52 protein-coding genes, 2 tRNA genes and 1 pseudogene (2 of these 55 running past the window's edge) are annotated in these 57,049 nt (G+C 69.0%); 27 read left to right on the top strand and 28 right to left on the bottom strand.

Annotated features, from left to right (window positions below; all coding sequences use genetic code 11):
- The 3 genes in view from leuC to KV381_RS32740 are tightly spaced (at most 52 nt apart) and all read left to right on the top strand, a layout consistent with a single transcriptional unit that may run on beyond the window.
- Positions 1-383, top strand: partial view of a 3-isopropylmalate dehydratase large subunit gene (gene leuC, locus KV381_RS32750; protein WP_103537992.1) — the end only. The gene continues 1,012 nt to the left of window position 1, outside the view; 383 of the gene's 1,395 nt are visible here — the last part of the coding sequence; the start codon falls outside the window, past its left edge; its stop codon occupies positions 381-383.
- A 52-nt stretch (positions 384-435) separates the two neighbouring features.
- Positions 436-1,041, top strand: a complete 606-nt coding sequence (gene leuD, locus KV381_RS32745; RefSeq protein ID WP_103537993.1) for a 3-isopropylmalate dehydratase small subunit — start codon at positions 436-438, stop codon at positions 1,039-1,041.
- A 15-nt stretch (positions 1,042-1,056) separates the two neighbouring features.
- Positions 1,057-2,085 carry an isocitrate/isopropylmalate dehydrogenase family protein gene (locus KV381_RS32740; RefSeq protein ID WP_103537994.1) on the top strand — a complete coding sequence of 343 codons (1,029 nt, stop codon included), beginning with the start codon at positions 1,057-1,059 and terminating at the stop codon, positions 2,083-2,085.
- A 45-nt stretch (positions 2,086-2,130) separates the two neighbouring features.
- Here the strand turns inward: KV381_RS32740 and KV381_RS32735 are convergent, their stop codons facing one another.
- From KV381_RS32735 to KV381_RS32725, 3 genes are read right to left on the bottom strand one after another with little or no spacing between them, the layout of a single operon-like run.
- Positions 2,131-3,363, bottom strand: coding sequence for a type III PLP-dependent enzyme (locus KV381_RS32735; RefSeq protein ID WP_256995198.1), 1,233 nt, complete (start codon positions 3,361-3,363; stop codon positions 2,131-2,133).
- Complete coding sequence (locus KV381_RS32730) at positions 3,360-4,934, bottom strand: class I adenylate-forming enzyme family protein (protein WP_256995197.1); 1,575 nt, start codon at positions 4,932-4,934, stop codon at positions 3,360-3,362. The genes KV381_RS32735 and KV381_RS32730 overlap by 4 nt, the downstream gene beginning before the upstream one ends.
- Before the next feature lie 7 nt (positions 4,935-4,941).
- On the bottom strand, positions 4,942-5,196 hold the full coding sequence (locus KV381_RS32725) for a phosphopantetheine-binding protein (RefSeq protein WP_103538014.1): 255 nt from the start codon (positions 5,194-5,196) through the stop codon (positions 4,942-4,944).
- A gap of 465 nt (positions 5,197-5,661) precedes the next feature.
- On the opposite strand from KV381_RS32725, the gene KV381_RS32720 reads away from it, so the two are divergent.
- Positions 5,662-6,633 carry a hypothetical protein gene (locus KV381_RS32720; RefSeq protein WP_103537996.1) on the top strand — a complete coding sequence of 324 codons (972 nt, stop codon included), beginning with the start codon at positions 5,662-5,664 and terminating at the stop codon, positions 6,631-6,633.
- Here KV381_RS32720 and KV381_RS32715 read toward each other — a convergent pair.
- Positions 6,599-7,729: an acyl-CoA dehydrogenase family protein gene (locus KV381_RS32715; protein ID WP_256995196.1), complete on the bottom strand. Its 1,131-nt coding sequence runs from the start codon at positions 7,727-7,729 to the stop codon at positions 6,599-6,601. The genes KV381_RS32720 and KV381_RS32715 overlap by 35 nt on opposite strands.
- Positions 7,730-8,068: 339 nt before the next feature.
- Between KV381_RS32715 and KV381_RS32710 the strand changes: the two genes are divergently transcribed.
- Positions 8,069-9,043, top strand: coding sequence for a UDP-glucuronic acid decarboxylase family protein (locus KV381_RS32710; RefSeq protein WP_103538015.1), 975 nt, complete (start codon positions 8,069-8,071; stop codon positions 9,041-9,043).
- 244 nt (positions 9,044-9,287) lie between these two features.
- Entirely contained in the window at positions 9,288-9,440 is a 153-nt protein-coding gene (locus KV381_RS32705; protein ID WP_181008127.1) for a hypothetical protein, read from the top strand.
- A gap of 563 nt (positions 9,441-10,003) precedes the next feature.
- Here the strand turns inward: KV381_RS32705 and KV381_RS32700 are convergent.
- Positions 10,004-10,077: transfer RNA gene (locus KV381_RS32700), tRNA-Pro, on the bottom strand.
- A 50-nt stretch (positions 10,078-10,127) separates the two neighbouring features.
- Entirely contained in the window at positions 10,128-12,782 is a 2,655-nt protein-coding gene (locus KV381_RS32695) for an AAA family ATPase (protein ID WP_030076542.1), read from the bottom strand.
- 111 nt (positions 12,783-12,893) lie between these two features.
- Here KV381_RS32695 and KV381_RS32690 point away from each other — a divergent pair, with 111 nt between their 5' ends.
- Together KV381_RS32690 and KV381_RS32685 are read left to right on the top strand one after the other, a co-directional pair.
- Entirely contained in the window at positions 12,894-13,373 is a 480-nt protein-coding gene (locus KV381_RS32690) for a DUF309 domain-containing protein (RefSeq protein ID WP_030076541.1), read from the top strand.
- A gap of 109 nt (positions 13,374-13,482) precedes the next feature.
- Positions 13,483-13,971, top strand: coding sequence for a hypothetical protein (locus tag KV381_RS32685; RefSeq protein ID WP_103537998.1), 489 nt, complete (start codon positions 13,483-13,485; stop codon positions 13,969-13,971).
- A 34-nt stretch (positions 13,972-14,005) separates the two neighbouring features.
- Here KV381_RS32685 and KV381_RS32680 read toward each other — a convergent pair whose 3' ends face one another.
- A complete protein-coding gene (locus KV381_RS32680) occupies positions 14,006-14,800 on the bottom strand; it encodes a sulfite exporter TauE/SafE family protein (protein WP_030076534.1) in 795 nt (264 codons plus the stop codon).
- Positions 14,801-14,935: 135 nt separating this feature from the next.
- On the opposite strand from KV381_RS32680, the gene KV381_RS32675 reads away from it, so the two are divergent.
- On the top strand, positions 14,936-16,912 hold the full coding sequence (locus KV381_RS32675) for a DUF2264 domain-containing protein (RefSeq protein ID WP_103537999.1): 1,977 nt from the start codon (positions 14,936-14,938) through the stop codon (positions 16,910-16,912).
- A 44-nt stretch (positions 16,913-16,956) separates the two neighbouring features.
- Here KV381_RS32675 and KV381_RS32670 read toward each other — a convergent pair whose 3' ends face one another.
- From KV381_RS32670 to KV381_RS32650, 5 genes are all read right to left on the bottom strand, one after another.
- On the bottom strand, positions 16,957-17,589 hold the full coding sequence (locus KV381_RS32670; protein ID WP_030076530.1) for an LUD domain-containing protein: 633 nt from the start codon (positions 17,587-17,589) through the stop codon (positions 16,957-16,959).
- Positions 17,586-19,124, bottom strand: coding sequence for a lactate utilization protein B (locus KV381_RS32665; protein ID WP_103538000.1), 1,539 nt, complete (start codon positions 19,122-19,124; stop codon positions 17,586-17,588). The genes KV381_RS32670 and KV381_RS32665 overlap by 4 nt, the downstream gene beginning before the upstream one ends.
- Positions 19,121-19,888, bottom strand: coding sequence for a (Fe-S)-binding protein (locus tag KV381_RS32660; protein WP_103538001.1), 768 nt, complete (start codon positions 19,886-19,888; stop codon positions 19,121-19,123). Before KV381_RS32660 ends, KV381_RS32665 begins: the two co-directional genes overlap by 4 nt.
- A gap of 168 nt (positions 19,889-20,056) precedes the next feature.
- Positions 20,057-20,788, bottom strand: coding sequence for a FadR/GntR family transcriptional regulator (locus tag KV381_RS32655; protein ID WP_086777663.1), 732 nt, complete (start codon positions 20,786-20,788; stop codon positions 20,057-20,059).
- 240 nt (positions 20,789-21,028) lie between these two features.
- Entirely contained in the window at positions 21,029-21,316 is a 288-nt protein-coding gene (locus KV381_RS32650; protein WP_030076521.1) for a DUF3040 domain-containing protein, read from the bottom strand.
- Between the two features lie 334 nt (positions 21,317-21,650).
- Here KV381_RS32650 and KV381_RS32645 point away from each other — a divergent pair, with 334 nt between their 5' ends.
- From KV381_RS32645 to KV381_RS32635, 3 genes are all read left to right on the top strand, one after another.
- Positions 21,651-22,604 (top strand): HAMP domain-containing sensor histidine kinase, encoded by a 954-nt coding sequence (locus KV381_RS32645; protein WP_030076519.1) that lies wholly within the window; start codon positions 21,651-21,653, stop codon positions 22,602-22,604.
- Between the two features lie 2 nt (positions 22,605-22,606).
- Positions 22,607-23,299: a response regulator transcription factor gene (locus KV381_RS32640; protein ID WP_093807112.1), complete on the top strand. Its 693-nt coding sequence runs from the start codon at positions 22,607-22,609 to the stop codon at positions 23,297-23,299.
- Positions 23,300-23,404: 105 nt separating this feature from the next.
- Positions 23,405-24,313 carry a DUF2510 domain-containing protein gene (locus KV381_RS32635; protein ID WP_030623712.1) on the top strand — a complete coding sequence of 303 codons (909 nt, stop codon included), beginning with the start codon at positions 23,405-23,407 and terminating at the stop codon, positions 24,311-24,313.
- 137 nt (positions 24,314-24,450) lie between these two features.
- On the opposite strand, the gene KV381_RS32630 is transcribed toward KV381_RS32635, so the two are convergent.
- The gene (locus tag KV381_RS32630) at positions 24,451-26,517 is read right to left on the bottom strand and encodes a phosphocholine-specific phospholipase C (RefSeq protein ID WP_103538002.1); all 2,067 of its coding nucleotides are present in this window, start codon (positions 26,515-26,517) and stop codon (positions 24,451-24,453) included.
- 151 nt (positions 26,518-26,668) lie between these two features.
- Here KV381_RS32630 and KV381_RS32625 point away from each other — a divergent pair, with 151 nt between their 5' ends.
- Positions 26,669-27,235, top strand: a complete 567-nt coding sequence (locus KV381_RS32625) for a YciI family protein (RefSeq protein ID WP_086778629.1) — start codon at positions 26,669-26,671, stop codon at positions 27,233-27,235.
- A 41-nt stretch (positions 27,236-27,276) separates the two neighbouring features.
- Here KV381_RS32625 and KV381_RS32620 read toward each other — a convergent pair whose 3' ends face one another.
- The 5 genes from KV381_RS32620 to KV381_RS32600 form a co-directional block, all read right to left on the bottom strand.
- A complete protein-coding gene (locus tag KV381_RS32620) occupies positions 27,277-27,780 on the bottom strand; it encodes a GNAT family N-acetyltransferase (protein ID WP_030076509.1) in 504 nt (167 codons plus the stop codon).
- Positions 27,781-27,837: 57 nt separating this feature from the next.
- Positions 27,838-28,518, bottom strand: coding sequence for an alpha/beta hydrolase (locus KV381_RS32615; protein WP_103538003.1), 681 nt, complete (start codon positions 28,516-28,518; stop codon positions 27,838-27,840).
- Between the two features lie 52 nt (positions 28,519-28,570).
- Positions 28,571-28,954, bottom strand: coding sequence for a hypothetical protein (locus tag KV381_RS32610; protein ID WP_103538004.1), 384 nt, complete (start codon positions 28,952-28,954; stop codon positions 28,571-28,573).
- Positions 28,951-29,859 (bottom strand): hypothetical protein, encoded by a 909-nt coding sequence (locus tag KV381_RS32605; RefSeq protein WP_146065464.1) that lies wholly within the window; start codon positions 29,857-29,859, stop codon positions 28,951-28,953. Before KV381_RS32605 ends, KV381_RS32610 begins: the two co-directional genes overlap by 4 nt.
- A gap of 87 nt (positions 29,860-29,946) precedes the next feature.
- Positions 29,947-30,573, bottom strand: coding sequence for a hypothetical protein (locus KV381_RS32600; RefSeq protein WP_218786935.1), 627 nt, complete (start codon positions 30,571-30,573; stop codon positions 29,947-29,949).
- A 673-nt stretch (positions 30,574-31,246) separates the two neighbouring features.
- On the opposite strand from KV381_RS32600, the gene KV381_RS32595 reads away from it, so the two are divergent.
- Together KV381_RS32595 and KV381_RS32590 are read left to right on the top strand one after the other, a co-directional pair.
- Positions 31,247-33,937: an NACHT domain-containing NTPase gene (locus tag KV381_RS32595; protein WP_218786934.1), complete on the top strand. Its 2,691-nt coding sequence runs from the start codon at positions 31,247-31,249 to the stop codon at positions 33,935-33,937.
- The gene (locus KV381_RS32590; RefSeq protein ID WP_218786933.1) at positions 33,934-34,164 is read left to right on the top strand and encodes a hypothetical protein; all 231 of its coding nucleotides are present in this window, start codon (positions 33,934-33,936) and stop codon (positions 34,162-34,164) included. The genes KV381_RS32595 and KV381_RS32590 overlap by 4 nt, the downstream gene beginning before the upstream one ends.
- Here KV381_RS32590 and KV381_RS37150 read toward each other — a convergent pair.
- The gene (locus tag KV381_RS37150) at positions 34,159-34,533 is read right to left on the bottom strand and encodes a hypothetical protein (RefSeq protein ID WP_353962425.1); all 375 of its coding nucleotides are present in this window, start codon (positions 34,531-34,533) and stop codon (positions 34,159-34,161) included. The genes KV381_RS32590 and KV381_RS37150 overlap by 6 nt on opposite strands.
- Positions 34,534-34,638: 105 nt before the next feature.
- Between KV381_RS37150 and KV381_RS32585 the strand changes: the two genes are divergently transcribed.
- Positions 34,639-35,163 (top strand): hypothetical protein, encoded by a 525-nt coding sequence (locus tag KV381_RS32585; RefSeq protein ID WP_218786932.1) that lies wholly within the window; start codon positions 34,639-34,641, stop codon positions 35,161-35,163.
- A gap of 7 nt (positions 35,164-35,170) precedes the next feature.
- On the opposite strand, the gene KV381_RS32580 is transcribed toward KV381_RS32585, so the two are convergent.
- Complete coding sequence (locus KV381_RS32580) at positions 35,171-35,965, bottom strand: hypothetical protein (RefSeq protein WP_218786931.1); 795 nt, start codon at positions 35,963-35,965, stop codon at positions 35,171-35,173.
- 30 nt (positions 35,966-35,995) lie between these two features.
- Here KV381_RS32580 and KV381_RS36750 point away from each other — a divergent pair.
- A pseudogene (locus tag KV381_RS36750) lies at positions 35,996-36,365 on the top strand (IS701 family transposase); the annotation flags it as partial.
- Positions 36,366-36,461: 96 nt separating this feature from the next.
- Here KV381_RS36750 and KV381_RS32575 read toward each other — a convergent pair.
- The 3 genes from KV381_RS32575 to KV381_RS32565 form a co-directional block, all read right to left on the bottom strand.
- Positions 36,462-36,701 carry a barstar family protein gene (locus tag KV381_RS32575; protein ID WP_218786930.1) on the bottom strand — a complete coding sequence of 80 codons (240 nt, stop codon included), beginning with the start codon at positions 36,699-36,701 and terminating at the stop codon, positions 36,462-36,464.
- A gap of 622 nt (positions 36,702-37,323) precedes the next feature.
- Positions 37,324-42,240, bottom strand: a complete 4,917-nt coding sequence (locus KV381_RS32570) for a serine protease (protein ID WP_218786929.1) — start codon at positions 42,238-42,240, stop codon at positions 37,324-37,326.
- A 43-nt stretch (positions 42,241-42,283) separates the two neighbouring features.
- Positions 42,284-42,637, bottom strand: coding sequence for a trypco2 family protein (locus tag KV381_RS32565; RefSeq protein WP_218786928.1), 354 nt, complete (start codon positions 42,635-42,637; stop codon positions 42,284-42,286).
- 413 nt (positions 42,638-43,050) lie between these two features.
- Between KV381_RS32565 and KV381_RS32560 the strand changes: the two genes are divergently transcribed.
- Positions 43,051-43,841 (top strand): IS5 family transposase gene (locus tag KV381_RS32560; protein ID WP_373461221.1). Its coding sequence is split into 2 segments (ribosomal slippage): positions 43,051-43,366 and positions 43,366-43,841, totalling 792 coding nucleotides; the frame shifts between segments, so codons are not numbered across the junction.
- A 31-nt stretch (positions 43,842-43,872) separates the two neighbouring features.
- On the opposite strand, the gene KV381_RS37145 is transcribed toward KV381_RS32560, so the two are convergent.
- Together KV381_RS37145 and KV381_RS36745 are read right to left on the bottom strand one after the other, a co-directional pair.
- On the bottom strand, positions 43,873-44,523 hold the full coding sequence (locus KV381_RS37145; protein ID WP_373461220.1) for a DUF6461 domain-containing protein: 651 nt from the start codon (positions 44,521-44,523) through the stop codon (positions 43,873-43,875).
- A gap of 113 nt (positions 44,524-44,636) precedes the next feature.
- Entirely contained in the window at positions 44,637-45,872 is a 1,236-nt protein-coding gene (locus KV381_RS36745; RefSeq protein WP_256995194.1) for a hypothetical protein, read from the bottom strand.
- A gap of 435 nt (positions 45,873-46,307) precedes the next feature.
- Between KV381_RS36745 and KV381_RS32550 the strand changes: the two genes are divergently transcribed.
- The 3 genes from KV381_RS32550 (at position 46,308) to KV381_RS32540 (ending at position 48,299) form a co-directional block, all read left to right on the top strand.
- Complete coding sequence (locus KV381_RS32550) at positions 46,308-47,063, top strand: transposase family protein (protein WP_218786927.1); 756 nt, start codon at positions 46,308-46,310, stop codon at positions 47,061-47,063.
- Between the two features lie 197 nt (positions 47,064-47,260).
- Positions 47,261-47,776: a winged helix-turn-helix domain-containing protein gene (locus KV381_RS32545; protein ID WP_218786926.1), complete on the top strand. Its 516-nt coding sequence runs from the start codon at positions 47,261-47,263 to the stop codon at positions 47,774-47,776.
- A 124-nt stretch (positions 47,777-47,900) separates the two neighbouring features.
- Complete coding sequence (locus KV381_RS32540; protein WP_306438558.1) at positions 47,901-48,299, top strand: transposase; 399 nt, start codon at positions 47,901-47,903, stop codon at positions 48,297-48,299.
- 46 nt (positions 48,300-48,345) lie between these two features.
- Here KV381_RS32540 and KV381_RS32535 read toward each other — a convergent pair whose 3' ends face one another.
- A complete protein-coding gene (locus KV381_RS32535) occupies positions 48,346-48,702 on the bottom strand; it encodes a hypothetical protein (RefSeq protein WP_109174348.1) in 357 nt (118 codons plus the stop codon).
- A 155-nt stretch (positions 48,703-48,857) separates the two neighbouring features.
- Between KV381_RS32535 and KV381_RS32530 the strand changes: the two genes are divergently transcribed.
- The 3 genes from KV381_RS32530 to KV381_RS32520 all read left to right on the top strand — a co-directional run bounded on the left by KV381_RS32530 (position 48,858) and on the right by KV381_RS32520 (position 52,825).
- Entirely contained in the window at positions 48,858-49,865 is a 1,008-nt protein-coding gene (locus KV381_RS32530) for a hypothetical protein (RefSeq protein ID WP_218786925.1), read from the top strand.
- Between the two features lie 1,281 nt (positions 49,866-51,146).
- The gene (locus KV381_RS36975; RefSeq protein WP_306438556.1) at positions 51,147-51,608 is read left to right on the top strand and encodes an AlpA family transcriptional regulator; all 462 of its coding nucleotides are present in this window, start codon (positions 51,147-51,149) and stop codon (positions 51,606-51,608) included.
- Positions 51,608-52,825 (top strand): site-specific integrase, encoded by a 1,218-nt coding sequence (locus tag KV381_RS32520; RefSeq protein WP_218786924.1) that lies wholly within the window; start codon positions 51,608-51,610, stop codon positions 52,823-52,825. The genes KV381_RS36975 and KV381_RS32520 overlap by 1 nt, the downstream gene beginning before the upstream one ends.
- Positions 52,826-52,935: 110 nt before the next feature.
- Here KV381_RS32520 and KV381_RS32515 read toward each other — a convergent pair.
- Positions 52,936-53,009 (bottom strand) — tRNA-Pro (locus KV381_RS32515).
- Between the two features lie 126 nt (positions 53,010-53,135).
- On the opposite strand from KV381_RS32515, the gene KV381_RS32510 reads away from it, so the two are divergent.
- Together KV381_RS32510 and KV381_RS32505 are read left to right on the top strand one after the other, a co-directional pair.
- The gene (locus KV381_RS32510) at positions 53,136-53,861 is read left to right on the top strand and encodes a transketolase (RefSeq protein ID WP_218786923.1); all 726 of its coding nucleotides are present in this window, start codon (positions 53,136-53,138) and stop codon (positions 53,859-53,861) included.
- Between the two features lie 35 nt (positions 53,862-53,896).
- Entirely contained in the window at positions 53,897-54,799 is a 903-nt protein-coding gene (locus tag KV381_RS32505; protein ID WP_030623164.1) for a transketolase family protein, read from the top strand.
- A 187-nt stretch (positions 54,800-54,986) separates the two neighbouring features.
- On the opposite strand, the gene KV381_RS32500 is transcribed toward KV381_RS32505, so the two are convergent.
- Complete coding sequence (locus KV381_RS32500; protein ID WP_030076497.1) at positions 54,987-55,385, bottom strand: MmcQ/YjbR family DNA-binding protein; 399 nt, start codon at positions 55,383-55,385, stop codon at positions 54,987-54,989.
- Positions 55,386-55,609: 224 nt separating this feature from the next.
- Between KV381_RS32500 and KV381_RS32495 the strand changes: the two genes are divergently transcribed.
- A protein-coding gene (locus tag KV381_RS32495) for a ThuA domain-containing protein (protein WP_030076495.1) crosses the window boundary here: on the top strand, positions 55,610-57,049 show its 5' end (the start). It continues 2,061 nt past the right edge of the window; only the first 1,440 of its 3,501 coding nucleotides appear in the window; its start codon is at positions 55,610-55,612; its stop codon lies beyond the right edge, outside the window.

Raw genomic sequence — 57,049 nt, 5'->3', positions numbered from 1 at the left:
ACACGGTGTTCATCGGCTCCTGCACCAACGGCAGGCTGGAGGACCTGCGCGCTGCGGCCGACGTGCTGCGCGGCCGGGCCGTCGCGCCCGGAGTGCGGATGCTGGTGGTCCCCGGATCGACGCAGGTGCGCCGCGCCGCGGAGGCGGAGGGCCTGGACGAGGTGTTCCTCGCCGCCGGCGCGCAGTGGCGCCTCTCGGGCTGCTCGATGTGCCTCGGCATGAACCCCGACCGGCTGCCCGGCACCCAGCGCTGCGCCTCCACTTCCAACCGCAACTACGAGGGACGCCAGGGCAACACGGCCCGTACCCACCTGGTGTCGCCCGCCATGGCGGCGGCGACCGCCGTCACCGGGCGCTTCACCTCGCCCGCCGACCTGGACTGACCGCCCGGGCGGTGCGAGCGGCGCACGGCCACCAAGCGAGAGAGCCCCCGACATGGAACCGCTCACCGAGCACACCGGCAGCTGCCTGCCGTTGCGGCGCAGCGACGTGGACACCGACCAGATCATTCCGGCGCGGCACTGCCGCAGTCTGACCAAGTCCGGTTACGCCGAAGCGCTGTTCGGCCACTGGCGCAAGGACCCCGGGTTCGTGCTGAACCGGCCGGAGCACCAGGGGGCGAGCATTCTGCTGGCGGGCCCCCACTTCGGCACCGGCTCCTCGCGCGAGCACGCGGTGTGGGCACTGCGGGACTGGGGGGTGCGCGCGGTGATCGCCGCCAGTTTCGGCGACATCTTCCAGCGCAACGCCCTGCGCAACGGCGTGCTCGCGGTGCGGTTGCCGGACGCGGTCGTGGACGGCCTGCTGGACCGCGCGGAGCTGGACCCCGCGGTCACGCTCACCGTCGACCTGCGCGGGCAGGAAGTGCGCGCCGACGGGAAGCGGTGGCCCTTCGAGGTCGACGCCCGGGCCCGTCGGCTGCTGCTCGAAGGGCTCGACGACATCGAGGTGGCCCTGCGCGCCCAGGACGCCATTGCCCGGCACGAACAGAACCGGCCCGACTGGATGCCCCGGCCGTCGGCGGCCGTGAGGCGCTGCTGAAGGAGGAAGCGAACCGTGCGACGCATCGCCGTGATCCCGGGTGACGGGATAGGACCAGAAGTCACGGCGGAGGCGCTGCGGACACTGCGCGCGGTGGCGCCCGACCTGGAGTTCGACGTGCTCGACCACGTCAACGCCGACAGGTACCTCGCTACCGGAACCGCGCTGTCCGACGACGACTTCGCGCGCGTGGCGAACTGCGACGGCGCCCTGTTGGGGGCGGTCGGCGACCCCCGTGTCACCAGCCCCGACTACGCGCGCGACGTCCTGCTCCGCCTCCGCTTCGAACTGGATCTGTACATCAACCACCGCCCGGCCCACCTCCTGCACGACCGGCTCAGCCCGCTGCGCGACCCGGTCCGCAGACCGATCGACTGCACGGTGGTGCGGGAGAACACCGAAGGTCCTTACGTGGGCGTCGGCGGCGCGCTGCGTGTCGGCACACCGCACGAGACGGCGATCGACACCGAGGTGAGCACCTACCGCGGGGTGCGCCGGGCCATGGAGTTCGCTTTCGCCCGGGCCACTCGGTCGGTGTGCCTGGTGGACAAGGCCAACGCCGTACCACACAACGGAACGCTGTGGCAGCGCTGCTTCCGCGAGGCGGCGGCGCTCCGTCCGGACCTGCCCACGCGCCACCTGTACGTGGACGCGGCGGTCATGCTGCTCGTGCAGGACCCGACGGCCTTCGACGTGATCGTGGCGAACAACGCGCACGGTGACGTGCTGAGCGACCTCACCGCGCAACTGGCAGGCGGCCCCGGCACCGCGGCGTCCGCGAACCTCAACCCGCAGACGGGCTACGCGCTGTGCGAGCCCGTCCACGGCTCGGCACCCGACCTCACGGGCACCGGCCGTGCCAACCCCCTGGCGGCCGTCCTCAGCGCCGCTCTGCTCCTGGACTGCGCGGGCCGCGCCGAGGAGGCGGAGCGGATACGCACGGCGGTGCGCACCGTGGTGCGGGACCTGAGGTGCACACCCGACCTCGGGGGCCCCCTGACCACCTCCGAGGCGGGGGCGGCCGTGCGGGACGCGTTGCGCTGACCCGGGCGGCACTCGGCCGGCGCAGTCGCCCTGTACGGCAGGGCGTCAACCGTGCTCGGGGGCAAAGGGCGGGCTGTAGCGGTCCACCTGCTCCATGCGGCGGACGTCGACGACCTCGCCGGAGGAGTCCAGGACAACCTCGGTCGTGCCCGGCCGGCCGAGGAAGCCCGTCAGGCTGGCGGACAGGCCGTACGCCCCGACGTTGGGCACGCTCAGGACGTCACCCGGCCTCGGCGCGGTCAGCCGGGCCGAGCGTGCGAGCACGTCGAGCGGTGTGCACAGCGGCCCTACGAGCGTGACTTCCTCCGTGGCCTCTGCCAGGCCGTCCACCTCGGGCTGCATCGCTGGCGTCATCAGCCGTCTGATGCCCGACATGCCGCCCAACACGTTCACCCCGGCGTCGAGCACCGCGTAGGTGGTGCCGCGACTCCGTTTGACGTCGAGCACGGAGGTCAGGAGCGTGCCACAGTCCGCGACAAGGTACCGGCCGGACTCGAAGGCGATGAGCGGATCCGCGGCTCGCCACCGTGGCAGCTCTCTGTCGAGGGCGCCCTCCAGCGAGGCGCGCAGACCACGATAGACAGGGCGGTTGCCGGGGGCGGCGAACGGCGCGGCGAAACCGCCGCCGAGGTCGAGCACGGACGGCTGGAGGCCGGCATCCCTGAAGGTGTCCACGGCGGTGCGCAGCACCGACTCGAACTCCGCGACCAGCGACTGCTCGTCGGCGATGCTGGTGGCGGAGAACAGGTGCGCCCCCACCGGTCGCGCCCCCGCCTGCTGCTTGAACATGCCGGCCTGCCGTGCCGTGTCCGCATCCGTCCCGAACTGCGACGAGCGGCCCGTCATACGCAGGCCGGTGCCGCCCGCGGCCGCCTGGCCGTTGAGGCGTACGAGACACTCGGCCTCTGCCCCGGCCCCGGCGGCCTGATCCGCTATGCGCCGCAGGTCGGTGGGGGACTCGGCGGAGAACAGGCGCACCCCGGCACGTATGGCGTCCGCGATCTCACCGGGCGTCTTGCCCGGCCCCGTGTACAGGCACTGAGCGGCAGGGGTGCCCGCCTGCACGGCTGTCGCCAGCTCACCGGCCGAGCAGACCTCCATGTGCAGACCCATGCCCCGCAGTTCACGCACCACGGCCGGATGAGGGTTGGCCTTGAGCGAGTAGTACAGCCGTGCTCCGCGCGGCAGGGCGGCCAGCAGATCGTGCGCGGCGCGGCGCACCCGGTCGAGGCGGTAGACGTACAGCGGTGTGCCGAAACGACGAGCGAGGTCGGTCATCGGGTCCACTGGGGTTGCACTCCCGGTTCTCTCAGCCGGGCCAGCTCTGCCCGGTCGATCTTGCCGTTGGGCGTCAGGGGGAGCCGGTCCAGGATCCGGCAGGTGTCCGGCACCTTGGCCTGCTCCAGCCGTTCCCGCAGTCCGGTGAGAACCTGCTCGGCGGTCACGTGGCTCGTCTCCGCGAACAGAATCAAACCGTGCTCACTGTCCGGGACGAGCGCCGCCGCGGTTATGACGCCGTCGATGTCGTGTGCGGCGGCCTCGACCTCCGTCGTGCTGACCCGTATCCCCTTGCGCTTGAAAATGTCGTCGCGGCGTCCGGTGAAGTAGAGGTAGCCGTCCGCGTCCACCTTGCCGAAGTCTCCGGTGCGCAGCTCGTACTCCCCTCGGGGCTGCGGTGTGAAGCGCCGCCCGGTCTGCTCCGGTGCCCGCCAGTACCCGGCCATGACATGTGGCCCACGGACCACGAACTCCCCCTGCAGGCCGGGGGGCAGTGCCCTGTTCTCCTCGTCCACGACGGTGACCGTGGTGCCGTCGAGCGGCCGCCCGGAGGAGCCTGGCCTCTCCAGGTCACCGTCGGGCTCCATGACGGACACACGCTTGCACTCGGTGATGCCGTACATGGCACACACCGCGGCGCCGGGAAAGGCGGTCCGCAGCGCCGCCGCGGTCTCCGCGGTCAGCGTCGCTCCGGTGTTGGTGAACAGTCGAATTCGGGGCGCCGCGGGAGCATCGCGCCGGGAGGCCAGCGCGATCAGCATGGTCGCCAACGAGGGTACGACCGGGACGATGGTCGCTCCCCAGGTGAGGATGGAGCGCAGCAGCACCGCGTCCTGGCCCTCGGGCACCAGTTGCAGTTCGCCTCCTGCCACCGCGCACAGCAGGGTCTGGTACAAGCCGTAGTCGAAGGAGAGAGGAACCCGACAGAACACGCGGTCCTCCGGCCGGTATTGCAGACGTGCCGCTATGGCACGTGCCGCGTACACCACCGCGCGGTGTGGGCACATGACTCCCTTGGGGGCCGAGGTGCTGCCGGAGGTGTACATCAGCAGCGCGAGGTCCGCCGAACGCGGTCCGGGGCCAAGCCACTCGACGCAGCCCCGGGATTCGTCCAGGGCTGCGGAGAGTGGAGCGGTGTATGCCCTGGACTGGGCGCGCAACCAGGCCAGTTCGTCCCCCGCCTCGCTCGCACCGGCCTCCACCGAACCGAGTACGAGCACAGGCTCCGCGTCGGAGAGCACGGACAGGAGCTGGAAACGGCTCAGCGCGGGGCTGACGGGCACCAGGACGGCACTGATCCGCGAGACGGCATAGAGGAGGACGACGACGGACACGGCGTTACGGTGCCGGACGAGCACGCGGTCACCACGCTGCACGCCACTGTCGGCCAGCCACTGGGCCAGCCGGCGGCTCGCGCGGGCCAGTTCGGCGTAGGTCAGCGACCCGCCGTCGTCCCGTACGGCAGGCATCGACGGGTGGGCCGCGGCCGTGGCGTCCAGCAGGTCGTGCATCGCCTCGGTACCAGGACCGTACGGACCGGTGCGGAACGACGCGGGGTCCAGGACGGACATCCGCCGGTCACCCGTCGACGGTCTGCTCGGCGACGACTTCGCACAGCGCGGCCCAGAGGCTGGCGACGGTCCGGAAGGTCTCGCCGGTCAGCCGCTCGTCGGGGAACGCGATGGCGTAGCTCTCCTCCATGTCCAGCAGCAGCCGGATGATTTCGAGTGAGTCGAGGCCGAGTTTACTCAATTCATGATCGGCCCTCAGTTCGACGGAGTCCCCGGCGGACAAATGACGCCGAAGTACCTCCTCGAACCGCCCGTCCCACATTCGACCGATGTCGGGTGTGCCGCCCGTCATTCTCATACCCACCCCGCCCACACCTTGACTTGGCGCGTGCCGCACAGGGCGGCAACGCGCAAGAAGCGATTTTCGTCCATAGGACCGTAGTGAGCGGCACTGAGGCGGGTCAAGCAATACAGAAATCCGTAAAACACCAGCATCCGGCCACCGGATCTCGGAACGATTTCATCGCGATCCGTCCAAGAGATCACGTGACAGGTTGACCGCGTTCGGTGACACCGGTATCGATGGACTGCTGACCAGACTCCCAGATGCCTCCGCGCCGTTTCGCACGCGCCGCCCTGTCCGACCTTCCTCCGTCCTGAAGGGCATCCCGTGATGACCCGATTAGCCGGGCTCCACCACCTCCGCCCCGGTGACCTGCTCAGCGGCTACCCCTGCGAGACGGCGGGGAAGGCACCCGGCGCACTGTCACCGCCGGCCTCCCGTCGAGTGACGGGCGAGGTCGAGGGCGACGTGGGTGACACACCGTTCGCCGTCTCCACGTCCCGCGGGCTGCTGCTGTGGAAGGGACGGCACTTCGAGCGCGTCACCCGGGGCCCGGCTTGCGGCCTGACAGTGCGGGACGGAGCGCTGTGGGTGTCCCAGCGGGCCGGGCGCCACAGCAATGTCCTGTCCGTGCACCTGAAGGGAGAGGACGTCGAGGTCGTCCCCCGCATCTGGGGCCTGCCCGGGGACGAGAACTGCATCGACTTCGTCGATGACGAGCTCTTGGTCACCGACCCCTCACGCAACCGAGTTCTCGCCTACCGGCTCAGCGACGACAGGCCTGCGGTGCACGCGGCGCACGCCGACCGCTCATTCCACCTGGACGAGCGGACGCCGCGTGTTCCCCTGCGCATCAGCGCGCTGTTCCGGCAAGGCCCGCTTCTGTTCGTCATGGTCGGCAGTGGTCGTCGGCGCGAATCCCGGCAGTGCGAGATCTGGGCCTTCGACAGCCGGTCCCGGCTGGTCGCGGTGGTCCCCGCGGGCAGCACTCACTGCCACGACCTGTTCTTCGACGGGGAGCAGTTCGTACTGTGCAGGTCACGGGAGGGGACGGTGGTGCGCGGCCCGCAGCCGGTGTACCGCGCGGACGGCTTCCCGCGCGGTCTCGCCGTGAGCGAGGACCGGGTGCTGGTGGGCGTCTCGACCTATGCCCGGTCCCGGATCGCCCGCGAGAAAGGCGCGGCAAGCGTCGAGTTTCTGGACCGCGACTTCAGGTGGCAGGGGCGGATCACGCTGCACCACGGCCAGATCCGGAGCGTGCGGTTACTGTCCGGAGACCTCACCACCAGCAACGCGGAACGTCAGACAGCGACTCGGCACACCAGGCATCCCGCCGGCCGCGGCCTGCCGAGCCACGACGAGGACGCACCCGCGGTGACGGTCATCCCAGCACAACCGAGCGATCGAGGAGCATGAGCGAGCCGGTCGCGGTCAGCAACCGGTCGTTCGCGTAATTGAGGCTTGCCGCCCGCAGGTCACGGAAGGTCCGCTCCACCGGAAGTGACGATGTCTTGGAGTAGCCCGCGGCGAGCCCCGCGAACTGCACCATGCGGTCGGCGGCCTGGTAGGTCAGCTCGGACGCGGCCACCTTGAGCGTGTTCAGATGAATCTGTACGACCGTCTCGCCCAGCGACCGGTTCTCCACGCGCGCCGCGCTGACCTCCTGCTGTACGCGGTTCAGATATCCGCTGGTCAGCTCCAGGTCGATACGGATTCGGGCCAGCCGTTCCCGTACGAGCTCGGAGTCGGTGTCGGGGCCCCGCCGCCGCGGTCCCCGCAGGCTAGCGATCAGCTCACTCAGCGCCGCGCGGGCAGCCCCCAACCAGCAGGCGGACCAGCCCAGATGAGCCATGGGGATCATGGACTCCACCGCCACTTCGCGGAATCCCCCGGAGCCGCCGACGACCTGGTCCGCGGGGACCTCACCGGACAGCCGCACCCCGAGGCTCCGCGTCCCGCGCATGCCAAGCGTGTTCCACTCCCCGGTCTCGGTGACCGACAGGGCGTCCCGGTCGGCATACACCAATGACACCGCGTGGGCGGGCATGTCGGCGCTCTCCTTCATCGTGATGAGGAAACCTTCGGCGTCGGACGCCCCCGTCACGACCGGTGCGTCCCGTTCTATGCGCAGCCGGCCGCCATCACTCACGCTCAACGGCGCTTCGGCAGAGAGGAGATGACCCCCTTTTCCCCGCTCGGTCGTCACGGAGGCGATGTACAACTCGCCGCGGGCGACGCGGGGCAGCACGCGTTCACGCAGCTGAGGGCCGCCGAAGCGAGCGATGGCATCCGTCTGCTGGCAGTGCATGACCCAGGCGAGGGCCGTCGACAGACAGCCGCCTCCGAGGACCTGGGCCACGTCGACATAGGAGTCCAGGCCGGCGCCCGCTCCGCCGTACTCGGTCGGCACCACGAGACCCAGCAGACCCGTCTCGCGGAGTGCGGCGAAGCTCTCCACCGGAAACCTCGCCTGATCGTCCACTTCCGCCGCGTACTTGCGCAGCACGTTCACGGCTGTCAGCGCCGCGTCACGACACAAGTCACTCATCGCTGCCCTCTTCCCTGCCCCGCATAGGCATTTTCGTACGCGACGCATTCACTGCCTCGGACGGCGAGAAATTCCACGGCCCAGGGAATGCCCAAAGCGAAAGAATCAGATGTCGGTGGGCAGCTTAATGGTGCCTTCCCCCGCACCGTCAAGAACCTTCAGCCTATGCTGCATGACCCTGGATATGCTGCCGCGGACGCGAACCGACTGCTAGGCTCCCGTGTCCGAGCCAGCGCCTTCACACGGCTTTTCTTCTTTCCCATGGATGTGGACACCGACGACGGTGAGAGATACGGAGGCAACATGAACGACGACCGGCAGAATGTGGTGGTCGCCGGTGGCGCCGGCTTTCTGGGGTCACACCTGTGTGAACGCCTGCTGAGTGAAGGCCGACGCGTGGTGTGCGTGGACGATTTCTCCACCGGGAACCCGGACAACATCGCCCAACTGTTGACGGACGAACGCTTCCGCCTGGTGAAGCAGGACATCTGTGCCGGCCTGGAGATCGACAGCCCTGTGGACGCGATCGTCCACCTCGCGTCACCGGCCAGCCCGCAGGACTATCTGCGCCTGCCCGTCGAGACGCTGCGCGTGGGTTCGGCCGGCACGCTGGCCACGCTGGAGCTGGCCAGACGGACGGGCGCACGCCTCGTCTACGCCTCGTCCAGCGAGGTGTACGGAGATCCGCTCGTCCACCCTCAGGACGAGACGTACTGGGGCAACGTGAATCCGCTTGGTCCGCGCTCGGTATACGACGAGAGCAAGCGGTTCGGCGAGGCGGCGGTCTCCGCCTACGTCCGGGAGCACGGTGTCGACGCGTGCATCGTCCGGTTGTTCAACACCTACGGGCCGCGCATGAAGCCGGACGACGGGCGCATGGTGCCGAACTTCGTCGTCCAGGCCCTGGAGGGCAAACCTCTGACCATTTACGGGTCGGGGCGGCAGACGAGGTCACTGTGTTACGTCTCCGACACCGTGGAGGCCCTCCTGCGCGCGGTCGGCAGCGACCACCCGGGGCCGATGAACCTCGGCAACCCGGTGGAGATGACGGTCCTGGAGGTCGCCGAGCTGATACGAGACCTCACCGGATCCACGTCCGAGATCACGTTCCTGCCCGGCATGCAGGACGACCCGCAGCTTCGCCGACCGGAAATCGGCCTCGCCCGCCAAGTACTCGGCTGGCAGCCGGAGGTAGCCCTGCGGCACGGCCTGGCCGAGGTCATCTCGTCGTTCAGGGACGTGCGGGCTGCACGGCTCCCTTCCTCGGGCCACCCCTGAGCCCGGGCGACCCCGGGGGTGAAAGAGAGTCCGCCCGAAGAGGTGAGCCGATGGCCGAGCGGACCGCCTGGCGGATCTACGGGGACAACGGCTGGTGGAGCGCGTCAGGTATGCGCGGAGGCCGGACCAAGAACGCGAAGGCCAGGCCGCCTGTCCACGATGACCGGGTCCGGTTCGACTTCACAGCCGACGGGCCGAACCGGTTGTGGCGGCGATCGGCTTTCCCCACGCCGGCGGAGTGCGGGTGAACATGATGTACCCCACCGATTTCTCCTGCTGGACCAGGCTCAAGGACTTCGCCGGCTACGAGCCGGTCGGAGCGATCGAGCCCGAACTGCGGGGCGTGTCCGCCTTCATCGGCATCGTCAATGGCGCACCGTTCGCCCCCAGCGGCTGACAGTGCGAGCAACTGGAGCGTGCCGTGGAGGCGGCTCCGCGGATGGCCCTCGTCCTGGCTCAGTTGGGCCGGGAGGACCGGCGCAACCTCTACTACGACGACCCCACCCGGAAGTCGCCTGGGTCGGGGCCACCGCGGAGTGGATGCAAGCCAGCTACCTGGAAGTCAACGCCCGCTCACGGTTCATCCAGTACGCCTGCTCCTGCGCCGACGGCACCATGCCCGGGAACAAGCTCGGCCGGCGAGCAGCGCGCGCAGCCATCGATCTTCGCGTTGCCCGATACGTTCGGTATCGCTTCGCCAGACGTCGCCGTGGCCTTCGGTCCACAGCCTGGTCCAGGGCTGCACACCGAGGGCGGCCTGGACCCGGACGTACACAAGGTCACGGCCGCCGGGGCAGCACTCTCCGCACACCTCAGCCCGCACCGCGCTCACTGCCGAGCCCCATCGCCATGACCCGCTGACCCCGGTCAAGGACGCTGGTCCCCAACTGGTCCCCAGAAATGATCAAGGGCTGGTTTCGGATTACTCCGAAACCAGCCCTGACCTGCGACTGTCTCCAGTCGGGACGACAGGATTTGAACCTGCGACCCCTTGACCCCCAGTCAAGTGCGCTACCAAGCTGCGCCACGTCCCGCCGCGTTTCCCCCCGGTTGTCCCGGGCGGCTGCGCAGGACAAACATTACCTCACTCCGAGGACCGTATCGACGCGCGTGCCTGTTGGGCGCGGGCGGCCAGCCCCTCGGCTCCGCAGGTCATCGCCTGCTTCTGGGCACGGGCCAGCTCCCGGTGCGATCCGATCGCGATCCCGTAGTCCACCCGGGCGAGGGCGTGCTCATAGGCGGAGGAGGACTTCTCCAGGTGGCCCACCGCCTCGGCGAGCAGTTGCGCGGAGCGCTCCGGGGGTGCGAAGAGGGCGACGCAGCGCAGGGCCTCGCCCAGGGCGGTGGGTGTGCCGAACCGTTCGGCGTGCACCCGGTTGCGGGCGGCGAGATGCGCCGCGCGGGCCGGGTCGTCCTCGGCCAGGGCGCGCGCCAGGTCACCGGCCCAGGGAGCCCAGATGCCGTTGAAGCGTTCGCGCGGCTCCAGTGCGGCGCCCGCCGCTTCCAGCTCGGCGATGGCGTCCTCCTTGCGACCCTCCGCCAGCAGCAGGCGGCCCCGCACGCACGGTCCGTCCGGCAGCACCATGGCACTGGGGTAGGGCGGGCCGAAGTCGTACCGGTCGGCGATCTTGCGCGCCTCGTCGGTACGTCCGCGGGCCAGCAGGGTGTCGATGAGCAGGCAGGCCGCGTCCCAGTGCACGGGCAGTCCGGAACCGACACGGTCGGCGAGGCGGAGCCCTTCGCGCAGGAAGCCCTCGGCCTCGGCGAGGCGGCCGCGACGGCGGTGGACCATGCCGAGCAGGGTGTGGGCGAACGCCAGGTGGGCCCCGCTCCAGCCGGAGATCTCGAAGGCCCGGACCGCTTCGCCGAAGAGGCTTTCGGCACGGTCCAGCTGGTCGACGAAGGTGTAGGTGATGCCGACCATGGTGGGCAGTTCGAAGCCCCACTCGGAGTCGGTCCAGCCGAGGCCCCGGGCGGGGCTGCCGTCGACCAGGGCGCGTTCGCAGAGGTCGACGATCAGCTGGGCGTTCTCACCGCGCAGCATGGCGTCGAAGGCCCGCAGCGTGAGCAGCGCCCGCTCAGCGTTGTCGCGGCCCTTGAGGTGGTCGGCGTTGCGGGTGAGCCGCCGGGAGCGGGCCGGTCCGTCGTCCTCGGCGGCCTGCATGCCCTCCCACATGAAGTGCGCCGCCTGCAGCCGCATCAGCCCGGGGCCGGGCGCGGTGCGCGCCGCCTCGGCGGCCAGCGACAGCGCCGCGTCCTTGAGCTGGTTGTTGTGGGCGAGCGCGGCGGCGAGCCGGAAGGTGGCGTCGACCCGCAGCCCGTCGTCGAGCCCCGGCATGTCGAGGGCGGCGCGCAGGTGCTGGACCGTGGTGGGCGGGGAGCTCAGCAGCGTCGCACAGCCCAGTTCGTAGAGGAGGGCAGCCCTGTCCTTGGGACGGGGCGGCTCCTCCAGGGCCCGCTCCAGGCAGCGCCGGGCCGCCTCGGGCGCGCCGACGGCGAGGTGCTGGCCGGCGGCTTCGCGCAGCTGCGCGACCAGTTCCTGGTCGTCGTCCGGGTGGACCTCCAGCAGGTGCCGGGAGGCCGCGGCGGCGCCGAGACCGGCCCGGGTGATCGCCCAGGCGGCGCGCCCGTGCATGGCGGTGCGGGTGGCCGGCGGGATCGAGCGGTAGACGGCGGTCGCGATCAGCGGGTGGACGAACTCCAGCGGGTCGAAGCCGCTGACGATACGGGCGTCGCGCAGCCTGGCCGTGCAGTCGGCGGCCTCCGCCGAACTCATTCCGGCGAGCGTGGCGGCCAGCTCCTGGGAGATGTCGGTGCCGAGCACCGCGGCGGCCCAGGCGAACCGGTTGGCGTTCGTGCCGAGCCGCTCCAGCCGGGCGACGAGCCCGCTGCCCCGCGCGGACGCGCCCAGCTCGCGCAGTTCGCCGGCCGATTCCTCCACGGGCGGCAGTTCGCGGTCCTGGACCTTGGCGACCAGCTCGACCGCCTCGTACGGGTTGCCTCCGGTGACGGCCCACACCTCACGGCAGAACGGGTCGTCGGCGTGGTCGCCGAGGCCCGCGCGGACCAGTACGGCGGTGGCGTCGGGCGTCAGGGCCCGCAGGGCGACCCGGTTCACCGTGCCCTGGCCGCCGGCGCCGCGCTCGGCCTCACGGTCGGCGATGTAGTTGGCGTCGCGTTCGGCCAGTTCCTGCGGGCGGTGCGCCTGGACGACCAGGACCGGGAGTTCGCCGAGCCGGGCGGTGAACGAGGCCAGCCAGGCGAGGGATTCGCCGTCGGCCCAGTGCGCGTCGTCCACGATGAGCAGCAGCGGCCGGTGGCTGAGCCGGGACGCGAGCCGGCCGACGACGAAGTCCAGCCCGTCGCGCACACCTTGCGGGTCGGGCTGCGGGCCGCTCGGCTCGGCGAGCCCCAGGGCCGGCGCGGTGGTGTCGTACCAGTCGCCGAACAGCGCCCGGGTCTCGTCGGGCGGGAACTGGTCGAGCGCGGGCTGCAGCAACTGCCGTACGACGTGGAACGGTACGGAGGTGACGGTCTCGCCGCCACGGGCGGACCAGACGGTGCAGCGGTCGGCGGCCATCGCCTGGATCTCGGCGAGCAGCGCGGTCTTGCCGATCCCCGCCTCTCCGCTGAAGACCAGAAGCCCGCCGACGGCCTGCGCACCGCACAGGGCATCCACCGCCTCGGCAGCGGCGGCGAGTTCCGGTTCACGCTCGTACAACGGACGGGACGGCTTCATGCCCACCCTTCCCACAGAGGCAGTCTTCTTCGACGGTCGAGCCTAGTCGTGCGCGGGTGCTCGCCGACAGGGTTCGCACGATTCCTTGCAGGTGCGGGGCACAATCGAGTAGTGAACGAGACGCGCAGAGACCGTGATGCCGAGGGCCGGGCGCGCAACGCGCGCCCCCGCGACGGACTGGGACGCCCCCTCCCGTACGGAACACCCGGCGTCGAACGACAGCCGGAGGGGGTCGTCCGCACGCCCGCGGAGACGGTCCGGGAGGCGCAGCGGCTGCTGGACGCGGGGATGCCGTTCCATGCGCACGAGGTCTTCGAGGACGCCTGGAAATCGGGGCCGGAGGACGAGCGCGAGCTCTGGCGCGGGCTGGCCCAGATCGCGGTGGGGCTGACCCATTCAGCCCGGGGCAACACCGAGGGCGGGGCCCGGCTGCTCCGCCGGGGCGCGGGAGCGCTCGCCCCGTTCGCCGCTTCCGGGCCGCACGGGATCGCGGTCGCCGGGCTGCGCGACTGGGCGCGGGAGTTGGCGGTCCGGGTGGAGTCGGGCCCACCGGTGGACGCGGCAGCCGAGGCGCCCCGCCTGCTGGGATAGCCAGGCGGGCGGCCTCGGGGCCGGGCCCGAGGGCGGAAGGGCCGGGTCTGGGAGCGGAAGATCCGGGTCCGGGAACCGGAGGTCCGCGCAGCTACTACGATCCGGCTCCATGAGCACTTCTGACCAGGACCAGCACCGGGACCAGCGCCGGGACGAGCGCGAGACCGGCCACGAGGACGGGCCCGACGACGAACGGTCCGTCCAGGACCGGGGCGCCGACGCCCCGATAGCCGAAACCGCCGCGAAGACGGAGCCGGAGAAGGAGAAGGAGAAGGGGGCGGAGAGCGACGAGCTCGACGATGTCCCGGACCGTCAGGACGGTCGGGACGGTCGGGACGCGAAGAGACTCACTCCGCGCCAGGCCCGGCGCCTGCGGATCGTCCTCTCCTCGGTGGGCATGGCCGCGATGGCCGTCGTGCTCGGGCTGCGCATCGCGAGCCGCTCGTCGGTGCTGGTCGTCGGCGTCTACGGGCTCGCGCTCATCCTGTGCGGCGCGATGATCGAGCTGAGCAGGAACGGTCGCACCCGGCTGGCCAGCTGGCTGCTGGGGGCGGGTCTGCTGGCCGCCGTGGGCACGGACTGGCTGCTGCTTCCCTGAAGCGGCCGCCGGGCGGTCATGCGGCCGACCGGCCTCAGATCAGCAGGAGTTGGAGTCCGCCGGCCACCGTCGCACCGATGACGATCCGGTCGAAGACCTTCTGGTTGATCCGGTCGACGCAGACGCGGCCCAGGTAGGCGCCGGGCAGAACGAACAGCAGCAGACAGGCGTCGAGCAGCAGGGAGCGGGCGTCGATCAGGCCGAGGCCCACGCTGAACGGCACCTTGGACACGTTCACGATCAGGAAGAACCAGGCCGAGGTGCCGAGGAAGCCGAGCTTGCGGAAGCCGGCCGAGAGCAGATAGAGCGACATCACCGGGCCACCGGCGTTGGCGACCATCGTGGTGAACCCGCCGAGAACGCCGTATCCGCGCGCCGCGGTCCGACCGGTGCCGCCCTCGCCACCGCTGTCGGCCCCGGCCCCGGCCTCCTTGTTCGTCCCCTGCTCCCCCGCCTCCTGCTCCGCGATCCGGCGACGCCACAGGGTGACGCCCGTCATGAACAGCAGGATCGCGCCGATGGAGGTGCGGACCGCCGCGTCGTCGGCCCACAGCATGAACAGGGTGCCCGCCACGACGCCCACGGCGACGGCGGGGAACAGCCGGAGCAGGGTGGGCCAGTGGGCATGACGGCGGTAGACGCGTACGGCGAGGAGATCACCGGCGATCAGGATCGGGAGCAGCACTCCGGTCGATTCGCGGGCCGGGAGTACGGCCGCGAAGACCGCGAGGCTGATCGTATTGGCACCGCTGACGGCCGTCTTGGAGAAGCCGACGAGGGTGGATGCCGCCGCGAGTACGGCCAGTTGCCAGAGGCTGATGGTGTCCATGTCGGGAAAGATGGTAAGCACAACGGTTTCGGCCGACACCCGGAGACTCCCGCCCCCTTGATGAGCGTTTGATCGATTGAGTCCGCCAGTGATCGATCTCTTGACCCTCTTCGATCAGTCGATCAGGATTCCCGGATGACCACCTCCGCTGCCACCCTCTTCGGACTGCCCCCGGAAGACCGCGCGTCGAGCCCGTACACCGGATACACCCGCGCCCACTGGGAGGCGGCCGCCGACGGGATGCTGGACGCCGCCTGGAAGTGGGCCACGCCGGGCGGCGCCCGGCTCGACCTGCCCGGACCCCCGTCGCACTCGGGTGTCCGCTCCGACGGCCTGGAGGGGTACGCGCGTACGTTCCTGGCGGCGGGCTTCCGGGTCGCGGGGGCGGGCGGGAAGGATCCGAACGGTCTGCTGGAGCGGTACGCGGACGGGCTCGACGCCGGTACGCGGACACCGGGCCGGGACGACGCGGAGTCATGGCCGCTGATCCTGGACCACGATGTGCAGGGCCAGCCCATGGTGGAGTCCGCATCGGTGGCGCTCGGCCTGCGACTCACCCGGCCCTGGCTCTGGGACCGGCTGCCGTCCGACGTGCGGGACCGGGCGGAGCACTGGCTGAGGGGCGCGCTGCGGCACGTTCCGGCGGGCAACAACTGGTATCTCTTCCCCTACACCGTCGCCGGGTTCCTGGAGTCGGTGGGCCGGGGCGACGCGGAGACGGCACGGGCCCGGGAGCGGGCGCTGGAGCTGCTGGCGGGCTGGTACCGGGGGAACGGCTGGTACGCCGACGGCGACGGGCGCGCCTTCGACCACTACAACGGCTGGGCGCTGCACCTGTATCCGCTGCTGGACGCCCACCTCGCGGGCGACGCACGGGAGTCGGCGCTCCACGGGGCGCGCTTGCGCGAGCATCTGGAGAGCTTCTCGCTGATGTTCGGCGGCGACGGGGCCCCGCTGCACTTCGGGCGCTCGCTGACCTACCGGTTCGCGGCGAGCGCGGGTGTGGGCCTGGGTGCGGTGACCGGGCACACTCCGCTCGCACCGGGGGTGTCGCGGCGGGTGGTCAGTGGGTCGCTGCGGTACTTCCTGGAGCGCGGCGCGGTCGGGAACAACGGGCTCCTGAGCCTTGGTTGGCACGGCCCGCACGCGGCGACGCTGCAGACCTATTCCGGTCCCGCGTCCCCTTATTGGGCGTCGAAGGCCTTCGTGGCGCTCCTGGCCCCGGCCGAGCATCCTCTGTGGGCGTCGCCGGAGGAGGAGGCTCCGAGCGAGGGCCCCGACCGGGTGCTGTCCGTACCGGCGGCGGGCTTTCTGCTGCAGTCGACGCGGGCGGACGGTGTGGTGCGGCTGCACAACCACGGCAGCGACCATGTCCGCCCGGACGAGGGCGAGTCGGCCGCCGACGAGGACCCGCACTACGCGCGGCTCGCGTACTCCACGGTGACGGGGCCGACCTCCGCGTCGAACACGGCGGACAACCATCTGTCGGTGACGGTCGGCGGGGCGCGCAGCGCCCGGCGGCGCATCCGTCCGCTCGGGGCCGGGCACGGCGACGGCTGGGGCTGGGCTGCCTCCTGGCACCTGCCGGTGTTCCCGGCGGGCCCGTCCACCGTTCCCGGGCTGCGGGTGGAGAGCGTGACCGTGGCGCGGGGCCGCCACGAGCTGCGGGTGCACCGGGTGCTGGGCGCGCCGGACGGAGCGCGGGCGGAGCTGACGGGCTGGGCGACCGACCCCGGCGGCCCGGTGCGCTCGCGGTTGCGGGGGCTGCACGGCTGGGAAGCGCCCGAGGACGTACGGGCCCCGCAGGGAACGGCGTTCGCGCCCTGGGCGACGGTGCCCCGGCTCGCCGCCGAGGTGACCGGCACGATGATCCTGGCGGCGCTGGCTTCCCTGACCACCGAGACCGCCGGGACCGCCGGGACCGCCGAACCGGAAACCGCTCCGGAGACCGGCCCGCTGGACGGGGTGGTGGAACGGGTGGAGGTGGCCGGTGACACGGTCGAGGTGCGCTGGGCCGAGGACGGGGCGCGGACGCGGATCACGTTCGGCGGTGCGGCGGCGCCGGCCGTTCCGGTGGTGACTATGGTGCACGGGCGGCCGGACGCTCCCTGACCGCCGCTGCCCCTGGCCGCCGCCGAGCGCCGACGCCCCGACGGCTACGCGTCCGTACGGATCACCACCACCAGCGTCCGGGGCCCGTGGACGCCCTCCACCCGCTCCAGTTCGATGTCGGAGGTGGCGGACGGACCGCTGATCAGCGTCGTCGGCCGTTCGGGCACCAGCCGGGCCACCGCCTCGGGCACGCCCACCTCGACCGTGGAGAGGTCGACGACGCACACATGCAGATCGGGGACGAGGGACAGCGCCCGACGGCCCTGGCCGGGCGAACCGTCCAGGAAGATCGTGCCGGTCTCGGCGCAGCCGGCGGCCGACGCCGTCACCACGGCGTCCAGGGCGTCGAGTTGTGCGGGCGTGACGTCGGCGTCGTCCTGCCGCGCCTCGCCGTCGTACCCGGCGAGCCAGCGCGCGTCGAGCCCGGCCGGCACGCCGATGCGGCGGACGGAGTGCTCCCGCAGGACCTCGCCGACGACCTCGGCGGTGCGGTCGGCGGTACAGGGGTGGACCCGTGCCTTGTAGTCGAGGAGCCGGTCGGTGAACAGGGCGAGGCGTTCGTCGTCGGGCAGGGCGCGGCCGGTGCGGTAGGCGCGCGGGACGACGACGGCGGGCGTCGGGGCCAGCGCGAGGGCGTCGCGGATCCGGCCCAGCACGGTGTCGCGGGCGCCGCTCATGTCGCGTCCTCCTCGTTGTGGTCGCTGTTCCGTTCGGCGGCCGCGGCCCGCAGGGCGGCCGTGCCCTCGTCGGAGGCGAACCAGGCGCGGAAGGTCTGCCGGGGCGGGGCCGCGGTGTCGCGGCTGTCGCTCCAGCCGCTGAGCGGCGGGGGCAGCCGCGAGATCGTTCCGTCGCGCCCCGCGATGACGCGCCCGAGCCCGGACGCCTTCTGCGCGGCGGTGTAGAGACCCGGGCGGCGCATCACGGCGGCGGCCGCCTTCATCGCCAGCTTCTCCGGTGTGACGCCCGCCTGTTCGGTGTGCTGGTGGCGCAACTCCACCAGCAGCGACGGAATGTCGATCTTCACCGGGCAGGCGTCGAAGCAGGCTCCGCAGAGGCTGGAGGCGTACGGCAGGGAGCTGTTCGGATCGTCCTTCGCCGCGTGCATCCCGGCCAGTTGCGGGGTGAGGACGGCGCCGATCGGCCCGGGGTAGGTCGATCCGTAGGCGTGGCCGCCGGTCCGCTCGTACACCGGGCAGACGTTGAGGCAGGCGGAGCAGCGGATGCAGTTGAGGGCCGCGCGTCCGATGGCGTCGGCGAGGGCGGCGGTGCGCCCGTTGTCGAGGAGGACCAGGTGGAAGTCGCGCGGTCCGTCGCCGGGCGTCGCGCCGGTCCACAGCGAGGTGTAGGGGTTCATCCGCTCCCCCGTCGAGGAGCGGGGCAGCAGCTGGAGGAAGACCTCCAGGTCCTGGTAGCGCGGGATGACCTTCTCGATGCCCATGACGGTGATGAGGGTGTCGGGCAGGGTCAGGCACATGCGGCCGTTGCCCTCGGACTCGACGACGGCCAGCGTGCCGGTCTCGGCGATGCCGAAGTTGGCGCCGGAGACGGCGACCTTCGTGGTCAGGAACTTCTCGCGGAGGTAGCCGCGCGCGGCGGCGGCGAGGTGGGCGGGGATGTTGTCCAGTTCCGGGTCGACGCCGGGGATGTGGTCGAGGAAGATCCGCCGGATCTCGTCCCGGTTGCGGTGGATCGCGGGCACCAGGATGTGTGAGGGCCTGTCGTGGGCGAGCTGCACGATGAGTTCGGCGAGGTCGGTCTCGTACGGGGTGATCCCGACCGACTCCAGGTGCTCGTTGAGTCCGATCTCCTGGGTGGCCATGGACTTGACCTTGATGACCTCGTCGCTGCCGGTGGCCTTCACCAGCCGGGCGACGATCGCGTTGGCCTCGGCGGCGTCGCGGGCCCAGTGGACGGTGCCGCCGCGCTCGGTGACCTTGCGCTCCAGCTCTTCGAGCAGTTCGGGCAGCCGGTTCATGGCGTCGCTCTTGATGGCGGAGCCCGCGTCCCGCAGGTCTTCCCAGTCGGGCAGTTCGCCCGTGACGTTCAGCCGTTTGGCGCGGATGGTGCCGGTGGCACGGCCGAGGTTGCGGCGGAGCTGGTCGTTGCCCAGTTCGTCGTGGGCGGCGCGGGGGAAGCTCTGGTCGCCGCGGAGGTTTCCGGTGCCGTACGGCGAGCGGGGCGGCGGGGCGGGCATGCCGAGGAACGTGCTCATACGGCGGCCTCCGTCAGGACGTCGGGCGTGGTGCGGGTCGCGGCGAGGATCCGGGCGAGGTGCAGGGTGCGGGTGCCGGACCGGATGCGGGAGAGCCCACCGCCGATGTGCATCAGGCAGGAGGAGTCCCCGGCGGTGCACACCTCCGCCCCGGTGGCCGTGATGCTGTCCGTCTTGTCGTGGAGCATCGCGGTGGACGTCTCGGCGTTCTTGAGCGCGAAGGTGCCGCCGAATCCGCAGCAGGATTCGGCGCCGGGCAGCTCGACGAGATCGATCCCCTCGACCGCGCGCAGGAGTTGGAGAGGCTTGTCGGCGACGCGGAGCATCCGCAACGAGTGACAGGTGGGGTGGTACGTCACCCGGTGCGGGAAGTACGCGCCGACCCGGGTGACGCCGAGGACGTCCACGAGGAGTTCGGAGAGCTCGTACGTCTTCGCGGCGACGGTCTCCACTCCGGCCCGGAGTGCGGTGTCCCCGTAGCGGTCGGCGACGATCCGGTGCTGGTGCCGTACGGAACCGGCGCACGAGCCCGACGGCATCACGACCGCCTCGATCGAGGCGTCGCCGAACCCGTCCGCGAAGTTCCGCACCAACGGCACGGGTTCTCGCTGGTAGCCGGTGTTGATGTGCATCTGCCCGCAGCAGGTCTGCCCCGGCGGGAACACCACTTCGTGCCCCAGGCGCGTGAGCAGGATCGCGGTGGCCTGCACCGCGTCGGGGAAGAGTGTGTCTCCCAGACAGGTGGCGAAGAGTCCGATGCGCATGGAGCCTCCCCGGTCGGATTCACATGGGATCGAGGTTTCTATGGTCGGACCATACTAGGCACGGGTCGCTGAAGGGAACGTCCGTGTGTCGGTGACGCCGCGTGTCGGTGACGCCGCGTGTCCGCGGTACGCGGCGTCACACCGCAGCCACACCGCCCTCTCGAACTCCTACGGTGCGGTGGGCTCGTCCACCAGGGTCCCGTGCAGCCCTCGGATATGCCGTTCCACCAGGTCCGCGGAGTCCGCGCCCTTCCCTTCCCGTACCAGCGCGAGAAGGGCCTCGTGCTCGGCGTTGAGGGCGCGGGCCGTGGCCGGCCAGTCCTCGGCCGCTTCCAGGGCGCGCAGGATCAGCGGCCGCACGGACTCGCGTACGGCGGAGGTGAGCGTGGACGTCAGGGCGTTGCCGGAGCTGCGGGCGATGAGGACGTGGAAGCGGGTGTCCAGGTCGTTGAAGCCGCTGACCCCGATCCCCGGCTCCGCCATGCCCGCCACCAGCTCCTCCGCCGCGTCGAGGTCTTCGTCCGGTGCGTGGCAGGCGGCGGCCTCGAAGCTGGAGCGCTCCAGGACCACCCGGGCCTCCAGGACGTCCTGGAGGCTGTAGCTGCCGAGGGCGAAGTGCAGGCGGAGCAGCCGGCCCAGGGCGTCGTCGGGGTTGCGGACGATCCGGGCCCCGGCGTCGGGCCCCCGGCCGGGCTGGGCCACCAGGACGCCGATGGTCTCCAGCACGCGCAGCGCCTCGCGCAGGGCGGAGCGGCTGACGCCGAGCACCGGGGCCAGTTCCCGTTCGGGCGGCAGCCGGTCGCCGGCCCGGAGCTCTCCGGCGACGACCCGTTCCTCGATGCTGCGGAGCACCAGCTCATGGGTGCGGGACTGCTGCACGGGCTGCCATTCGACGGGCATCCGCATCTCCCTGTGTCGGCCGGATCCGGACATGCAGCCTATGTCACACCGGGCATGTGGTCGGACCTCACATCGGACCGTACTTCCGTGCGGGTGGGCGTACGGCGGTGCATGCGTACCGCGTACGTGCGACGTGCTACGCGCGAAGGCCCCGCCCGACGATCCGGACGAGGCCTTGACGCCGGCCGGAAGGGGCCGGTGGGGCGGTGTATGCGGGCACCGCCGGGACATGGGGCGCGATCAGCGGGTGGTGGGGATGTCCTGCCCGTGCTGACGTCCGCGCTGCGGGTCGAAGAGGTTGGCCGCCGCACCCGACACGACGAGTCCCGCGGCGATCAGGAGGCCGTGACCCATGGCGATGCCGATGCCCAGTGCGGCGAGCCCGACGGCGAGCCACAGCCAGGCGTTGCGACGGCGGTACTCGCGCGGGGTGCGCGGCGTCCCGTCGGACATCGCCTCGGCGAACCCGGGATCGTCGTGACGCAGCTGCTCCTCGAGTTCACGCAGCCGCTCGTCGTACGTGGGCATGGTGTCTCCCTCCCGGTACGGAAACCCTCTCGGCTCCTGAAGCCCCGGCTCCCCGTACCGCGGCACGGGGCAGGGCCCCCCGGGGCCCTGGACCTCATGGTCGTCCGGAGGGCCCTGCGGGGACCATCGGGGGCAGCACCCATATCCGGGGGGGGCGCACCATGCAGACGGGGCGCGCACGCGGCACTCCGGAGAGTGGCCCGGGGCGGAGGCCGCCGGGGAAGCGTGTCGGGGCCGCGGGCCCGGGCGGCGGCACGCTTCGCCCCGCACAGCGGCGATAGTGGAGGCTGTCAGCGCGCCCGCACGACCCGACCTCCGAAGGAGCCGTTCGGCCTTGTCCCTCTTCTGGCGGATCTTCCTGCTCAACGCCGCCGTGCTGGTCGCGGCCGGCGCCCTGCTGCTGCTCGGGCCGATCACGATCTCCACCCCGGTCCTGCTGACCGAGGCCATGATCCTGACCGGTGGTATCGCCTTCATGCTCGCGGCCAACGCGGCCCTGCTCCGGCTCGGCCTCTTCCCGCTCCAGCGGGTCACCCGGGCGATGACGACCACCGATCTGCTGCGTCCGAGCCCGCGCCCCGAGGTCGCGGGGCACGGTGAGATCGCCGCCCTGATCGAGACGTTCAACACGATGCTGGACCGGCTGGAGGCCGAGCGCGCCACCAGCAGTGCCCGCGCGCTCTCCGCCCAGGAGGCCGAGCGCCGGCGGGTGGCGCAGGAGCTCCACGACGAGGTCGGGCAGACGCTGACCGCCGTTCTGCTGGAGCTGAAGCGGGTCGCCGACCACGCCCCGGAGCCGCTGCGCGAGGAGCTGCGGCAGGTCCAGGAGATCACCCGGGGGTCGCTCGACGAGATCCGCCGGATCGCCCGCCGGCTGCGGCCGGGGGTGCTGGAGGAGCTGGGCCTGGTCAGCGCGTTGACGGCGCTGATCACCGAGACGCCGACGCCGGACGGGCTGACGATCCGCCGCCGGATGGAGAAGGATCTGCCGGAGCTGGGCGCCGAGGCCGAACTGGTCGTCTACCGGATCGCGCAGGAAGCCCTCACCAACACGGTCCGGCACGCCCGCGCCACCCGCCTCGAACTCTCCCTGCGGCGCAGCGCCTGCGGGGTGGAGCTGCGCATCCGCGACGACGGCCGCGGCCTCGGGGACGCGCCCGAGGGAGCCGGCCTGCGCGGTATGCGCGAGCGCGCTCTGCTGATCGGGGCCGAGGTCTTCCTCGGCCCCGGCCCGCAGGGCGGTACCGAAGTACGTCTCGATGTGCCCGTCCCGAACGGAAGCAAGTGACCATGCCCACCTCACCGTCCATCGCCACGCCCGCCCGGGGCGCCGCCGCTCCGACCCGCATCCTGCTGGCGGACGACCACGCCCTGGTGCGTCGCGGCGTCCGGCTGATCCTCGACGGCGAGCCGGACCTGACGGTCGTCGCCGAGGCCGGCGACGGCGCCGAGGCCATAGAGATGGCCCGCAGCGAACAGCCCGACCTGGTCATTCTGGACATCGCGATGCCCCGCCTGACGGGCCTCCAGGCGGCGCGCGAACTGTCCCGGGTCATGCCCGGGCTGCGCATCCTGATGCTCACGATGTACGACAACGAGCAGTATTTCTTCGAGGCGTTGAAGGCCGGGGCGGCCGGGTACGTCCTCAAATCGGTCGCGGACCGGGACCTGGTGGAGGCCTGCCGGGCGGCGATGCGCGACGAGCCGTTCCTCTACCCGGGCGCGGTGACGGCGCTCATCCGCAACTTCCTGGACCGGGCCAAGGACGGCGAGGACCTGCCGGCGCGGGCCATCACCGAGCGCGAGGAGGAGATCCTCAAGCTGGTCGCCGAGGGCCACTCCTCGAAGGAGATCGCCGAGCTGCTCGTCATCAGCGTCAAGACCGTGGAGCGGCACCGCGCCAACCTGCTCCAGAAGCTCGGGCTGCGCGACCGTCTGGAGCTCACCCGCTACGCGATCCGCGCCGGACTGATCGAACCCTGACCGGACCGCCGGGTGCGCGGGGCTCCGGCCGAGCGGGGCGGGGAGGGAGGGCGGGCAGTTCATGTGATTCTCACCCGGTCCGCATAGGGTGCCCCCGTGACCCAGATGACCCCGCCCGGCTGGCATCCAGACCCCGGGCACTCAGGCAAAGGCCCCGCTCAGGAACGCTGGTGGGACGGAGCGCAGTGGACCGGCCATGTCCGCGCCTCGCCCGGTGCGGCGCGCCGTCGCGGGATCCGCATCGGCGTCGGCGTCACGGTCGCCGTCGTGGTGCTCGCCGCCATCGGGGGCGGCGTGTATCTGCTGGGCGAGGACGGCAACGACCGGCCGGACACCGCGGCCTCGTCGCCGTCCGCCGCCCCCGACCTGCCGGGCCCGCCGGACGGCGACCGGAAGGACGGCGGAACGGGCGGCGAGGGCGACGGCGGGGAGAACGGCGAAGGCCAGGGGCCCGACGGGCAGCTTCCGCCGAGCGAGCCGGGCTTCGCCACCGACCTGGCCGCCGGGATCAGCCTCCCGGTGCCCGAGGGATGGAAGGGGAGGTCCGGGGCGGTCGGCGCGGGAGTGACGACGGGTGAGCACCCCTGCCCCGGCGACACCGCCGAGACCTGCGTACGCGGCGGAGTGTTCTCCGCCCCGGCGGCCGCCATGAAGCTCACCGCCGGAACGCCGGAGGAGGCGGCCAAGAAGGACATCGCCGCCAACGCCGAGGAGTCCTACGGCGGAAAGAGCTACGGGAAGATCGGGTCGCACGAGGAGCTGAAGTCCGAGGCCGTCACGGTGGCGGGCGGCAAGGGCTATGTCGTGCGCTGGAAGGTGGTGACGGAGAAGGGCGACGACGGCTACGTGGAATCGCTCGTGTTCCCCTCCCCCACCTCCAAGGACATGCTCGTCGTGGTCCGGTCCGGGTTCGACATCAACAAGGACGCGCCGAAGTTGTCGGTCCTCGACGAGATCACCGGCGGGATCAAGGCCGCGTCCGGTGCCGGTGGAAGCACCGGCGGGGCGGTCTGACACAGCGCACACCGCACATCACCGGCCCGCACCGCACAAAACGGCGGACCCGGAAGGCACGGAACGGCGGGCTCGGACCGAGAAAGGTCCGGGCTCGCCGTCGTCCGTCGTCGTCCGGTGCCGCCGACCCGCCGTGCTCAGTCCGTGGCCGTCGCCGGGTCGCTGACCCCGACCGCCCCGGTCTCGACATGACCGGCGAACCGGCGCAGGAAGACCGGGTCGTCCTCGGCCGTGACGGACACGTCGTACCAGCGCTTGCCCGCTCGCAGGTCCATGGTGCGCGACACCGTGGCGCCGGGCCGGACGGTGACCGTCTGCTCCGCTCCCCCGTACGCCCCGGCGTTGGCGAGGGTGAGGCGGACCTCGGTGTCACCGGGGTTGGTGAGCGTCAGGTCGAGGTTGCCGCTCCCGTCGTTGTGGCGGGCGGTGACCTCGGGGCCGGCGGTGGAACCGGGGCTCCTGAACGTACGCAGGAAGCCGTTGGGGCCGTGGACGGTGAGGTCGTGGGTGCCGCCGGAGTAGGCGGAGTTCCAGGCGTCCGCCACGGTCCTGCCCGCCTCGGCGGTGTACGTCCACGGGACGTCGGTCCGGTTCGCGGAGGTGACGTAGAACTGCGCACCGGCCGCCGTCCCCGGGCTGAAGGTGAGCGCGATCTTCCCGGTGCCGGTGTCGACGGCGGCGTCGACGTACGGGGCGTACGGGAGCGGCCGGGCGGGGCGGCTGCCCGGCTCCTGTCTCGGCAGCGCGCCGACGGCGGGCGGGGTGGGCCGGTAGTCGGGGTGCCGCTCGCGGTCCGGCGGCTCGTAGGCGGAGGTGTCGGGCAGGTCGTCCGGGGCCGGTTCGGTGCGGGCGAAGTCGAAGGCGGAGGTCAGGTCACCGCAGACGGCACGCCGCCACGGCGAGATGTTCGGCTCGCGCACACCGAAGCGCTGCTCCATGAACCGGAGGACGGAGGTGTGGTCGAAGGTCTCGGAGCACACGTAGCCGCCGGTGCTCCAGGGCGAGACGACCAGCATCGGGACGCGCGGCCCGAGTCCGTAGACACCGGGGCCGTACGAGGAGCCGCCCGCGTACACCTCGGTCGAGGTGTCGGCCGTGGACAGGCCCCGGTCGGCGGAGGTCGGCGGGTGGGGCGGTACGACGTGGTCGAAGAAGCCGTCGTTCTCGTCATAGGTGATGAACAGGGCGGTGCGGCTCCACACCTCGGGGTCGGACGTCAGCGCGTCGAGCAGCCGCGCGATGTACCAGGCGCCGTAGTTCGAGGGGAAGTTGGAGTGCTCGGTGAAGGCCTCCGGGGCGGCGACCCAGGAGATCTGCGGCAGCTTCCCGTTGCGGACGTCGGCGGCGATCCCGTCGAAGTAGTCGTCGCCGTCGGCCACGTTCGTACCGGTGCGCGCCTTGTCGTACAGCGGGTCGCCGGGCCGGGCGTTGCGGTACGCGTCGAAGTAGAGCAGCGAGTTGTCGCCGTAGTTGCCCCGGTAGGCGTCGTCGATCCAGCCCCAGCCGCCGGGGCCGTCCAGACCGTCGCCGATGTCCTGGTAGATCTTCCAGGTGACCCCGGCCTCCTCCAGCCGCTCGGGGTACGTCGTCCAGCCGTAGCCCCGCTCCTCGTTGCCGAGGACGGGCCCGCCGCCGGTGCCGTCGTTGCCGGTGTGACCCGACCAGAGGTAGTAGCGGTTGGGGTCGGTGGCCCCGATGAACGAGCAGTGGTAGGCGTCGCACACGGTGAAACGGTCGGCGAGCGCGTAGTGGAACGGAATGTCGTCCCGGGTCAGGTAGGCCATGGTCGTCGGCGTCTTGGCCGGGATCCAGCGGTCGTAGCGCCCGTCGTTGTACGCCTGGTGGCCGCCCGCCCAGTCGTGGTTGAGGCCCTGGAGGAACTGCATGCCCAGGTCGTCCGCGGTCGGGTGGAACGGCAGGGTCTCCTTGCCCGCCGCATCGGCCTGGTGCCAGACGGACTTCCCGCTCGGCAGGGTCACGGGCCGCGGGTCGCCGAACCCCCGTACCCCTTTCAACGCCCCGAAGTAGTGGTCGAAGGAACGGTTCTCCTGCATCAGGACGACGATGTGCTCGACATCCTCGATCGTCCCGGAAGCACGGTGGGCGGGAATCGCGGCGGCGCGGTCGATGCTGCCCGACAGCGCGGCGAACCCCGCCGTGGCACCGGCTATCTGGAAAAAGCGGCGCCGATTCATTTCAGCCATGAGTGAGGGGCCTCTTGGAGTGTGGGGAACAGAAGCGAACAGGATGTTCCAAGAGAACCGAACAGAACGGAAGAGGTCGTGACGCAACGGTTAACTCCGGCGGTACGCGCGACGCGTGCCGTCCGCTCCGGAGCCCCGGTACGGTTCCGGCATGCCGTTCTACGTACACGCACAGGACAAACCCGATGTCGCGGACCAGTTGACCGAACTCTGCGAGGAGCACTGGTCCTACATGGACCGGTTCGCCGACGGGCTGATATTCCGCGGGCCCACCCTGTCCGACGACGGGGAGGAGCACACGGGCAGCGTCCATGTGGTCGACCTGGCCGACCGGGCGGCGGCGGAGCGGTTCGCGACCGAGGAGCCGTTCTGGAAGGCCGGTCTCTACCAGGCGTACACCGCGGACCCGGTGGTGGTGCTGCTGCACCGCGAACCGGCGGCGGACGCCCTGTACACGCTCGTCACCGCCCGCTGGTCGCCGCGCACCCGCACGCCGGGCGAGGCCGAGCCGTGGCTGTCGGCCGTGGCCGCGGACGAGCGGCCGGCCTTCGTGGCCGCGCTGGTCGACGACGACCGGGACCGTACGACGGGATTGGTCGCGGCCGTGCGGGCGCGCCCGGACGAAGCGCGGAGCCTGGTGCGGCCGCTGGCGGACCGGCTCGGCGGCGGGCCCGTGCCGCTCACCACCCAGAGCTGGCAGCGCGGCGGCCGCACCTGAGTGCCCCAGCCCGTTGCCGCGGGGCGCGCGGCGGGCCGGCCTCACGGCAATGAGCGCGTGAGCCACACCACTTCGCCGTTGTCCTCCGTGGAGACGTGATCGCGCTCGAAGCCGTGCTTCTCCAGAACGCGGAGTGACGGAGCGTTCCACGTCCCGACGGTCGACCAGAGCCGTTTCCGGCCGGTCGCCACGGCAGCTTCGAGCACCGCGCCGGCCGCCTCGGTGGCGTAGCCGCGCCCGTGCGCGTGCCGGAACAGCTCGTACGCGATCTCGGGCTCCTCCAGGGTGGTACGGCCGATGATCAGCCCGCAGTAGCCGATGAAGTCGCCCTCCTCACGGCGCTCGATGGGCAGCAGGGCGATCCCTGTGGTCTCCGTCGCGGCCAGGAGCTCCGTGATGGACTTCCGGATGCGCTCGACCGGGGGTGTGCCGTTGCCGCGTTCCGCGAGGAGCGCGGAGAAGTCGGCGGCGTCGGACTCGGCCCAGGGCCGGAGTATCAGACGCTCGGTCTCCAGGTGGAACGGCATCGTCTCGTAGGTGGCCATGGGGCCCACTCTGCCCCATGGGTGAGCCCGCTCCGCCTCGTGGGGCCGTCGCGCGAGCTACTGCTGGAGCACGGGTTCGCGCGGTTCGCGCAGCAAGCCCCGCAGCAGGTCCGCCAGGAGGCCGGGCTGCCCCACGAACGGGGAGTGCCCGGTGCGCCATTCACGTACCTCCGTGCAGCGCGCGGCCATCCTCCGTTGCAGAGCAGGGTCGATGACCCGGTCCCGGCCGCAGACGACGTAGGTGGAGGGGGTGTCCTTCCAGCTGTGGTGTGTCGGGACTCCCCGCCCGCAGCCGGGGGCCTGCGGGCGGAGCAGGGCGACGGCCCGGTCGGCGAGAGGCGCGGAACAGTCGTGGTACAGGACGTCGGCGGCGCGGTCGGGGCGCAGGCTCGTCGATCCGTCGGGCTCGGCAACGATCGCGTCCTGGAGGCGCGGGGACGCCCCGCCCAGCGTGGCGGCGCTCTCGCCGGTGTCCGGTACGAAGGCCGCCAGATGGACCAGATGTCCCGCGCCACGCACGCCGGTGATCACCGAGCCGCCGTAGGAGTGGCCGAGCAGGAGCGGAGGCTCCGTCAGCGAGTCGACAACCGCCTGGACCGCCACGGTGTCAGCGGGCAGCGAGCCCCGGTGGAGCTCGGGTACGACGACCTCGGCTCCCCCGGTCCGCAGGCGTTCCGCCACCGCGTCGAAGTGCTCGGGACGGTGGTAAAGGCCGTGAACGAGTACTACCGCGGGCAGCTGTCCCGCCTCCTCGGGTCGGATGTCGACGTGTGGCCGCTCGACCGCCGGGTCAACCGCCGAGCAGTGCGCCCACAGCCTGCCCCACCGCAGCCGCCGAGGCCATGGTCGCGGTCACCGCACCAGCGTCGGCCAACGCCTGGCGCAGCCTTGCCAGCCGAGCCGGGCTCGGTGCGGTCCGGGACGCCAACTCCCCCTCCACGTCGGCCATTTCGTCGTCCAGCCTGCGGACAGCGTCAAGGCTCCCGTCGGCATACTCTCCTCCGGCCCTCCGCCACTCGGCGATCTCGGCCCGCAACCGCCGTACGGACAGGCGCAGTTCCTCGGCCCGGTCCGGGTTTCCGTAGGTGACCGTGTTGTGGTCGCCGACGACCGCGACGCCGTGCACGGTACCGATGTTGACTCCTGCCGGGCGCGCGTCCTGGTTCTCGGTCATGCGTCCTCCTGTTCCCCTTGTGCGTTCCCTGCGCTCTGCGCGCCTGACATGTGTGTGGTGACCGTGTTCCCGTCACCGATACCGACCGCGCCGTGGGCGGACTCGATGAAGATTCCCCCGCTGGCGACGCTCACGACCTTCCGTTCGAACTCACCGGTCTGCCAGCCTGCCTCGTGCAGTGCCTGCCGCACCTCGGTGGCCACCCGCTCCTTGATGCTCGTCAGATAGCGCTGGGCGTCCATGGCCGGGAACGGCGGCAGCTCCGCGTCCGAGCCGAGCTCGCGCACCGATACGGCGGGGCCGTCCGGCAGGGACCGGCCACGACCCGCACCCCGGAGGACGGAGACGATCTGCCGCAGCAACGTGACCGGCCCGGCGAACGTGGCCCCCGGAACCCGCCGGAACACCCATGACGTCCTCCCCCACGGGCCGCCCCGGCGCCACGCCCGCGCCTCCCGGTCGGCCCTGCGGTAGGCGGCCTTCACCGGGTGCAAGGTGAACGGCACCAGTTCCAGGACCAGGATTCCCCCCTGGGTGTGCACCCGCACGAAGACGGTGACGACGAGCTGACCGTCCCAGCCCACGACGGAGATCCGGAGGTAGTACCGGCGGGCCTCACCGCCCTCCTCGACCGCCTGGGCGCGGTGCTCGTCGAAGGACCCCATGTTCCTCGGACCGACGTCCCGATGCGGCAGGCCCTCGACCGGCAGGAACACCACCTCCTCGATCTCCAGCAGCCGCAGGCGGTCCCGTACGCCGCTGGTCCCGCCGGGCCTGGACGGGGTCCGGAGGCGTTCCAGCGTGGGCACCAGATGGCCCAGGGTCGTCCGGTTGTCCACCGGCTCGGGCACCTGCCCCTCCCTCGGGCGCAACTCGACCGAGAGGGACCAGGGTTCGTTCGGCACACCCACACCACAGAACGGATTCTCCGGCCGGTACATCACCAGGCGAGCATGCTGCTCCTCCTCGATGCGCCGACGGACGCGCCGGAATCAATCCGTACCGCGGCGCACGGGCGTCGCCGCGCCGCGCGGGCCGACCGACCCCGCGCGCACACCGCTGAACCCCTCCGCGGACAGTTCGCGGTGCAGCACCGAGGCGAGCCACCGCCAGCGCAGATCCACGACTTCGGCCAGCGCGAAGGGAAAGAGGAACGCGAGAAGGGTCTGCACCTCCGGTACGTCGTCGCGTCCCGCTCCCCAGACCCCCAACGCACCGCCCGTCAAGAGCGGCACGGTCAACACCGCTGCCAGCACACCGCACAGCGTGAGCGCGCCCGCCGCCACCACACGGCGGGGGGCCGCCTCCGGCACACGCCCTCCGGCCACGTCGGAGAGGCCGACGAACAGAAAGGGCACCAGCCACAGCAGCACAAGACCTTGGGTGAAGAGACCGAACGCACCCCACAGGAGCAAGGTCACCGCCGCGAAGCCGGCCTCCACGCGCCGCGCTCGGAGCGCGTGGGCGAGCACACACGCCATGTCGGCGCCCGGCGAGGGGGCCACGAACCGTTCCTCGCGGACGTAGAGCTCCTCGATCACCGCGGCACGGAACGACGGATCACGATAGACACCGACGCAGAGCAGCCGGGTGGCCGTACTCGCAGTGGCTCGACTCAAACCGCCCCACCATCCCCCCACCGCGATTCAACCACGGCGTGGCGACCCTCGTGGGGGCGTGACCCTGACGCGCGCAAACACAGAGAGCCGTCTTCTCAAGGATGAGAAGACGGCTTCCGACTCGCCGAAGCAAAGTCGGGACGACAGGATTTGAACCTGCGACCCCTTGACCCCCAGGAGTAGGGGTCATCCCTTTTATCTGTACATACATCTAGAAAATAGGGTGCACAGCGTGTGGTTCGGTGCGTGCCGTTCGGGTGCGCGCGGACACCCTCTGGTCCCCAACTGGTCCCCATGGGACATGTCCGTGACGCCTGCGTCCAAGGGACACCGCCGGGTTGAGAGACTGGCTCGCCAACGTAGGCGTGGGTACGGCGGCGAATGGCCTTTGCCCTCGGTCAGAGGGTTGGCGTTGGCGGTAGGAGCCTGGACCGCCAGCAATGGGCCCCAGGGGAGGCCGCTACCACTTCGCCGCCGACAGCCCGGCAGGCCGCTCGTCATCCAGACTCCGCAGGTCGGGACACCGCGCGCCAGGACAAGCGGTCGCATGCTCTGAGCCACAGCAGGGCCGCCGCCGCTCGCGTCGTCGGGCCCGGGCGAACACCCGCCTGAAGTAGGGCTGACGTGTGACAATGCTCATTCCGCTCACGCCCGCACCGCAGGAGACGACGTGATGATCGCTGACCTCGTTGCCGCACCGGCCAGGCAGCAGGAGCCCTTGAAGACGCTGGCTCACGTCGAGTACCAACTGCGCGTCCTGGGGCTTCTGTGCGCGGCTGCGGCGGAAGGGCCGACCGAACTGACCACACCGGGTTCTCTCGACCGTTGGGCCACCTATATCTCGCAACAGCAGGGGTCGCTGGACTGCGACACCTGTCAGACTTCGGCGCTGGTCGTCGCTGACAGCATCAATACGGAGATCGCACTGGGTATGCCGCTCCGTCGGATGCGGAATCAGGTGTTTCACGGAGGGCCGGACCCGCAGAACGTGGACCTCGACGCTCTGCACCAGGTGGTCGAGGACAACGCGACCCGGATCGTGAGGATCCACGAACACGGCCACGCCGCCAACCTCGAGCCGTTCTTCCTCTTGGTCAGAGGCGAGCCCGCCGCGCTGCAGGACTACTCATCGGCGACCGCGACCTACTGGCCGCGCCGTGGGCCGGCGACCGACATCAGTGATCAGGCGACCCTCGACGCCCTTCAGAAGCTGGGGCTCCAGGGCGGTGACAGGATGTTCGAGAGCTTCGCTGCGGACATCGAAAAGGATCTCCGTGGCTTCGCCAAGCCGGGTTCGGTCCAGATGCTCGTCGACCCTCCCGAGCCCATCGCGGCCCGCTGGGAACTGCGCACCTCGGAGGGCTCGGTCCTTCGGGTCGACCATTTCGAGCTGGACGTGGACTACGCCCGAATTTGGCGCTCCGATGCCGGTCCGCGTCCGTACAAAGCATTCCTCGCGGAGATCTGCAAGTGGGACCTCCTCAAGGAGCGGCTGCTGGAGGGACTCGATGAGCAGCTTGAGCTCGAGAAGAAGATCAGTGACGAATTGTTCCCGGATCTCAAACGGCACATCCCCAATGTGCCCGCCCAGGTCCACATCGCCAACGGACCGTTTGGGGAGGGGCGCGACGTCACGATCACCGAGGCGTGCGCGCGAATCAGCCAGCAAGCCGGGATCTACAACGCCTGCACCAACCTGATCACGCTGACAGGGGAAGCGGGGTCGGGCAAGACACACAGTCTGCTCCAGTTTGCCCGGGAGTCCCTTTCCTCGGGTGAGGACCTCAGCCCCTTGGCGGTCTACATCTCCTCGAGTGGAGCGAGTGCGAACAGCCTCGACACACTGCTCGACGCTCGCATGGCGCCGACCCGCATCCTCGACAAGCGCTCGGTGCTGGCCCTTTGCCGTGCCGGTCTGGTGATCCTCGTAATCGACGGCTTCGACGAGCTCCTCGGCTTCCGCACCTACGACAATCCCCTGACTGGCTTGAAACCCATCCTGGACGAGTTGCGCGGCAAGGGAACCGTGGTGCTCTCGGCGCGGTCGAGCTACTCAGAAGCCCGGCTCCTGCGGAGCCTGACCGCACGCGACGCCCTGGCCTGGCCGCCGTACATAACGCCGCTCGAACTGCTGCCGTGGCGGCCTGAACAGCTGCGGGCTCTTACCAGTCAGCTGCCGATCGAGGTGGACGGCACGGGCACACCCCAGGAGATCCGGCAGCTGTTGACCACGCCCTTCTTCTGCCTGGCGTTTGTCGACTGGATGCGGACCGGATCAGGCGAGTTCATGCAGTTCGTGGTCGACACCTACCTGCAGCGGGAACGCCGCAAGATGCCGGGCCAGGGCGGCAACGACCTTTTCAGTTCGGAGGTCTTGGCCGACATCTTCTCCGAGGTGTCGGAGCTGATAGCCCGCAACGTCGTGCCGGAGATTTCCGGGGAAGATTTCGAACTGGCGGCGTCGCTGGCTCTGGGCCGGGACCTCAACAAGGAGGAGAAGCGGCGGCTGGTCGCGCTCTGTGGCCTGAGCGCGGAGTGGGCGGACGACGAACTGGCGTTCAAGTTCACCCATCTCGCGATCGCCGAGCAGTTCCTGGCCCGTCAGATCGCGCGCCTACCGCTGGACCAGGCGGTGTCCCTCTTGTTCAGCGTGCCCATCTCTCCCCTGTGCGCTCAGCTCATCCTGTCCATGTGGAAGTCCCAGGGCCGGGGGCAACCCACCGAACTGGTCATGGAACTCCAGCACAAGGTGAGCGCGGCGTATGCCTCCGACGCGCATCTGCCCGGGGCCTCACTCAGCCTCGGCGCCTTGTGGGCAAAGGTCCACGGGGTCGGCGAAGGGCCCCGGACCGGGCGGTGCATCAGCGTCGAGAACCTGGAGCTGAGCGGCTCCGGACAGGTGACGCTCGTGGACGCACGGGTGCAGAACCTGACCGTGCAGCCGGGGGTCGAACTCCTGCTGGTCTCCGGTCATGTGGAGCGGCTGGACCTGTCGCGGTCCGGTGCCAACGCGCTGCTGGGCGACTCCTACAAGCACGTACGCGAGCTGCTGATGCACAACGAGCTGGCGGTCGGACAGCCGAGCATCAAGCGCGCCCTAGGGCTGGCCGATGAACAGAGCGCCGACGACAGTGATAACCATTTCAAGGCCAACATCACCCGTGCGCGGGGGCCGATCATTGTGAAACGCGATTACGCCCCGGACGAGAACAGCCAGCTCCACTGGGTCTCGGACTACGGCCTCGACACCTGGCAGGCTTTTGTGCGCAGGATGCAAAAGGAAGGCAAAATTAGCGTCGAGAAGGTGAACGCGAGCGGGCGCCCGAAGGTCCGGTTGCGTCCGACGGAGTCGTTCGACGCGTGAGGAACAGCGCGGTGCCGGCTCGTCGTGTCCGCATCGCCACCTACCAGGTAGCTTTCAACCGGAAGTCAGGCACCGCAGCCTTGTTCGTTCCCCACCTCGTCGCTGAACAACTGCTCGCGTGCGCCGCCCACGACATGCCAGTCCAACGACTTGCACCCGACGGCAGCGCGCTGCCCGCGGAGACGCTGCTGCAGCAGTGGAACCACGAAAGCCTCACCCACTCATGACCTCGCGCTGCCACCTCGTCGCCAACACGGCCGTGAGCAATCCTGGGCAGCCTGACTGTCGACGGCAGAGGAGTGGCGGAGCACGAATGCCTTGCGGAACAGATCGACCCGGTCCTGGTCTGTGATCGTCTCGGTACCGCGGTATCCCACGACCTCGCCCCTGTGGTCGTCGAAGATCGAGAATCCGCCTCCAGGATAAACTCCGAGGTGGGGGCACGGGCCTCGATAATCCCCAGAGGCAGGCCCGGTAGATCCAATCGCGTCCACCAGCCGGCCAAGCTGGCCTCGCATGAACTCGGGCCCTCCGAGATGGGTGTTCAGCGCTTCTTCGGCCAGCAGGATAGGGAAGGTCCTGTCCGCCTGGCCCACGTACTGCGCCCGAGCAGCAAAGTGGGCGTGTGCACTGCAACCTCCTTTCTCCGGCGGACAAAGGCGCCCTAGCGGCACGCGCGTGCCGTTCGTAACCCCGAACTCATGGCCAACGGCGTCTGGCACACCGGCTACGAAATCGTCGTCCACCTCACCCACGCAGACCTCGGACACCCAGGACTACCCGGCCTGCTGGAGGAAATCACCCACCCCATCGGGGACCGGGACCGGCAACTACTCGAATGCTTGGAACACCACGAAGAGGGGATATGCCAGGCCGAAGGTGAGGGCCGCACTCCGTGGATGGCAATCCGCCGGCGCACCATCGACGGAGTCACCACCCTGATCGCGACGCACCTGCCCCTGCGAACGAAAGCGACGGCCGAAGAGTCCGACAGGCACAAGGCGATGAAGGAACGCATTGCCCGAACCGCCCAGGAGCACGGACTGACCGCCGACACGGAGGCCAGATCGGATGACGGTCGGATCCGCACCGACGTCCTGATCGCCGGGCCTGGCGGGGAAGGTGGGATGGGAAGCGCAGTACTCCCCGATCACCGCAGCCACGGTGCGGCGCCGCTCCACGCGAGCGGTCGAACATGGCATCACTCCGCTGTGGGTCACGAGTGACGGCTCATCAGCGCTCGTCGACCGAGCGCCCTGGATACTCGTCGATGACCAGCCGTGGCATGTCATTGCCAGCCGCAAATCCATGCTGGTCCGGGCCGGCGCCCGGAACCTGCAGGAGTGGCGGTGCGATGAAAGCAGCCAGCGTCTCTGCCCCGGCTCTGGTGGGATGCGGACCTGCGGAGGATTCCACGCCCACTGGGACCTGCCCGCGCTGTGCTTGCCACCAAAGCCGACACCCCAGCTGGACGAACTTGTCGTCACGAGTGCGACAGGGAGCTGGGTTCCGATGCGGATCCCCGACCCACGCGACTCCCGGCTCACCGCCCGGATGTGGGTCCCAGAGCAGGACCGAGCCCGCTGGCGCGAGATCGTCGGCACGCCCGAACCCGAACCTGACGGCACGGACCAACCCGACGACGGAGAACTCATCTTCACCGGCGAAGAGCTCGACACCCGCTGCCGATACGGCGAGCGCACCCACACCTTCGACAACACCCGAAGACACCGCGCCACCGCCGCAGCCGCACCACACACCTGGACAGATGTCCCCGCGCACCTGTACCGCATCCCCCGCCAGAAACAGTGCCTCGTCCTTCCACCCGGCGAACGGCAACGTGCCAGCCAACTCCTCAACTGCCTGCCCTGGCACATCGGCCCGTGCGCCGGCTGCGGCACACCCATCAACCGCTACGGGCACCGCGGCCACCACGCCTGCCCGGCATGCCGGCAGAAAGTCCGTGAACCAACCCGTCCAGCCGTACTTCCCGTTCGGCCCGCACCTCCCGCCGAACAGTTTCGCCATGCGTCCAGATAAGCTCCGCCACTGGCCGCAGCCCAGCAGGAGGGCGGCGGCCGCAACCGGTGGGACGGCGTCCTGCCTACCCGGACCCTCCTGGTCGAGTGGCCTGACGGTCAGGACACGCCGACGGGCTACTGGATCTCGAACCTGCCCACGACCACACAGGTCACCGATCTGGTGCGGTGGGCAAAGATGCGCTGGCTGATCGAGCACGACTAACGCGAGTTCAAGCACGGCCTGGGGCTGGACCACTTGGAGGGCCGCGCCTGGCGCGGTTGGCACCACCACGTCACCCTCGTCACCGCCGCCCATGCCTTCCTCACCTTGCGGGCGGCTCGACCCAAAAGTCCACACGCAAGCCTGACCCTCTACCAGGTCCTCGACACCCTCCAGGACCTGCTGAGGTGCTGGACCGGCACTTGCGTGACCTGGCGCCGAGACCTGTCAGTACGGACGGGAATCGTCACAGCTACCGGTACTCCACCCGAAGACCCGGCCGCTAGCGGTCGCGGTATCGATCAAGGCAATCGGTCAGTATCATCGCCCCATCCGGGACACGTTCCGCCAACGACTTCCAACCAACGAAGCGCACCTGCTCGGGGATGAAAACAAGGCCGCTGACGGCATCCCAGAAGGCAGCCCAGTTCCGACCGTAGAAATCCGGAAAGTCGAACTCTCGCTGGAGCAGTCGGTGCAACTCGTCCTCACTCGCGACTGAAGCTACGTCGATGGTTACCATGGCCCGCATCCTAGGCACCATTCGCAACCGCACCGACAGCAGACCTATGAAGCACTACCAGCCGGCAAGTACCCAGAGCTTGTGCCGACGGGGTTTGAAGTCCACGAGGACCGCGTCGTGCCCGTCAGTCCCCGGGTCCGCGACCGTGTGACACGATGCTTCCTGGCCCTTGTCGCAGACCGGACAGGACGCGAGGGCGGGATAGTCGGGTTGCTGGAGGACTCCGAGGAGTACCTCCTCTTTCCTGAATAGCAAAGCTGCCGTGAGGTCAGCCAGGCACGTGTCATGCAAAGAGGAACCTCTCTGCAAACCAGACCAACGAACCCACCCCCGTAGAAACATGCGTGCAGGAAGCATTCTTGCAAGGCGTGTTGCTGGCGGCACCATGCGCCTGACTGCCTGACCACGAACCCTAGGCGACTGTGGTCGCCTCGCCCGGCCAAGGGGCGCGAAATGTCCGGCAACAGCCCGGGGCGCGCTCACTCCTAGTGACATCGCATCACGACCATGGTCCAGGCAGCCCTCCTCCACCACGCCTCGGCGTGAGGTTGCAAAAGGCTCACTGTTGGTACTCGCTGTAAATCCAAAGACTGAAGAGAGGACGGGCAGGGAATCTAGGGCATCACCTACTGTACGGCGCCAGTCCCTCGTTGCCGGCGACGACCAAGGAGTCGACGAGCATCTGCCATTCATCCAACTTACCGAGCACCTCGGCCGTTGTGCGAATTTCCTTGAGCCAGCTATCCGAAAACCACGACTGCTTGACTGTGACACGCCCATCTTGAATGCACAGGTCAGAGACCCAGGGCACACCGCGGGTGACTTGCACTCCCTCCGGGAGCTTTCGCAGGATGCTGATAAGCGCGTCGACGGGCTTGACCTCACCGCGAGCGGCAGGCAGCCAATCGTCAATTACCTCAACAAGGTCGTCAGCACGGACCCAGTCAATGGGTTCACCTGCGACCTCGTTGTACAGCCCCTGCGTCCAAGGAAGAGGATCCGGCAGAAGGGCAGCGGCAGCCCAGTCCCCCCAGTGGTGGTCGCGATAGGGGCTCGGGTCATCACTCAGGTAGCCAATGGCATGGCGCAGCAACGACGGCCAGACACCTCGGGCAGCCTCGGCCAAGCGGTCGTTCTCTGCACCTGCCGCGGCAAGACCGTGGAGAAAATTCGACATCAACTGTGCACCTGCGCGAAGGGCATCGAGGTGCTCGAGCAACGGTCTGTTATCGCCGTTCTTCGCGAACCCTTCGAGCAGGGCCCGTGCGGCGATAAGGGTGTGCGTCCCGCGGTCGTCCGCGGACCAGCCTTCGTTCTCTTGCACGACCATGGCGCGTCGCTCGACGTCGAGGAGCGCGGCGAGGAGCGCGGCTGCCTCGTCAGTGCAACAGTGGTCTGTCGACGCGGCCGCGCCGAGGCCGCGAATGGCTGCATCGAGAATCGCGATCCTGACGGATTCACCTGGTAGTTCCTGGAGGCGCTCGGCAACGTCGCCAGCAATCTGGACATTCGGCCGTCTTTGGCCGCTTTGGTCCCAGGGACCGATTTCTGCGCCACGGGCGGTCTCAAGCAACCAGTTCAATGCGGTCGGGTGGATGCAAGGGTTGAAGTGGCATGGGCCCCTCCAGACGACATCGCATCCACGTGCCAGGTACAGCCGGGTCTCCATAGGCGCCTTGCCTGCCATCGCGAGACCGGCTTCGGCAACATCTTCGATCGAGCCACCAGCCGCTTCCAGCGGTGCGGCCAGGGCGGGTGTGAGGAACGCCGGCACGGCTTGAGCCACCGCTCGGTCGGCGCCAAGATCGAAGAACTGGCCCTCGTGATGCTGGCCCTCGGTCTCCTGGAACGACAATGCGATGCCGATGACAAGCTCGGTTGCGAATTGCGCTTCGTCGCCAAGCGCCTCCAGATCACCAGCAGCGGCTCGTTCGATCGCTGCTCGAGTGACGTGGGCAACGGCGTCCAAATCCCGAGGCGGCATTTGATCTCCGTCGGACTCCAGCAGGGCACGGCCTGCCGCCAGATCCGCGGCAATCTCTGCCGATGGGGGCGGCACGTACTCGGTGTCGTGCTTAACCGATCCCCAATACCGGTTCTTCAGCCGCGTGCTGGTCTGCAGGGCTTCCTGGTAAGCCGTGTGCGCTTCTTGTGCGGCTCGCAGCTCAGGCGGCGGCTCGACCTCGATGTGGACTGCATCGCCGTGCCGTTTAACCCGGTATTGATCCGAATCCAGACTGGCAGCCCAGTTCTTCGTAAGCTCTTGCCTGTATCCAAGACGGTTGCCATTATCGACAAGCTTTTTGGCGACTTTCTTCAAATCCTGGACACGCTCCTGCCCACCATGCACCATAAGCCACACGGCTACCTCGCGCGGTGTCCAACGGCGACGTTCGAGGTTCGCGAGCCCTTCGGTTATTGCACGCAGCCCTGAATACTCACTCGTCGTGCGGCCGAACTCCAAGTTCCACACAACCGGTTCGGCGAGAAACAGGTCGAGTTCGGTGCCGACTTTCTCGATGTGGCGCGCGAGCAGACCAAATAGCATCCCCGGAACCGCGAGGTTCTCGCAGCCATGCAGGAGTACCTCAACGACCCTTTTTGGTGACACGCCCTGACTCAACCACATATCGGCAAGGCGCTCCATCGCCTGGAGCGCGCTCATCGCCGAATATGGGCCGACCGACGTACCCCGGTACCAGCTCCAAACATGACTGTCGCCGACATACAAGCGGGAAGTGCCATAAATGTTCAGAATCGCACCGCGGTCTTCTCCCTCTCTATTCTCCGCCTCACCATCGGCACTCTCGCCGCCACCATCAAAAGGATCAGTAGATGCATAGGGCGGGCTAAGCCGCGACAACATTGCTACGCGCGCCCGCGCACCGCTATTCAGGATGCCATTCAACACCCGAACCGAGGTCGGCACTGATGCTGTCTGGAATAGCTGCCAGAACCCACCGAAGTAGTACTGGAAGAAAGGTACTCCGAAACCTCTCCAGCGCCCCTGATGCCCTCGGACACCCTCATCTCGGTGCCAGCTTTTTTCGTCGTCGATGTAGTAGGCCATCATCAACGCCGCCAATAGCTCCGGGTCCTTCTGCGCCAAGGCTCGGGCACTCAATGGCGCGTCCGCTGCCGGAGCCAGGAACGCTGGTGCATCGTCCGCGATGGCCCGAAGGCACGCTTCGATGGCATCATTAATGTCTGGTCCGAGCAGAGCCAACGTTTCGACGAAATTTTCCCTCGTCAGGTGGTAGTCCAGCTCACGTCGGCGTCGACGGCGTTGCAAGATTCGCCCGGACGATACGTCCGCTCCGGTTTTGCGTAGAGGAAACGAGTTCCAGTAGGCAAGGAGACGGCCTCGAAGACGGATTCGAAGCTCGTCGTCGGCCGGAATGTTTGCCAGGGACAGAGCTTGCAGCCAGTCCGCAAGCAGTTCGAACGACTCTTCCGACACATCCCAGGGCTTTTTTTCATCGAGAAGAATCTGGACAACAGGGTTAGTGACGAGATGGTCGACCAGCCCGTTGACCTTATGCCTCTGCTGAACAACTCGAACCACGTCGCCGAGCACCAAGTCGACCGACTGATCCTCACACGCGAACTTTAGGCATTCGTACGCGAATGGCGTCTCCAAAACCGCCTCTACCGGAACGTCAGACCACCGGGGTCCGTGCGCTGCCGCGAATACCTGCAAGTGTGAGCGCAGTTCGATGAACATCCGAACGGGTCGAGTGTCTGGTGCTTTCAGTAGCCCCTTGCAGGCAAGTGTGGCGGCCGACAGTGCCCACCGGGGCGCCCCCGCTGCCTGCAGCAACTCGGTCGGGCTCTGACTACGGACGAGAAGGATGGCGGTCGCGTACCGCCGGACTTCGTCGTGCGCAAAGTCCGGCTGGTTCCGGTACCGGCTCGCCGGCGCGAGCAGATGATCACGGCGCAGCGCATCGACTGCTGCGGCATCGACGCCTGCGAGGGGTCGATGCCCCTCGGGCAGCTTCATGATCGCTGCGGCTACCGCAAGCAGTGTCTGTTCGCGTGCCTCCGCAGATCCGACACCGGGCCGTCCGTCGCCGCGAACAACCCTGCTCCACACGAGATCAAGGCATTCCCACTCACCCAGCGCGCTGTCCGGCTCCGTCCCGGTCCGAGCCAGAAGGTCCAGCACGACAGGTCTGCGCAGCAGCGAGTTCGCAGGCAGGTCTCGCAGGACTGCACGCAGAAGCTGAAAATGTCCCGAGACGACCGAGATATCCTCATCGCCCAGCGGCGACATCTCGAAAGACGAAACGGACTTCGCGAACCCCAGCTCGACCTGCTCCCGTACGTAACCCAGTGCCACGTCAGATGTGACCGCGACGAGCCCAACACCGGCCGCAGCCGCTGCCAGCACCAGATCGCTCAAGAGGCCAGCGGACCGCTCCAGAGCAGCATCAGCCGCGTCGATGACCAAGACCCGAGACGGTGCCGATGTCTCTGCGAGCACGTCCTCCAGCGACATCCCAAGGGCAGCTCGCAGCTCCAAGCTGGACTGCGGCAAACTCCGGAAGTTCACCACCACCCCTTGGAACCCGGCAGGGTCTACGGCTTCCAGCTCGGCGACGGCTGACAGCGTCAGCGCACTCTTGCCGATGCCCGACTCGCCGGATACCAACAGAGCCGAGGCACGAGTACCGGCCTCGCGCAGGGCCTCAGCGAGTTGCTCGCGACGGTCAGCGAATGAGATCACGACCGGACCGCCGAATGACTCATCACCGATAGTGGTCCGAACGCCGGACATAGCGAGCTTGCGTTGTTCAGCGAGCACCGACCACGCGTGTCGGCTTCGTGTCGCGGTCGCCTCGTCGGCGGTGACATCGTCGGCTGTGTTCCGGGTGCTGGGGAAGCCGTGCTCAGTCAGCAGGGTGGTGAATCCTGGGTCGGTGAGGAGCAGGTGGATGGGTTCGGCGGTGAGGCGTCGTTCGCCCATGCCGGTGCCGTATTCGACGGCGACGCCGACGAGGTGTCCGTTGGCGAAGATGGCGGTGCCGGAGGCGCCGGCCCAAGGACGTTCCTTCTGCTGTGTGGCGGCGGGCCAGACGCGGCAGTCGAGGACCCAGCGCCTGCCGGCGGTGGTTAGGGGGGCGAGTTCGCCGCGGAGGCTCTCATACTGGACGCCGCCGCCCGAGAGGGTGGAGAACGCCGGAACCCCGATCCCGGCATAGGCCAGCGGAGCATCGCCCTGGGGCCGGCCCCAGGGCACGGCCGTCGTGTGGCCTTCGTCGGCGTCCTGGTCCAGAAGCAGCAGCGCGACGTCCGGCACCCCGGCGCTATCCGGGCCGAGGTCCGGGGCTGGCCAGATGACCGTCGCGGTGCGTTTGCGAAGCCCGGAGTCCGCGCGAGGATGCCCGACCCATACGGTCGCACCGGACGCGCGGACACCGTCGTCGTGAACAACGTGGAGCGCGGTCAGCAGCAGCCGGGGCCCGATGAGATACCCCGAACCCGACCCGCCCACCGGCTGGTCAGGCTTGATGTACGCCGTTCTCTGCGCGTCCACTGTCGTTCTCCCGCTACGCCCGCGCCTCCACGTTTGTAACTACTCAGGCGTCGCCGCCAGGCGGGACATCAGCCCTCGGCTGCCCGCCAGGCGTCTCGTGCCGGCGGATGCGGGCGGGCTGTCCGGCCAGGGCCTCGTCGCGGACGTTCAGCGTCAACGTCAGCGTCTGCCGCTGCGTGCTGCCACCCCCACCTCCGGCCTCCACTGCACCCTTGGTGCCGAAGGCGCCGACTTCGACGTTGACCTTGCCGTTGCCGTCCTTACGGAACTCGACCTCAAGACAGAGTTCGGCCTGCTCGACCTCGAACCTGAACTGCTCGTTGCCAGCGGTATCAGCGGCTTTGTACAGCTCTTCGCGGAGTTCTGCCAGCGCCTCGGACAGCGTCACCTTTGCCACGATTCCCCCTCCAACGCCCCTGCGGACAGTGTGCTCGACCGGCCTGAAGCGCAGCTTTCCTGACGACACCCGCCTGCGCATGGGAAACGCGAAATCCCAGACCACACCACCGAGGCTGCTTCGCCATCGTACGGGAAGTCGGTAGGGAATGTACTGGAAAGGCACAGTTCGGAGCAGGGAAGAATCTGTAGCGCCGTACGGCCCAGGTGGGTCCAGTCAGGCCCACCCCCGCCCCTAGACTCGCCAGCCCCATCTCTGGTAGCGCTGCCACCTGCCAAGGTCTGGAGGAGGCCACAAAGCAGGACTTTGCAGGCTTCTAAGAGCTCGTAACACGATCTTGCTGAATCGTCCTGGTTGGCCGTGACCGGTGTGATGATTCGGCTGTTCGTGATGGTGTGACTACTCGGCCGTGGATCGTGGACGACGACTTGTGGGCGCTGATCGAGCCGCTGCTGCCGCCGTGGCCGGAGCGCTCGCCTGGGCCGCGGCCGGTGTCGGACCGGCTCTGTCTCCAGGGCATCCTGTTCGTCCTCCACAACGACATAGCCTGGCAACTCCTGCCCTTGGAGCTGGGGTTCGGCTCCGGGCAGACCTGCTGGCGTCGCCTGGACCGGTGGCAGAAGGCGGGAGTCTTCGACCAACTGCACCAGCTCCTGCTCGCAGAGCTGAACACGGCCGGCGAACTCGACTGGTCACGCGCGTGCGTGGACGGCTCCCACATCCGCGCGAAAAAGGGGGAGCCGACACCGGTCCGCCGCCGGTCGACCGGCGGAAAACGGGCAGCAAGCACCACCTGATCTGTGACGGACGCGGCACCCCGCTCAAGGTCATCACCACTGCCGCGAACGTCAACGACGTGACCCAGACACTCGCCCTGGTCGATGGGATCCCGCCCGTCGCGGGCCGCCCGGGCCGGCCCCGCCGCCGGCCCGACGCCCTGCTCGGCGACAAGGGCTACGACTCCAACCCGAACCGGGACGCGCTACGCAAGCGACGGATCCTGCCTGTCATCTCGCGCAAGGGCTGCCCGAACATCAAAGGAATGGGCAAGCTCCGCTACGTCGTCGAGCAGACCTTCGCCTTGCTCCACCACTTCAAGCGGCTCGCCGTCCGCTGGGAACGCCGCACCGAACTCCACGACGCCTTCGTCTCCCTGGCCTGCAGCCTGATCTGCTGGAGACGCCTCAAGAAGACCCACACATGATCGTGTTACGAGCTCTAAGGCTCATTGGCTGCTACGCGGCAGGGCCGCCTGGATCGGGCTCCTCGCCACCCTGCACTGGAGCCTCGCGTTCCGCGTTTAGTCCGGGCAATTGGGGCCCGAGAGCGCTCCCCTCCAGGGTCTCCGCCTCTTTCGGGCGGGCAAAGTTCTGGGCAGATGGCGCGCTGAGAAGAGGACCGGATACCACGTCAAACGGTATGTGAAATCCCACCCGTTTACTGACAGCTTCAAGGGAACTGAAGACCGCTGCCCCGTCGTGGGCACCCGCGGTAAGTCTTTCCGTAGCATCCCATAGGGGGTGGATTTCACTTGAGCTGAGGCTAGATCGCACACCAGGTTCGAAGTGCTCGACCCGCGAGCCGAATTCCCAGCTACTGACTACATGGTAGGAATTTGCGCCGTAACTAACCGTAATTGACGGGCCATTTACGGAGAGTGTTGATAGCGTTTCATTCTGGACCGAGAGGGTGCCGTACATCTCGATTGAGAGGACCCAGCCTTGAATGTTGCCGCACCTAAAGACGGACTGACCGTCCAGTCGATCAAGAGCGTCGTCAACCTCCCCCAATTCCAGAATTCTTGCAGATTTCAAATTCGGGCAAAAATTAGATATTACGCGTTCCAGGGTTAGGCCGCGCGTAAAATTTACACAAACGCCATCCATTCCTTTTACCCAGCCCCACTCCTTTTCCGAATCAAACACCACAGAAACCCTTTCCTGACGGGCCCCTCTGCGACCAGAGGGGCCCCTATACCAGATGACCGAACGCTCGAACCTTAAGATATTACTACCTCAAACTTCTCGTCTGGAATGATTCGCTCTGTCTTATTGTTGACGCCGAACTTCCCTCCGGCCGCACTGTTCTCGCCCGAAGGGACATGACCTCGGATGCACGGCTCATTCCCCGTGACTGCGGGAGAATTGAGGTCCTGGTAGAAGTTCCAAACACCATTTTGCAGCTTCGGAATCACATCTGCACAGAGTGCACCGTTCTTCCCGCCCTCATGAGTTCCCGCGAACGGGTACTCGTCGCACGAGTCATCCGTGACCTCGCTGGGCTGGAAGATGAACGGCCTGGAGGCTCCGCTTCCGCATGTGCGGGTACGGTTGGCTGTGGCGATTGCCTCATCCCCCAGGCGCTTCAAGGGGTTGCCCGCCGTACCCCATTGATCTATGAGTTTCTGCTGCGCCCATGCGTATGTCGCTGCTGCGGCACCGTACTCAGAAAGCGGGAGGACCAGCTGCGGCTGGACATCAGAGATCACGCAGCCTGTGCTCGTATTGTTCGAGAAGGTGGTGTCGCAACGAACCTTCCTCGGGTTATCCTTCGCGAGCAGGTGAATTCCGGCGACTCCGGGCACAACCACCTGAATCGCAAAACTAGTGGTAACGCCAACGTGCTTACCCGCCCCGGGATTCGCAGTGTAGTTCGATGTTCCGGCCGCCGTCTGGCCCACCTTGAGATTTACAGAACCCAGCCATGGGCTAGGTTTGGTGGGAGTGCAGCTGGGGGTGCAATTGGACAGCCAGCTGAAACTGAGGGAATTGACCTTCCCTGTCGCCGAAGCCACGGTCATGGTCTGCTTCTCTTCCCAGCTCCCGTTGGTCTGCGACAGAGTCGACCCGATGGTCGCGAAGAAGATCGCCGTTCCGGTTACCTTCGGTGGCTTACTCTGGTCCCAGAGAGTGTACGTCCCCTCCAGATTTGCGCAATAGGACTTGCGCGTGTACGTCCACTTGCCTGGGCTGATTGAACATGTTGCTTCTGCCGCGTCCGCCGTCTTGGCGCCTGCCGGTGATATCGAGCGCCGCGTCTGCGATACCGGCTTCCATTCGGTACAGGCTTCGCCGGAGGCCACGGCATGGCATTCGGGGCCACTGCCTTGGTCCTTGCTGCCGATCCGCAACTCTCGAGGATCCTCTCGCGGGGGAGCGTAGGTGCCAACCAGTCGCTGCCCGTTGCTCATTTCTTTTGCCTGTGCTTGCCCTGAAAAAATCAGGGTCGTCACCATGGCGAGAAATATCGTCATGATGACAGCAATTTTTCGCTCCTGCACTGTCCCCCCACGTAGCAATCGCTTGGAACCTCGCATTGGCAAGGCGGCGCAGACACTATCGGAGCGTCATCAATCGGATCTCGGTTCGATACAAAGTGACTTGAAACCAGCGATCTTGGTCCTGATCCTGGTGGGGCCATCCCTATCGGGCGCCACAGGCTGCCGGCCTACTGCAGTTATGTGGAGCCGATGATGGCTCATGGGCCCTCCGCCGGCACCGTCAACCTCGCCGTACGCGCCACGGACGCGCCCTCACCATTGCCACGCCCACACACTGAGCCTTTTCCAAGCTGGCGGCGCTGACCGCGAGGTGGACAGTTCTGCACAACGGCGAAGCTCCTGGTAGACGGGTTCTCGACCAAGATCACCCGTGTCCGCCAGGAGCTTCGCGTGCTTGTCTACCCGTCCTCGATCGACTTGTCCACCCGCACCCTGCGGTTCCTGGCCGGACAGCTGACGGCCAGGCGTCGGGACATCGGCACGCGGTGGCGACGGCTTCCCGCGGCACGTCAGGCCCTGCTCGCCCTGGCCCACCTGCGGTGCGGCGATACGTATGCCCAGCTCGCCGCCGGGTTCCGCATCGGCATCGCGACCGTCTACCGCTACATACGCGAGGCCATCGACGTCCTGGCCGCCCTCGCCCCGACCATGACCGAGGCCATGAAGACCATCCGGACCAAGGCGTTCGTGATCCTGGACGGCACCCTCCTGCCGATCGACCGGATCGCCGCCGACACCCCGTACTACTCCGGGAAACACAAGCGCCACGGCATGAACGTCCAAGTCCTCACCGATCCGTTCGGCAGGCTGCTGTGGGCGTCCCCCGCCCTGCCCGGGGCCGTCCACGACCTGACCGCCGAACGGACCCACGGGATCACCGACGCACTCGCCACGGCCGAGCTGAAGTGCTGGGCGGACAAGGCGTACCAGGGAGCCGGCCACCCCGTCCGCGTCCCGTTCCGAGGCCGTCGACTCAAGAGGTGGAAGCGCCGGCACAACAGCAGTCATGCCAAGATCCGCTGCCTTGTCGAGCAGGCCATGGCGGTCCTGAAGAGCTGGCGGCTCCTTCGGAAGCTCCGCTGCAGCACCCACCGCATCACCGCGATCGTCCAGGCCGTGCTCGTCCTCCATCACGCGTCAGCGTGATGTTGGAAGAGGCTCACTGACCGGCAGGTGGCGTGAAGGCCGAGCCCACGCACCCCTCGGAAAGATCATTCAGGCGACTACCGATAGCGATCAGTGACCGCTACTGAACTTGATTGGGTGATGTCGGAGCCGTTCGCCTGACGGCGGCTGGTCCGCTCCGGTAGCCCTGGACCGTGAGATAAGCGCAGGGTGGCGGGTTGACCGACGCCGGAAGGGCGGCGAGGGAGCGGGTCCGGCTGCAGGCCGTGGAACGCTTCGAGGACGGGCAGAAGAACAGGGAGATCGCTGCCGCGCTGCGGGTCAGCGAGCGGTCCGTGGAGCGGTGGCGCCGCCAGTGGCGCGAGCGCGGCGAAGCGGGGGTCCTGTCGAAGGGGTCGCCTGGGCGGCCGAGGCTCAGCGAAGCACAGATCACGAGGCTGGAACGGGAGCTGGAACGCGGGCCGCTGGCCCACGGCTGGGCCGACCAGCGGTGGACGCTGGCCCGGATCAAGACGTTGATCGGCCGCCTGTTCCACGTGAGCTACACAGTGGAGGGCACCTGGCTGCTGCTGAAGCGGCACGGCTGGTCCTGGCAGCAGCCCGCCCGGCGGGCGATCGAACGTGACGACGCAGCAGTCGAGGTGTGGAAGAAGGAGACCTGGCCGCGGGTAAGAGCACTGCGGCGGCGTGTGACGGCTGGATCGTCTTCGAGGACGAAGCTGGGCAGTCGATGACGCCGCCGCGCGCGAGAAGCTGGGGACGCAAGGGCTCAACGCCGGTGGTGCGGGTCCGAGGCCGGGGCTCGGGCCGGGTATCCATGGCCGGGTTGACCTGCTCCAGCCGGGGAAGCGGTCCCGGATGTTCTACTCGGTCCGCGAGTACCGGGGCCGCAAGGGCGAGCCGAAGGGCATCGGGGGGCGCGACCTGTGCGACCTGCTGGTCAGAGCGCACATCCAGCTCGGCGGCCCGATCGTGCTGGTCTGGGACAACCTGCGCATGCACCTGGTCGAACCGATGCGCCAGTTCATCACCGACCACGCGGACTGGCTCACCGTCTTCCAACTTCCGAGTTATTCACCGGACTTGAACCCGCAAGAGGGCATCTGGTCGCTGGTCAAGCGCGACATCGGCAACCTCGCCGCAGCCGACCTCGGCCAGATCACCCGGGCCGTCAAGCGCAGGCTGAAGCAGATCCAGTACCGCCCGGACCTGGTAGACGGCTGCCTGGTCGGCACCGGCCTGATCACGGACGGTTGACCGGCATCACGAATTCAAGTTCACCAACGCCGGTTGGCGTCCCTGCTCACGGCCTGAGCCGGTCCTGTTGCACATCAAAACAGACCAGCCCTATGGACTCCGCGACGGCCGCTGCGTACGCCGACGCCTCCTCGGCCATGCTCCACCGCATGGGGAAGTAGACCAGCGGACCACTGGCCTCGCCGATCAACGGACCGGTCGACCAGGGCGAGGTGTCCTCCTCGTCCTCGGTGATGTCACACCACCGCTCAAGCAATGCGGCCACGTAAGCCGCAATCCGTTCGGAGGGGGGCTCTTCCACCTCGCTGTCGATGTAGCGGTCGTACAGGTCGCCGAAGACCCGACCGGCAGTCTTGTCATCCGCCGGCCTCTCGCCCTCCCAGACAGCCAAGTCGTAACTCATGCCCCGCAGGCTCCCACACCGCACTGACACCCACCTAGCCGGTCAACAGTACGAAGCTCAGCCAAGGGAAACGATGTCTGGTTGTCTGAAAATCCCTTGCTCCCCGGTCCGCCTCTTGGTGGGATGCATGGGCTTCGACGGCGGGAGGGGACAGCTTGGCGGTGTTCGGGTGTGCGGGCTGCGGTGCAGTCCTGACGGCGGCGGTGTCGGAGGTGGCGTTGCCAATCCACCTGGCCGATACCCACTGGGAGACGCTGCACCCGCCACTGCTGGAGGCCGGGTCCTACGCCGTCGACCCCGCACCTTACGGGCCGCCGTGGCGGCAGTGGGACGAGGTCGGGGTGCGCGAGGCGGCGGAGCGGGGGCGCTTCGCGCCGTTCGGCGCGCTGTCCGACGGACCGTCGGGCACCGTCCTCCTCGCGCCCGGCGACATGCGCGGCACCAGGCTGATCCTTGAGCGGGCCGGGGGCTACTGCATGGGGATCGACGGGAGGGACGGGCCGAACCTTGCCTGCCTGGGCTGCGATCTGCCGGTCGGAACGAGAATGGACGACTGTGGGTGCTGGCAGGTCGTCCGGCTCGTCCCGCAGGCGGTAGTGCGGCTGCCCGGCCCGCCGGAGCGGCCGGTCATGGACTGGGCGGAGCTGCTGGCGACCGGCGCGCTGTGGCACCGGCTGAGCGAGTACCGGGACATCCCGGCGGGCGTGGCTCTCGCCCAGGTGGTGGTGGCCGCCGGAGGCGCTCCGGTCGAGGTGGTGCCCGGGCCGGTCGCGGAGCTCCTCGGCCGGGCACTCGGCGCGCTGCTGCCCGCCGGGGAAGGTGCGAAGCAGCTGGACCTGGCGGGACCGGGGTTCGGCGAGCCAGCCACTGACCTGGTGCTGGTGCCGGTCCATCCGCAGACCGGAGATATGTGGCAGCCGCGCGCCGGGGCGGTGCCGGTACCTATGGATGCCGCGCTCTGGGCCGAGCTAGCCTTCCCGCCACACCGGACCCGGCTACCGGTGATCGGTGGGCTGCCGACAGGGGTGGAGCGGGACGATCCGCTGCCGCCGCACCCGTGGTACCCGTTCCAGCCGTCCAGGGAGGCGTTTCGGTACACGCTCGCGCGGATGCCCGCCGTCAGGGAACCGTGGCTGCGGGCGATCTACGACCGAGGATGCTGACCTGTCAGAGAGTGCGGACCCAGACGTGGAGTTTGACGTAGTGGGTGTGGTCATGGACCGAGTGGCAGCTGGGACCAGGACACCCCCTGATCACACATAGCTGACCGACATCACGCATTCAACTTCAGTAGCTGGAACACCATCAGCAACGCTTTCGTATGGCCCATCTGGCACCCACCCCTCACTACCACCGCCCTGACCGCCCTCCTCGAACACTCAGCCATCCATTCCCCCACCAATTCGGCAATCCTCGAAAACTTGGGCATCACCGCGCTCTACACCGCACACCGCACCCGCCTGCCACAAGGCGACGGGCCTCTCTCCCCCGGTCAACGGGGCACCCACAGACCTCGGAACCACAAGCACGCCCCGAACCACCCCATCACACCGAAGGAAAATGACCTGAATGCCCGCATCGCGCCAGCGTGAACACCGGTCAACCAGGTCACCCTCCGGAAACGTCGCAGGCTACGCGGGCCAACACTCCGGATCGCGTCCGGAGCACCACTGCGGCGCCGACCGGTACGGACCTGGTGTGCTCGTCCCGGTCCAACACTCCGGATCCCGTCCGGAGCACCACCGCGGCTGCCTGGCTGTCCGACCGATGGGCATCCGGGTCGGCTCCCGCACTCAGATGGCGAACACCAGGACGTCGTTCCCAGCGCTCCGGATTCCACTGCGGCGCGAACAGCTACGGGACGAAAACTGGACGCTTCCTTCCAAGCACCTGTACAGAGCCGAAAGACATCGTCAGTCGTGGGAGTCCTCTGGGACTTTTCTGGGACTTCCGGCCCCATCAAGCGGCACGAACGTGAAATAGCCGAAAGGTCATTCGCGCAGGTCAGCGATCGCCAACCGCTCATCGCGGCAGGTCACGGCACTCGCTGGTCTCTTCCGGGACATCTGATCAGCACGACGCAGTAGGTCTGCGCTCAGCGTCGCCTGCCCTCGGCGCCCCATCGATACTCGCTACCTTGTCGGGGTCTGACCTGCCCGACAAGGCTCCTGACATGCCATCAGAACGAGCATCACGAGCGTCATTTCAGCGTCAAGATATCGCCCGTAACGCCCACACCGCACATAACGCGCACACGCAAAACCGCAGGTCAGGAGCCCTTTACGGCCGGTTCGAGGATCGCGACGCACTCCACATGATGGGTCATCGAGAAGCATTCAATCGGCACAGCACCTGACACTCGCCGTGTCGCGAGCGAGGGCAATGTAGCCGCCCATCGCCGGTTAGCCAAACCGGCGTATCTGCAGACGATTGTTGTCCACCGTTTGCCCCGAGCACCACTGCGGATCAGCGCATCAGAAGGGACTAAGCGCTTACGGCGCACGCAGAATCCCCCGGCTCTCCACCTGCGGGCCGCGTCGCCTGTCGCCGACCGCTTTCCGCTGTATCCCTCTGGCGCTCTTCACACCCCCGGAGATCTACCACCGTTGCCCATCGGACCGATAGCAGCCTACACAGACCATCAGACACACACAAAGAGGGAGAACGAAGCCCAATTCATCCGAGATGACAGCCGGTCGCCTCTCCTGGCCAACGCCTGGTATTCGACACGCGAACTTGCCGCTTGCCTGCGTGTAGACACCTCGACTCTGCGCCGTTGGCGCACTGCCCGGCCGCCCCAGGGCCCGCCGTTCGTCTCCGTTTCGGAACGCGTCGTCATGTACAGCGCGGTCGACGTTGAGGAATGGCTGCGTCGCCACCGGACCGTCCCGCGCCGAGACGCATGATGGCTGAGAAAGCCGTTGTGCCGGTCGGTGTCCGACTCACGACCGACATCGAGTACCGGCCTGATCGCCCCAACCCGTACCGTGCGCGGGTCCGCTGGTTCGACCCGGATTCGAAGCGGCGCCTGTCCCTGTCGGAGGGGAAGGCGGACGAGGACGAAGCGCAGGAGTGGCTCCAGTCCATCATCGAAGCGGCTGAGGCAGGGCTGTCCCCGTCGCTCGCCACCATGAAGCTCGCCGAGTACGGCAACGCGAACATGGACCTCGCGTTGCGCGGCCTGGAGTTGAAAACGCTCGATCCCTACCTGTCAGGCTGGCGGATGCGCGTCGTGCCCGCCCTGGGCCACCTCGCGGTCCGGATGATCACCAATGGTGCTGTCGACCGCACCGTGCAGAACTGGATCGCCGACGAGCTCAGCCGCTCAACGGTCAAGAACACCATCGCCGTCCTGGTCCGCGTCATGGAGCAAGCGGTGCGCGACGGCATCATCAAGGTGAACCCCGCCCGGGTGACCGGCTGGCAGAAGCTCTACAAGCAGGCCGAGGACGAACTCCTCGACCCACGCGCGCTCGCCCTGCCCGACTGGGAAACACTCCTCGCACTGGCCGACGCGCTCGTGGCAGCCTCCCACGACGAGTACCGCGGCTGGGGAGACGTCGTCATCTTCGCCGCGTGCACCGCCGCACGGATCGGCGAGATCTCCGGCTGCCGCATCGGAGACATCGACACCACGCAGTGGATCTGGACCGTGCGGCGTCAGACCACACCCGCGCCCGGCGGGCTGACCGACAAGGGCACCAAGGGCAAGCGGGCACGCAAAGTTCCCATCGTCGAGGAGATCCGTCCCCTCGTCGCCCAGCACATCCTGTCCGCCGGCCCCAATCCGGACGCCCGCCTGTTCACAGGTCCGCGCGGCGGGCGCATCTCCACAGCCGTCCTGCGCGACGCCACACACTGGGACGACGTGGTCACCAAGCTCGGCTACGAACATCTGCGCCGCCACGACCTCCGGCACACCGCGCTGACCTGGTTCGCCGACGCCGGGGTTCCGGTGCACGTGCTCCGCAGGATCGCCGGCCACGGTTCACTGACCACCACCCAGCGCTACCTGCACCCGGACGTCCGCAAGATCACGGCTGCCGGGGCGGCGCTCTCGGCCCACTTCAGCGCGCTGCGCGCACCACGCTCCCTGCCGGGCTCAGTGGTCATGACCCGCTGACCCGGTCAGGGACGCCGGACCTCCGGTTGGTCCCCAACTGGTCCCCAAGAATGATCAAGGGCCGGTTTCGGATTGCTCCGAAACCGGCCCTGATCTGCGACTGTCTCCAGTCGGGACGACAGGATTTGAACCTGCGACCCCTTGACCCCCAGTCAAGTGCGCTACCAAGCTGCGCCACGTCCCGCTGGCGTCTGACCTGGGGTTTCCCCCGGCTGAACGCGCATGAGAACAATACCGCACTCCGGGAGGTGGTCACCAACACCATTCCGCGCTTGACCTCAACCATGGTTGATGTTGAACGCTCGGTGCCATGACGAACACGACCGCCGCACCGGCCGCCGCCCGCCGGGCCGCATCCGCCCCCGACCTCCGGGATCTGCCGCGTCTGATCGCCCTGATGACCGGGGACGAGAAGCACGCGCCCGCCGCCCATTCCACACTCGACGCCCTGTGGGTGCTCTACAACAGGGTGCTCCGGGTCACACCGGACTCGGTCGACGACCCCGAGCGGGACCGCTTCCTGCTCTCCAAGGGGCACGGGCCGATGGCGTACTACGCGGTCCTCGCCGCCCACGGCTTCTTCGGCGAGGAGCTGCTGCCCGGCTTCGGGGCGTACGACTCACCGCTCGGGCATCACCCGGACCGGCTGCTGGTGCCGGGGGCGGAGATCGGCAGCGGGTCGCTGGGGCACGGGCTGCCGCTCGCCGTCGGGACCGTCCTGGGCCTGCGGGCCCAGGGCCGCACCGATCCCCGGGTGTGGGTCCTGATCGGCGATGCCGAGCTGGACGAGGGCAGCAATCACGAGGCCATCGCCCACGCGGGCCCGGCCGGGCTCGAACAGCTGCACACGCTGGTGATCGACAACGCCTCCGCCACCCACGGCTGGCCCGGCGGCATCGCCTCCCGCTTCGTCTCCGCCGGATGGGCGGCGATGACCGTGGACGGCCGGGACCACGAGGCCCTGTACACGGCGTTCACCGCGCCCCACCCGGGCAAACCGCTGGCCGTCGTCGCCCGCGTCGACCCCAAGAACTGACCGCAGCAGACCGAGACCCTCGGGAGGGACCCTTCATGGACACCATGCGTGACCGATTCATCAGCACCGCCACGCGGCTCCTGGACGAGGAGCCCCGGCTGGCCGTGGTGCTCGCCGACATCAGCGCCGACGGTTTCGCCCCGGCCCGGCGCGCCCATCCGGACCGGGTCGTCAACGTCGGCATCCGGGAACAGCTGCTGGTCGGGGCCGGGGCGGGGATGGCGCTGACGGGCATGCGGCCGATCGTGCACACCTTCGCCAGCTTCCTCGTGGAGCGCCCGTTCGAGCAGGTCAAGCTGGACTTCGGGCACCAGGGGGTGGGCGGGATCCTGGTGAGCGCGGGCGGCTCGTACGACTGGCCTGCCGGTGGCTTCACCCACATGGCCCCCGGTGACGTCGCGCTGCTGGACACGCTCGACGGCTGGACCGTGCAGGTGCCGGGCCATCCGGACGAGGCCGAGGCCCTGCTGCGGGAGTCGGTCGCGGGCGACGACCGGGTGTACGTACGCCTCTCCCTCCAGGCGAACCGGGAGGCGCGGGCGGTGGGCGGCGCGGGCGGGTTCACCGTGGTGCGCCGAGGGCGGCGCGGGACCGTGGTCGCGGTCGGGCCCATGCTCGACAACGTGCTCGCCGCCACCGAGGGGCTCGATGTGACCGTGCTGTACGCGACGACCGTGCGGCCGTTCGACGCCGCGGGGGTGCGCCGGGCCGCCGGCGCCGCCGCGACCGCGGACGTGGTGCTCGTCGAGCCGTATCTCGCGGGCACCTCCGCCGCGGCGACGGGCGAGGCGCTCATGGACCTGCCGCACCGGGTGCTCGGGCTGGGCGTGGGCCGCGCCGAGCTGCGCCGGTACGGGCGAATGGAGGAGCACCTCGCGGCCCACGGCCTGGACCCGCAGGGCCTGCGGGCACGGATCACGGGGTTCCTGCGCCCCTGACCCGCAGGGCCTACGGGCACGGATCACGGGATTCCCGCACCCCCGGCCCACCGGGCTCGCGCGCCCGGATCACCGGATTCCCTCGTCCTTGACCGGCGCATGTCCGGGGAGCCGGCGGGCGCCCCGATGACCGGCCGGGGCGCATGTCCGGGGTGCCGGCGGGCGCCCCGATGACCGGCCGCCGCGCTCAGCCGCGCCCCTCCCCCGGCCCGTCCTCCCCCTGGACCGCCAGCTCCGGATGCGCCGCCGCCAGTCGGCGCGGGGCGACCTGCCGCCAGGAGTCGGCGAGAATGGCGGCCAGCTCGTCCGCGTCCTCCAGCGCGGACAGCCGGACGCGCATCCAGGCGTAGTGGTCGTCGTGCCCCTCGCGGATGAAGAACTTCTCCGGCTCGGTGGCGATCAGCTCGGCGCGGTCCTCCCGGGGGCACTTCACGCCCATCGTCGTCTCGTCGTCGCCGAGCGAGGCGAAGATCTTGCCGGCCACCCGGAAGGTGGGCTGCCCCCAGGCGAGCTTCTCGGTGGTGTCGGGCAGGGACAGCGCGGACGAGCGGACGTCGGCGGCGGTGATCGTGGGGTCGGCGGTCATCCCGCATCTCCGTTTCGACGGCACCGGCGGCCTGTGGCCGGGTTCGACCCGACCGTAACGCCCGGCACCGACATCCACCCGCGACCGAACCCCGCGCCGGGCCGGCCCGGCGGGCACTGCAGACCCATTGACCCCGCCGGAGGGCTGAACCTACTCTGAACGGCGTACTTCAGAAAGCGCTTTCTATACCCCACAGTCGGCTTCTACCGCACAGGGAGCGCCCCATGAGACGCCGTTCGTTACGCCGGGCCGGCCGCGTCGGCCGATCCCCCGGCGGCCCGTCCCCCCTCATCGCCGTCACCTCGCTCCTGGCGCTGGTCCTCGCCCTGCTGGTGGCCTCGCCGGCCGGCGCGCAAGCCGCGGCCTCGTACCGGGTGCTCGTCTACTCCGAGGTCACCAACTCCGACCACTCCTCGATCCCGGCCGGCGTCGAGGCGGTGAAGAAGCTCGGAGCCGAGCACGGCTTCGAGGTGGAGGCCACCGCCGACTCCGCGGTCTTCAACGACGCGGACCTGGACCGCTTCCAGGCGGTCGTCTTCAACAACACCAACTCCACGCCCGAGACGGGCGATCTGCTCAACGCCGAGGAACGGGCCGCACTCCAGCGGTACATCCGGGCGGGCGGCGGCTGGGTCGGGCTGCACTCCGCTTCCGCCAGCGAGCGGGACTGGGAGTGGTACGAGGGCCTGGTCGGCGCGATCTTCGACAAGCACCCGGTACCCCAGACCGGCCGGATCAAGGTCCTGGACCACGCCCACCCCTCGACCCAGCACCTTCCCGACCTCTGGGAGCGCCAGGAGGAGTGGTACAACTGGCGCACCAACCCCACGTCCAAGGTGCACACCCTCGCCCAGATCAAGGTGCGCGACGGCATCGACGGGCTCGACGAGGGCGTGGACCATCCGTTCTCCTGGTGCCAGAACTACGACGGCGGCCGCTCCTGGTTCACGGCGGGCGGGCACGACAAGGCGGCCTTCGAGGAAGAGGCGTTCGTCCGGCATCTGCTCGGCGGCATCCAGTGGGCGGCCGGCGCGGCGGAGGGCGACTGCACCGCCACGCGCACCGGTTCGTTCCAGCGGACCCCGCTCGCCACGAGCGATCTGGCCGACCCGTTCGAGCTGGCCGTCGCCCCCGACCGCCGGGTGTTCTTCGCCCAGCGGACCGGAAAGCTGAAGGTCGTCGACCAGGAGACGATGAAGGTCTCCACCGCGCTGGACTTCGCGTACACCCCGGAGATGACCAGCCAGTCGGACGGGCTGCTGGGGCTGACGCTCGACCCCGGTTTCGCGGAGAACAACTGGCTGTACCTGCTGTACTCGGACAAGGTCGAGAAGCGGCTGAACCTGTCCCGTTTCACCGTGGACGGCGACACCGTCGACCCGGCCTCCGAGAAGCGGCTGCTGACCGTGCCGACGCTGCGCGGCGAGGGCCGGGCCAATTCGCACATGGCCGGTTCGCTCGCCTTCGACAAGGACGGCAACCTGTACGCGGCGACCGGCGACAACACCGACCCGTTCGCCTCGGACGGCTTCACGCCGATCGACGAGGGCGAGGGCCGTCGCGCCTGGGACGCGCAGGGCACCGCGGGCAACACCAACGACCTGCGCGGCAAGATCCTGCGGATCACTCCCGAGGACGACGGCACGTACTCCGTCCCGGAGGGC

It is taken from the genome of Streptomyces sp. WY228, from assembly GCF_019287315.1.
Taxonomy (GTDB): domain Bacteria; phylum Actinomycetota; class Actinomycetes; order Streptomycetales; family Streptomycetaceae; genus Streptomyces; species Streptomyces caviscabies.
The sequence above is the reverse complement of the archived record's forward strand: the minus strand, read 5'-3'. Positions and strand labels throughout refer to the sequence as shown.

Bases quoted from the DNA above. Each gene is read 5' to 3' on its own strand.
- leuD (WP_103537993.1), top strand. From the start codon at position 436: ATGGAACCGCTCACCGAGCACACCGGCAGCTGCCTGCCGTTGCGGCGC.
- KV381_RS32735 (WP_256995198.1), bottom strand. From the start codon at position 3,363: ATGACCGACCTCGCTCGTCGTTTCGGCACACCGCTGTACGTCTACCGC.
- KV381_RS32730 (WP_256995197.1), bottom strand. From the start codon at position 4,934: ATGTCCGTCCTGGACCCCGCGTCGTTCCGCACCGGTCCGTACGGTCCT.
- KV381_RS32725 (WP_103538014.1), bottom strand. From the start codon at position 5,196: ATGTGGGACGGGCGGTTCGAGGAGGTACTTCGGCGTCATTTGTCCGCC.
- KV381_RS32710 (WP_103538015.1), top strand. From the start codon at position 8,069: ATGAACGACGACCGGCAGAATGTGGTGGTCGCCGGTGGCGCCGGCTTT.
- KV381_RS32695 (WP_030076542.1), bottom strand. From the start codon at position 12,782: ATGAAGCCGTCCCGTCCGTTGTACGAGCGTGAACCGGAACTCGCCGCC.
- KV381_RS32685 (WP_103537998.1), top strand. From the start codon at position 13,483: ATGAGCACTTCTGACCAGGACCAGCACCGGGACCAGCGCCGGGACGAG.
- KV381_RS32680 (WP_030076534.1), bottom strand. From the start codon at position 14,800: ATGGACACCATCAGCCTCTGGCAACTGGCCGTACTCGCGGCGGCATCC.
- KV381_RS32675 (WP_103537999.1), top strand. From the start codon at position 14,936: ATGACCACCTCCGCTGCCACCCTCTTCGGACTGCCCCCGGAAGACCGC.
- KV381_RS32670 (WP_030076530.1), bottom strand. From the start codon at position 17,589: ATGAGCGGCGCCCGCGACACCGTGCTGGGCCGGATCCGCGACGCCCTC.
- KV381_RS32665 (WP_103538000.1), bottom strand. From the start codon at position 19,124: ATGAGCACGTTCCTCGGCATGCCCGCCCCGCCGCCCCGCTCGCCGTAC.
- KV381_RS32660 (WP_103538001.1), bottom strand. From the start codon at position 19,888: ATGCGCATCGGACTCTTCGCCACCTGTCTGGGAGACACACTCTTCCCC.
- KV381_RS32655 (WP_086777663.1), bottom strand. From the start codon at position 20,788: ATGCCCGTCGAATGGCAGCCCGTGCAGCAGTCCCGCACCCATGAGCTG.
- KV381_RS32650 (WP_030076521.1), bottom strand. From the start codon at position 21,316: ATGCCCACGTACGACGAGCGGCTGCGTGAACTCGAGGAGCAGCTGCGT.
- KV381_RS32640 (WP_093807112.1), top strand. From the start codon at position 22,607: ATGCCCACCTCACCGTCCATCGCCACGCCCGCCCGGGGCGCCGCCGCT.
- KV381_RS32635 (WP_030623712.1), top strand. From the start codon at position 23,405: ATGACCCCGCCCGGCTGGCATCCAGACCCCGGGCACTCAGGCAAAGGC.
- KV381_RS32630 (WP_103538002.1), bottom strand. From the start codon at position 26,517: ATGGCTGAAATGAATCGGCGCCGCTTTTTCCAGATAGCCGGTGCCACG.
- KV381_RS32625 (WP_086778629.1), top strand. From the start codon at position 26,669: ATGCCGTTCTACGTACACGCACAGGACAAACCCGATGTCGCGGACCAG.
- KV381_RS32620 (WP_030076509.1), bottom strand. From the start codon at position 27,780: ATGGCCACCTACGAGACGATGCCGTTCCACCTGGAGACCGAGCGTCTG.
- KV381_RS32610 (WP_103538004.1), bottom strand. From the start codon at position 28,954: ATGACCGAGAACCAGGACGCGCGCCCGGCAGGAGTCAACATCGGTACC.
- KV381_RS32595 (WP_218786934.1), top strand. From the start codon at position 31,247: ATGATCGCTGACCTCGTTGCCGCACCGGCCAGGCAGCAGGAGCCCTTG.
- KV381_RS32585 (WP_218786932.1), top strand. From the start codon at position 34,639: ATGGCCAACGGCGTCTGGCACACCGGCTACGAAATCGTCGTCCACCTC.
- KV381_RS32580 (WP_218786931.1), bottom strand. From the start codon at position 35,965: ATGGCGAAACTGTTCGGCGGGAGGTGCGGGCCGAACGGGAAGTACGGC.
- KV381_RS32575 (WP_218786930.1), bottom strand. From the start codon at position 36,701: ATGGTAACCATCGACGTAGCTTCAGTCGCGAGTGAGGACGAGTTGCAC.
- KV381_RS37145 (WP_373461220.1), bottom strand. From the start codon at position 44,523: ATGGATGGCGTTTGTGTAAATTTTACGCGCGGCCTAACCCTGGAACGC.
- KV381_RS36745 (WP_256995194.1), bottom strand. From the start codon at position 45,872: ATGGTGACGACCCTGATTTTTTCAGGGCAAGCACAGGCAAAAGAAATG.
- KV381_RS32540 (WP_306438558.1), top strand. From the start codon at position 47,901: ATGTTCTACTCGGTCCGCGAGTACCGGGGCCGCAAGGGCGAGCCGAAG.
- KV381_RS32535 (WP_109174348.1), bottom strand. From the start codon at position 48,702: ATGAGTTACGACTTGGCTGTCTGGGAGGGCGAGAGGCCGGCGGATGAC.
- KV381_RS32520 (WP_218786924.1), top strand. From the start codon at position 51,608: ATGGCTGAGAAAGCCGTTGTGCCGGTCGGTGTCCGACTCACGACCGAC.
- KV381_RS32510 (WP_218786923.1), top strand. From the start codon at position 53,136: ATGACGAACACGACCGCCGCACCGGCCGCCGCCCGCCGGGCCGCATCC.
- KV381_RS32505 (WP_030623164.1), top strand. From the start codon at position 53,897: ATGGACACCATGCGTGACCGATTCATCAGCACCGCCACGCGGCTCCTG.
- KV381_RS32500 (WP_030076497.1), bottom strand. From the start codon at position 55,385: ATGACCGCCGACCCCACGATCACCGCCGCCGACGTCCGCTCGTCCGCG.